General features: G+C 74.0%; 55 protein-coding genes and 2 pseudogenes (1 of these 57 cut by a window edge). 25 read left to right on the plus strand and 32 right to left on the minus strand.

Annotated elements, in window-relative coordinates; translation table 11 throughout:
• A protein-coding gene (locus ACFRAR_RS00985) for an alpha/beta fold hydrolase (protein ID WP_380693211.1) crosses the window boundary here: on the minus strand, positions 1-417 show its beginning. It extends 540 nt beyond the left edge of the window; 417 of the gene's 957 nt are visible here — the first part of the coding sequence; its start codon is at positions 415-417; its stop codon lies beyond the left edge, outside the window.
• A gap of 119 nt (positions 418-536) precedes the next feature.
• Positions 537-1,295, minus strand: a complete 759-nt coding sequence (locus tag ACFRAR_RS00990; RefSeq protein ID WP_380693213.1) for a dienelactone hydrolase family protein — start codon at positions 1,293-1,295, stop codon at positions 537-539.
• 157 nt (positions 1,296-1,452) lie between these two features.
• Between ACFRAR_RS00990 and ACFRAR_RS00995 the strand changes: the two genes are divergently transcribed.
• A complete protein-coding gene (locus ACFRAR_RS00995; RefSeq protein WP_380693215.1) occupies positions 1,453-1,851 on the plus strand; it encodes a DUF6191 domain-containing protein in 399 nt (132 codons plus the stop codon).
• Here ACFRAR_RS00995 and ACFRAR_RS01000 read toward each other — a convergent pair.
• Positions 1,812-1,997, minus strand: a pseudogene (locus ACFRAR_RS01000) (VOC family protein); the annotation flags it as partial. The gene ACFRAR_RS00995 and the pseudogene ACFRAR_RS01000 sit on opposite strands and share 40 nt — an antisense overlap.
• A gap of 116 nt (positions 1,998-2,113) precedes the next feature.
• On the opposite strand from ACFRAR_RS01000, the gene ACFRAR_RS01005 reads away from it, so the two are divergent.
• Positions 2,114-2,911, plus strand: a complete 798-nt coding sequence (locus ACFRAR_RS01005; RefSeq protein WP_380693478.1) for an inositol monophosphatase family protein — start codon at positions 2,114-2,116, stop codon at positions 2,909-2,911.
• Between the two features lie 129 nt (positions 2,912-3,040).
• Here the strand turns inward: ACFRAR_RS01005 and ACFRAR_RS01010 are convergent, their stop codons facing one another.
• From ACFRAR_RS01010 to ACFRAR_RS01025, 4 genes are all read right to left on the minus strand, one after another.
• A complete protein-coding gene (locus tag ACFRAR_RS01010; RefSeq protein ID WP_380693480.1) occupies positions 3,041-4,510 on the minus strand; it encodes a pyridoxal phosphate-dependent decarboxylase family protein in 1,470 nt (489 codons plus the stop codon).
• A 59-nt stretch (positions 4,511-4,569) separates the two neighbouring features.
• Positions 4,570-6,096, minus strand: coding sequence for a diaminobutyrate--2-oxoglutarate transaminase family protein (locus tag ACFRAR_RS01015; RefSeq protein ID WP_380693217.1), 1,527 nt, complete (start codon positions 6,094-6,096; stop codon positions 4,570-4,572).
• Between the two features lie 115 nt (positions 6,097-6,211).
• On the minus strand, positions 6,212-6,943 hold the full coding sequence (locus ACFRAR_RS01020) for a response regulator (RefSeq protein ID WP_380693219.1): 732 nt from the start codon (positions 6,941-6,943) through the stop codon (positions 6,212-6,214).
• Positions 6,940-8,880 (minus strand): ATP-binding protein, encoded by a 1,941-nt coding sequence (locus tag ACFRAR_RS01025; RefSeq protein ID WP_380693221.1) that lies wholly within the window; start codon positions 8,878-8,880, stop codon positions 6,940-6,942. The genes ACFRAR_RS01020 and ACFRAR_RS01025 overlap by 4 nt, the downstream gene beginning before the upstream one ends.
• Before the next feature lie 208 nt (positions 8,881-9,088).
• Between ACFRAR_RS01025 and ACFRAR_RS01030 the strand changes: the two genes are divergently transcribed.
• Complete coding sequence (locus ACFRAR_RS01030) at positions 9,089-10,528, plus strand: cation:dicarboxylate symporter family transporter (RefSeq protein ID WP_380693223.1); 1,440 nt, start codon at positions 9,089-9,091, stop codon at positions 10,526-10,528.
• A 197-nt stretch (positions 10,529-10,725) separates the two neighbouring features.
• Here ACFRAR_RS01030 and ACFRAR_RS01035 read toward each other — a convergent pair whose 3' ends face one another.
• The gene (locus ACFRAR_RS01035) at positions 10,726-11,793 is read right to left on the minus strand and encodes a hypothetical protein (RefSeq protein WP_380693225.1); all 1,068 of its coding nucleotides are present in this window, start codon (positions 11,791-11,793) and stop codon (positions 10,726-10,728) included.
• Positions 11,794-11,838: 45 nt separating this feature from the next.
• Positions 11,839-12,387 (minus strand): RNA polymerase sigma factor, encoded by a 549-nt coding sequence (locus ACFRAR_RS01040; RefSeq protein ID WP_380693228.1) that lies wholly within the window; start codon positions 12,385-12,387, stop codon positions 11,839-11,841.
• Positions 12,388-12,719: 332 nt separating this feature from the next.
• On the opposite strand from ACFRAR_RS01040, the gene ACFRAR_RS01045 reads away from it, so the two are divergent.
• Complete coding sequence (locus tag ACFRAR_RS01045; protein ID WP_380693230.1) at positions 12,720-13,091, plus strand: hypothetical protein; 372 nt, start codon at positions 12,720-12,722, stop codon at positions 13,089-13,091.
• A gap of 199 nt (positions 13,092-13,290) precedes the next feature.
• Here the strand turns inward: ACFRAR_RS01045 and ACFRAR_RS01050 are convergent, their stop codons facing one another.
• The 6 genes and pseudogenes from ACFRAR_RS01050 to ACFRAR_RS01075 form a co-directional block, all read right to left on the minus strand.
• Complete coding sequence (locus ACFRAR_RS01050) at positions 13,291-13,890, minus strand: ATP/GTP-binding protein (protein WP_380693482.1); 600 nt, start codon at positions 13,888-13,890, stop codon at positions 13,291-13,293.
• Positions 13,891-13,960: 70 nt separating this feature from the next.
• Positions 13,961-14,290, minus strand: a complete 330-nt coding sequence (locus ACFRAR_RS01055) for a DUF742 domain-containing protein (RefSeq protein ID WP_380693485.1) — start codon at positions 14,288-14,290, stop codon at positions 13,961-13,963.
• A gap of 143 nt (positions 14,291-14,433) precedes the next feature.
• Complete coding sequence (locus ACFRAR_RS01060; protein ID WP_380693232.1) at positions 14,434-14,844, minus strand: roadblock/LC7 domain-containing protein; 411 nt, start codon at positions 14,842-14,844, stop codon at positions 14,434-14,436.
• Positions 14,841-17,819, minus strand: coding sequence for a nitrate- and nitrite sensing domain-containing protein (locus tag ACFRAR_RS01065; RefSeq protein WP_380693234.1), 2,979 nt, complete (start codon positions 17,817-17,819; stop codon positions 14,841-14,843). The genes ACFRAR_RS01060 and ACFRAR_RS01065 overlap by 4 nt, the downstream gene beginning before the upstream one ends.
• Before the next feature lie 117 nt (positions 17,820-17,936).
• Positions 17,937-18,785, minus strand: a complete 849-nt coding sequence (locus tag ACFRAR_RS01070; protein WP_380693237.1) for an MHYT domain-containing protein — start codon at positions 18,783-18,785, stop codon at positions 17,937-17,939.
• Between the two features lie 329 nt (positions 18,786-19,114).
• Positions 19,115-19,252: pseudogene (locus tag ACFRAR_RS01075) on the minus strand (RNA ligase (ATP)); the annotation flags it as partial.
• Between the two features lie 120 nt (positions 19,253-19,372).
• Between ACFRAR_RS01075 and modA the strand changes: the two are divergent.
• The 3 genes from modA to ACFRAR_RS01090 all read left to right on the plus strand — a co-directional run bounded on the left by modA (position 19,373) and on the right by ACFRAR_RS01090 (position 22,285).
• Positions 19,373-20,224: a molybdate ABC transporter substrate-binding protein gene (gene modA / locus ACFRAR_RS01080; RefSeq protein ID WP_380693239.1), complete on the plus strand. Its 852-nt coding sequence runs from the start codon at positions 19,373-19,375 to the stop codon at positions 20,222-20,224.
• Positions 20,225-20,307: 83 nt separating this feature from the next.
• Entirely contained in the window at positions 20,308-21,108 is an 801-nt protein-coding gene (locus tag ACFRAR_RS01085) for an ABC transporter permease (RefSeq protein WP_380693487.1), read from the plus strand.
• Positions 21,109-21,208: 100 nt separating this feature from the next.
• Positions 21,209-22,285 (plus strand): ABC transporter ATP-binding protein, encoded by a 1,077-nt coding sequence (locus tag ACFRAR_RS01090; RefSeq protein ID WP_380693241.1) that lies wholly within the window; start codon positions 21,209-21,211, stop codon positions 22,283-22,285.
• A gap of 87 nt (positions 22,286-22,372) precedes the next feature.
• On the opposite strand, the gene ACFRAR_RS01095 is transcribed toward ACFRAR_RS01090, so the two are convergent.
• Positions 22,373-23,080: a response regulator gene (locus ACFRAR_RS01095; protein WP_380693243.1), complete on the minus strand. Its 708-nt coding sequence runs from the start codon at positions 23,078-23,080 to the stop codon at positions 22,373-22,375.
• Positions 23,077-24,381 carry a sensor histidine kinase gene (locus ACFRAR_RS01100; RefSeq protein ID WP_380693245.1) on the minus strand — a complete coding sequence of 435 codons (1,305 nt, stop codon included), beginning with the start codon at positions 24,379-24,381 and terminating at the stop codon, positions 23,077-23,079. The genes ACFRAR_RS01095 and ACFRAR_RS01100 overlap by 4 nt, the downstream gene beginning before the upstream one ends.
• 316 nt (positions 24,382-24,697) lie before the next feature.
• On the opposite strand from ACFRAR_RS01100, the gene ACFRAR_RS01105 reads away from it, so the two are divergent.
• The 3 genes from ACFRAR_RS01105 to ACFRAR_RS01115 all read left to right on the plus strand — a co-directional run bounded on the left by ACFRAR_RS01105 (position 24,698) and on the right by ACFRAR_RS01115 (position 27,226).
• Positions 24,698-25,615, plus strand: a complete 918-nt coding sequence (locus ACFRAR_RS01105; RefSeq protein WP_380693247.1) for an ATP-binding cassette domain-containing protein — start codon at positions 24,698-24,700, stop codon at positions 25,613-25,615.
• Positions 25,612-26,358 carry a hypothetical protein gene (locus tag ACFRAR_RS01110; protein WP_380693249.1) on the plus strand — a complete coding sequence of 249 codons (747 nt, stop codon included), beginning with the start codon at positions 25,612-25,614 and terminating at the stop codon, positions 26,356-26,358. The genes ACFRAR_RS01105 and ACFRAR_RS01110 overlap by 4 nt, the downstream gene beginning before the upstream one ends.
• Before the next feature lie 124 nt (positions 26,359-26,482).
• Positions 26,483-27,226 carry a hypothetical protein gene (locus tag ACFRAR_RS01115; protein ID WP_380693252.1) on the plus strand — a complete coding sequence of 248 codons (744 nt, stop codon included), beginning with the start codon at positions 26,483-26,485 and terminating at the stop codon, positions 27,224-27,226.
• 122 nt (positions 27,227-27,348) lie between these two features.
• Here ACFRAR_RS01115 and ACFRAR_RS01120 read toward each other — a convergent pair whose 3' ends face one another.
• A complete protein-coding gene (locus tag ACFRAR_RS01120; protein WP_380693489.1) occupies positions 27,349-28,101 on the minus strand; it encodes a peptidyl-tRNA hydrolase in 753 nt (250 codons plus the stop codon).
• Between the two features lie 134 nt (positions 28,102-28,235).
• Complete coding sequence (locus ACFRAR_RS01125) at positions 28,236-29,165, minus strand: hypothetical protein (protein WP_380693255.1); 930 nt, start codon at positions 29,163-29,165, stop codon at positions 28,236-28,238.
• Positions 29,166-29,290: 125 nt separating this feature from the next.
• Here ACFRAR_RS01125 and ACFRAR_RS01130 point away from each other — a divergent pair, with 125 nt between their 5' ends.
• Positions 29,291-29,662 (plus strand): YbjQ family protein, encoded by a 372-nt coding sequence (locus ACFRAR_RS01130; protein ID WP_380693257.1) that lies wholly within the window; start codon positions 29,291-29,293, stop codon positions 29,660-29,662.
• Positions 29,663-29,799: 137 nt separating this feature from the next.
• Positions 29,800-30,963 (plus strand): NAD(P)-binding domain-containing protein, encoded by a 1,164-nt coding sequence (locus ACFRAR_RS01135; protein WP_380693260.1) that lies wholly within the window; start codon positions 29,800-29,802, stop codon positions 30,961-30,963.
• A 3-nt stretch (positions 30,964-30,966) separates the two neighbouring features.
• Here the strand turns inward: ACFRAR_RS01135 and paaE are convergent, their stop codons facing one another.
• From paaE to ACFRAR_RS01175, 8 genes are all read right to left on the minus strand, one after another.
• Positions 30,967-32,196, minus strand: coding sequence for a 1,2-phenylacetyl-CoA epoxidase subunit PaaE (gene paaE, locus ACFRAR_RS01140; protein ID WP_380693262.1), 1,230 nt, complete (start codon positions 32,194-32,196; stop codon positions 30,967-30,969).
• Entirely contained in the window at positions 32,197-32,814 is a 618-nt protein-coding gene (gene paaD / locus ACFRAR_RS01145) for a 1,2-phenylacetyl-CoA epoxidase subunit PaaD (RefSeq protein WP_380693265.1), read from the minus strand.
• Positions 32,808-33,734, minus strand: coding sequence for a 1,2-phenylacetyl-CoA epoxidase subunit PaaC (gene paaC, locus ACFRAR_RS01150; RefSeq protein ID WP_380693267.1), 927 nt, complete (start codon positions 33,732-33,734; stop codon positions 32,808-32,810). Before paaC ends, paaD begins: the two co-directional genes overlap by 7 nt.
• Before the next feature lie 13 nt (positions 33,735-33,747).
• Positions 33,748-34,071 (minus strand): 1,2-phenylacetyl-CoA epoxidase subunit PaaB, encoded by a 324-nt coding sequence (gene paaB, locus ACFRAR_RS01155; protein ID WP_380693270.1) that lies wholly within the window; start codon positions 34,069-34,071, stop codon positions 33,748-33,750.
• Positions 34,068-35,066, minus strand: coding sequence for a 1,2-phenylacetyl-CoA epoxidase subunit PaaA (paaA, locus tag ACFRAR_RS01160; RefSeq protein ID WP_380693272.1), 999 nt, complete (start codon positions 35,064-35,066; stop codon positions 34,068-34,070). The genes paaB and paaA overlap by 4 nt, the downstream gene beginning before the upstream one ends.
• A gap of 270 nt (positions 35,067-35,336) precedes the next feature.
• The gene (locus tag ACFRAR_RS01165; RefSeq protein WP_380693274.1) at positions 35,337-36,689 is read right to left on the minus strand and encodes a M20 family metallopeptidase; all 1,353 of its coding nucleotides are present in this window, start codon (positions 36,687-36,689) and stop codon (positions 35,337-35,339) included.
• A 1,129-nt stretch (positions 36,690-37,818) separates the two neighbouring features.
• Positions 37,819-38,478, minus strand: a complete 660-nt coding sequence (locus ACFRAR_RS01170) for a response regulator (protein WP_380693276.1) — start codon at positions 38,476-38,478, stop codon at positions 37,819-37,821.
• A complete protein-coding gene (locus ACFRAR_RS01175) occupies positions 38,475-40,010 on the minus strand; it encodes a histidine kinase (protein WP_380693279.1) in 1,536 nt (511 codons plus the stop codon). Before ACFRAR_RS01175 ends, ACFRAR_RS01170 begins: the two co-directional genes overlap by 4 nt.
• 286 nt (positions 40,011-40,296) lie before the next feature.
• On the opposite strand from ACFRAR_RS01175, the gene ACFRAR_RS01180 reads away from it, so the two are divergent.
• From ACFRAR_RS01180 to ACFRAR_RS01195, 4 genes are all read left to right on the plus strand, one after another.
• Complete coding sequence (locus tag ACFRAR_RS01180; protein ID WP_380693281.1) at positions 40,297-41,124, plus strand: class I SAM-dependent methyltransferase; 828 nt, start codon at positions 40,297-40,299, stop codon at positions 41,122-41,124.
• Positions 41,125-41,173: 49 nt separating this feature from the next.
• A complete protein-coding gene (locus ACFRAR_RS01185; protein ID WP_380693283.1) occupies positions 41,174-41,476 on the plus strand; it encodes a GNAT family N-acetyltransferase in 303 nt (100 codons plus the stop codon).
• 169 nt (positions 41,477-41,645) lie between these two features.
• On the plus strand, positions 41,646-42,233 hold the full coding sequence (locus ACFRAR_RS01190) for a TetR family transcriptional regulator (protein WP_380693285.1): 588 nt from the start codon (positions 41,646-41,648) through the stop codon (positions 42,231-42,233).
• Positions 42,234-42,382: 149 nt separating this feature from the next.
• Complete coding sequence (locus ACFRAR_RS01195) at positions 42,383-43,309, plus strand: ADP-ribosylglycohydrolase family protein (protein WP_380693287.1); 927 nt, start codon at positions 42,383-42,385, stop codon at positions 43,307-43,309.
• Between the two features lie 73 nt (positions 43,310-43,382).
• Here the strand turns inward: ACFRAR_RS01195 and ACFRAR_RS01200 are convergent, their stop codons facing one another.
• Complete coding sequence (locus ACFRAR_RS01200) at positions 43,383-43,649, minus strand: GlsB/YeaQ/YmgE family stress response membrane protein (RefSeq protein ID WP_380693289.1); 267 nt, start codon at positions 43,647-43,649, stop codon at positions 43,383-43,385.
• Between the two features lie 207 nt (positions 43,650-43,856).
• Positions 43,857-44,123, minus strand: coding sequence for a GlsB/YeaQ/YmgE family stress response membrane protein (locus ACFRAR_RS01205; RefSeq protein WP_380693292.1), 267 nt, complete (start codon positions 44,121-44,123; stop codon positions 43,857-43,859).
• 204 nt (positions 44,124-44,327) lie between these two features.
• Here ACFRAR_RS01205 and ACFRAR_RS01210 point away from each other — a divergent pair, with 204 nt between their 5' ends.
• Positions 44,328-45,572: a glycosyltransferase gene (locus tag ACFRAR_RS01210; protein ID WP_380693294.1), complete on the plus strand. Its 1,245-nt coding sequence runs from the start codon at positions 44,328-44,330 to the stop codon at positions 45,570-45,572.
• Positions 45,573-45,601: 29 nt separating this feature from the next.
• Here ACFRAR_RS01210 and ACFRAR_RS01215 read toward each other — a convergent pair whose 3' ends face one another.
• From ACFRAR_RS01215 to ACFRAR_RS01225, 3 genes are read right to left on the minus strand one after another with little or no spacing between them, the layout of a single operon-like run.
• Complete coding sequence (locus tag ACFRAR_RS01215; RefSeq protein ID WP_380693297.1) at positions 45,602-46,615, minus strand: TIGR03842 family LLM class F420-dependent oxidoreductase; 1,014 nt, start codon at positions 46,613-46,615, stop codon at positions 45,602-45,604.
• Between the two features lie 54 nt (positions 46,616-46,669).
• A complete protein-coding gene (gene hydA, locus ACFRAR_RS01220) occupies positions 46,670-48,100 on the minus strand; it encodes a dihydropyrimidinase (RefSeq protein WP_380693299.1) in 1,431 nt (476 codons plus the stop codon).
• Between the two features lie 11 nt (positions 48,101-48,111).
• A complete protein-coding gene (locus ACFRAR_RS01225) occupies positions 48,112-48,954 on the minus strand; it encodes a nitrilase-related carbon-nitrogen hydrolase (protein ID WP_380693301.1) in 843 nt (280 codons plus the stop codon).
• Between the two features lie 376 nt (positions 48,955-49,330).
• Between ACFRAR_RS01225 and ACFRAR_RS01230 the strand changes: the two genes are divergently transcribed.
• The 8 genes from ACFRAR_RS01230 to ACFRAR_RS01265 all read left to right on the plus strand — a co-directional run bounded on the left by ACFRAR_RS01230 (position 49,331) and on the right by ACFRAR_RS01265 (position 55,350).
• Entirely contained in the window at positions 49,331-49,408 is a 78-nt protein-coding gene (locus ACFRAR_RS01230) for a putative leader peptide (RefSeq protein WP_107054354.1), read from the plus strand.
• Between the two features lie 208 nt (positions 49,409-49,616).
• Positions 49,617-50,336, plus strand: coding sequence for a cysteine dioxygenase (locus ACFRAR_RS01235; RefSeq protein ID WP_380693303.1), 720 nt, complete (start codon positions 49,617-49,619; stop codon positions 50,334-50,336).
• Positions 50,330-50,716 (plus strand): rhodanese-like domain-containing protein, encoded by a 387-nt coding sequence (locus ACFRAR_RS01240; protein ID WP_380693306.1) that lies wholly within the window; start codon positions 50,330-50,332, stop codon positions 50,714-50,716. Before ACFRAR_RS01235 ends, ACFRAR_RS01240 begins: the two co-directional genes overlap by 7 nt.
• A 259-nt stretch (positions 50,717-50,975) precedes the next feature.
• Complete coding sequence (locus ACFRAR_RS01245) at positions 50,976-52,232, plus strand: ATP-binding cassette domain-containing protein (RefSeq protein WP_380693308.1); 1,257 nt, start codon at positions 50,976-50,978, stop codon at positions 52,230-52,232.
• Entirely contained in the window at positions 52,222-52,890 is a 669-nt protein-coding gene (locus ACFRAR_RS01250; RefSeq protein ID WP_380693310.1) for an ABC transporter permease, read from the plus strand. Before ACFRAR_RS01245 ends, ACFRAR_RS01250 begins: the two co-directional genes overlap by 11 nt.
• On the plus strand, positions 52,887-53,564 hold the full coding sequence (locus tag ACFRAR_RS01255; protein WP_380693312.1) for an ABC transporter permease: 678 nt from the start codon (positions 52,887-52,889) through the stop codon (positions 53,562-53,564). Before ACFRAR_RS01250 ends, ACFRAR_RS01255 begins: the two co-directional genes overlap by 4 nt.
• 53 nt (positions 53,565-53,617) lie before the next feature.
• Positions 53,618-54,556, plus strand: a complete 939-nt coding sequence (locus ACFRAR_RS01260) for an ABC transporter substrate-binding protein (RefSeq protein ID WP_380693314.1) — start codon at positions 53,618-53,620, stop codon at positions 54,554-54,556.
• 221 nt (positions 54,557-54,777) lie between these two features.
• Positions 54,778-55,350: a hypothetical protein gene (locus tag ACFRAR_RS01265; RefSeq protein WP_380693316.1), complete on the plus strand. Its 573-nt coding sequence runs from the start codon at positions 54,778-54,780 to the stop codon at positions 55,348-55,350.
• Positions 55,351-55,503 lie beyond the last annotated feature (153 nt).

A 55,503-nucleotide genomic window follows, 5' to 3' on the forward strand; every position in this document is an offset into this window, starting at 1 on the left:
TTGGGCCAGCTGACCGCCCCAGCTGTGCCCCACCAGGAGGACCGGGCCCGCGTCCAGGTGCTCCACCAGAGCAGTCAGATCGGCGATCTGCCCGTCCAACGTCGGAGTCGCGGTGTGACCGGGCTCGCTGGCTCCGAGCCCGGCCCGGTCGTACGCCACGACCCGCCCGTACTCGGCGAGTTCGGGCAGCACGGGGACCCAGGTGAGCGAGGAGGAGCCGGCGCCCGCGATCAGGACCACCGGCACGACGCCGCCCCGGCCGGCCTCCACCCAGCGCAACGCCCGTCCGCCACGGTCCAGTTCGCCGGTTCTGACGCCGTCCGGTACGTGCTCTCCCAGCGCCCGCGCGATCGCGTCGCGGACGCCCCGCAGGTCCGGGCCGAACGGCGCTCCCCGCCCGCTCCTCCTGCTGTTCATGAGTGATCCCCCCGGATCCGCCGGTTCGACCGGCCGGTCGGACCCGCGAAGCCTACGGGGCCGGTGAGGCCTGCGGGGCCGGTGAGGCCTGCGGGGCCGGTGAGGCCCGCGAGTCGACCTCAGGCCGGCAGAACGCGCTTGAGCAGTGCGAGCAGCGCCTCCCAGTGGCGCTCGTCGGCGGCCGCATCGTAGCGGGTCGTGTCGGCCTGGGTGTAGCCGTGCGGGGCACCGGGGTAGACCTCCGCCCGGTACCGGACACCTGCGGCGGTGAGGGCCGCCGCGAGCCGGTCGATCTGCTCGGGCGGTAGCGAGGGGTCCTGGTCGGCGTGGCCGAAGTACAGCTCGGCGGTGATCCGGTCGGCGCCCAGGTGCGGGCTGTCCGGGCGGTCGGTGGCGAGACCGCCGCCGTGGAACCCGGCCGCGACGGCGATCCGGTCCGGGTGGCTGGCGGCCGTGCGCAGCGCCAGCAGGGCGCCACGGCAGTAGCCGGTCAGGCCGACCGGGCCGTCCTGGACCAGTGGGGACTCGGCGAGCCAGCGCAGGTACGCGTCCGCGTCGCGGGCGGTCGCTTCCGGCGTGAGGGTGTCGAGCAGCGGGCCGATCCTGGCGAAGAGTTCGCCGACCTGCTCCAGGTCGATGAGCTCGGGCAGTTCGACGACCGGCGCGCGGCCGTTGCGGTAGTAGGCGTTGGGGACGATCACGGTGTATCCGGCCGAGGCCAGCCGGTCGGCCATCCGTTCCAGTTGCGGCCGGAGGCCGAAGCCGTCCATGTAGAGGATGACGCCCGGGTGGGCCCGACCGTCATCGGGGTGGGCGAGGTAGGCGTCGGCAGTGCCGTCCGCCGTCGGGATGTCTACGAGGGTTCCGCGCACGGGCATGGTGAGGGCGCTCCTTCCGTTCATGCGGCAGCGTAGCCGGTGGGCCCGCCGCTCGCTGTCCACCGCCCGATCTTTGTCGCCCGTCGTTCACCCGGCCGCTTCTCGTCACGGTGTGCCCATGGGGAACGCCCAAGTGGTGCGGGCGCGTTGAGCGGACATGGGGTTGATCGTGGGTGTGGCGGCAGCGGTCGCGGCGGCACTGGGGCTGGTGCTGTTGGCGTCATGGCAGGTCTGGGACGAGTCCTCGTCGCGGCCGCGGCACCGCGGGCCGGGGGTGGGAGGGGGTGTCGGCGGGATGGAGGAGCTGCACGCGCTGTTCAGCTCGGGCAAGCGGATACAGGTCGAGCAGAAGCGGGAGCGGCTCGTGCTGCGGGACGACGCGCGGGCCGGAGCGCCGCCGCACTTCGGCGTGGACCTGGACCGGGGCGTGGCGGTGCTGCGCGGCGGGATCGGGACCGAGGACGGGAACGGGAACCGGGAGGGAGCGACCCCCCGGGTTCTCCGGGAACCGGGGCCTCAGGCCTCCCAGGTACGGGAGCAGAGCACCAGCCGGTAGCCGTCCGGGTCGGACACCGTCACCCCGAACTCGTCCCAGTAGGGGTTGTGGGATTCCACCCGGGTGCCGCTGGCCGCCTCCAACCTGGCGACCAGGGCCTGGTCCACCGGGGCACCGAGGTAGACGACGAACAGGTCCTCCACCGTCGTCTGAATTCCGTCGGCCGTCAACTGTCCGCCGCCCGCCGTCCCCCGGTCCGCCGCCGCCCCCTCGCCCCACTCATGGGAGAGTGGTAAGCAGCGAAGGGAGCGCGAACGTGCTGATGGACAAGGTGGCGGAGATACTCGCCGAGGCGTCGGCCGAGGCGGTGGAGCCGCGCTTCCGGGCGCTGGCCGCCGGTGAGGTGATGGAGAAGGCACCCGGCGAGATCGTGACGGTCGCCGACCGCGAGGCCGAAGCGATCATCGCCCGCCGACTGCACGAGCTGCTCCCCGTCCCCGTGGTCGGCGAGGAGGCCGTCGCCGCCGACCCGTCGCTCGCCATGGCCCTCCACGACGAGCCCGCGGCCTGGCTGGTCGACCCGGTCGACGGCACCGCCAACTTCGTCGCCGGCCGCCCCGAGTACGCCGTGATGTGCTCCCTCGTCCGCTCCGGCAGGACCGTCGCCTCCTGGATATGGCAGCCCGCCACCGCCACCGCCTACTGCGCCGAACTGGGCTCCGGCGCCTGGCGCGACGGAGTGCGCCTGACCCGCCCGCCGGCCCCGAAGGACGTCGCGAAGCTGCGCGGCTCGGTGAAGAGCCGCTATCTCGACGCCGAGCACCGCCGCAGACTCCAGGACAACATCGCGTCCTTCGGTGACATCTCCCCCGGTCGGCACGCCGCCGGGATCGAGTACCCGGACGTCGTCGAGGGCCGCTTCGACTTCCTCCTCTACTGGCGCACCCTCCCCTGGGACCACGCCCCGGGCTCCCTCCTGGTCACCGAGGCCGGCGGCGTCTCCGCCCGCCCGGACGGCGTCCCCTACCGCCCCGAGGCCCCCGGCTGCGAGGACGGCCTCCTGGTCGCCGCCGACCCCGACACCTGGGAGCTCACCCGGTCGATCCTGCTGAGCGACTGACCCGGACCCGCCCTCACGACCCGGCCTGCCGGCCCCGGCCCACCAACTCAGGTCCGCCTACCCGCCGGCCCCGACCCCGCCAGCCCGGCCAGCCCCGCCAACCCCGCCAGCTCCGCCGGCCCGGCCCGACTACCCGGCGCGTTCACCCGCCACCGTGCGGCCGGCGCCCACCACCGCCCGCAGCAGCGCGCCGACCTCCCCCGCCGTGGCGTGCGGGTTCAGCAGCGTGAGCTTCAGCCGGACCCGCCCCGGACCGTCGCCCGGAAGCTCGGTGCGGCCGACCACCGCCCGGCCGGTGCGCAGCAGCAGGCGCCGCAGCCGGCCGTTCAGCTCGTCCAGCGCCACCTCGTCCGTCACCCCCGGTGGCCGGTAGCGGAAGAGGAGGGCGGTGAGTACGGGCTCGGCGTGGAGTTCGAGCGCCGGTTCGGCACGGACCGCGTCGGCGGCGGCCAGGGCGAGGTCGTGGCAGCTGTCGACCAGCCGCCCGAGTCCCTCGCGCCCGAGGGTGCGCAGGGTGACGGCGAGCTTGAAGGCGTCGGCGCGGCGGGTGGTGCGCAGCGAGCGGCCGAGCAGGCTGGGGTAGCCGGCCTGCTCGTCGTCGATCGGGTTGAGGTACTCGGCACGGCGGGCGAGCGAGGCGTAGGTCTCGGCGCGGCGCACCAGGAAGATCCCGGCCGCGGCCGGCTGCCAGCCGAGCTTGTGCCAGTCGAGGGAGACCGAGTCGGCGCGGGCGATGCCGTCGAGCAGCGGGGCGAGCCGGTCGGAGAGCAGCGCCCCGCCGCCGTACGCGGCGTCCACGTGCAGCCAGGCGCCGTGGCGTCCGGCGAGGTCGGCGGCGGCGTTCAGCGGGTCGACGGCGCCGGTGTCGGTGGTGCCCGCGGTGGCGACCACGGCGATGGGGGTCCGTCCGGCCCGGCTCGCCTCGGCCAGTGCCCGCGCCAGTTCGTCCTGCCGCATCCGCAGCCTTCGGTCGACCGGGACGGGGATGACGGCCCGCTCGCCGAGGCCGAGCAGGGCGGCGGCGCGCTGGACGGAGAAGTGCGCGGCCTCGGAGGCGAGGATGCACGGCCGGGCGCCGGCGGGGATGCCGTCCAGTTCGACGAGGCCGTCGAGCTTCCGGTCGCGCGCGAGCATGAGTCCCATGAGGTTGGACTCGGTGCCGCCGGAGGTGAGGACTCCGGCGGAGCGCTCCGGGTCGTAGCCGACCAGCCCGGCGAGCTCGGCGAGCAGCGCGCTCTCCAGGGCGGTGGCGGCCGGGGCCTGGTCCCAGGAGTCCTGGGAGGGGTTGAGGGCGCTGACCGCGAGGTCCGCCGCGGCGGCGACGGCGAGCGGCGGGCAGTGCAGGTGTCCGGCGCAGGCCGGGTCGGCGGGGTCGGTGGCACCGTAGGCGAGGAGTTCGGTGAGCCTGGCGAGCGCGGCGGGCCCGTGGCCGGTGGCCAGCGTCTCGTCGACGAGCGCCGCGATCTCGGCCGGGCTGCCCGCGGGTAGTGGTCCGGAGCGCCTGGCGATGCCCGCTTCCAGGGAGTCGAGGACGGTGGCCAGCAGCGGTCCGAGCGCTCCCGGCCCGGCCGCACCGCCGGCCAGGGCGTCCGTCGCGATGCCGCCCCCGGGAAGCTCGACGGGGCCGGTCCCGGTTCCGGCCCCGGAACCGGTCCCGCTCACCGGTGCCCCCGGGCCGCCGACCCGCCCATCGAGGAGGTCGCCGGGCCGGACGCCGAACCGCCCACCGGGCCTGGCGTCGAACCGCGCCCCGGGCCGGATGCCGGGCCGTCGGCCGAGGCCGCCGCGATCGCCTCCGCGAGTCGCTCCAGCACCGCCGCCACCTGCTCGTCCGTGATGGTGAGCGGCGGGAGCAGTCGCAGCACCGCGTCGTGGCGACCGCCGAGCTCGACGATCAGGCCGCGCGCCAGGCACGCCTCGCGGACCCGCACCGCGAGCGCCGGGTCCGCCGGCCGGGCGCCGCACCCGTCGGGCTCGGCCGCCGGGTCGACCAGCTCGACGCCGAGCATCAGCCCGCGTCCGCGCACGTCGCCGATCACCGGCAGTTCGGCCGCGAGCTCGCACAGCCGGGCCGCCATCCGCTCTCCGACGGCGGCGGCCCGCTCGGCCAGCCCGTTCGCGGCGACGTGGCGCAGCGTCGCGGCGCCGGCGGCCATGGCGAGGGTGTTGCCGCGGAACGTCCCGGTGTGGGCGCCGGGCCGCCAGCCGTCGTAGTCCTCGCGGTAGACGACGACGGCGAGCGGCAGGCTGCCGCCGATGGCCTTGGAGAGGACCATCGCGTCCGGCACGATGCCGCTGTGCTCGACGGCCCACATCGCGCCGGTGCGGCCGACCCCGGTCTGCACCTCGTCCACGATCAGCGGGATGCCGCGCTCGGTGGTGATCCGGCGCATCGCGCGCAGCCAACCGTCGGGGGCCGGGACGACGCCGCCCTCGCCCTGGACGGCCTCCAGGATCATCGCCGCGGGCGCCACCACGCCGCCCGAGGGGTCGTCGAGCAGGCGCTCCACGTAGGTCACGCCGAGGTCGGCGCCCGCCTGGCCGCCGACCCCGAACGGGCAGCGGTACCCGTACGGGTACGGCAGCCGGGCGACCTCGCCGCCGCTCGGCAGCGGCTCCTTGACGGCGACGCTGCCGGTGAGCGCGAGGGCGCCGGCGGTCATGCCGTGGTAGGCGCCGGTGAAGGCGAGCGCCCCGGAGCGGCCGGTGGCGGTCTGCATCAGTTTGAGCGCGGCCTCGACGGCGTCCGTCCCGGCCGGTCCGCAGAAGTGCACCCGGGCGCGGGCCGCGAACTCCGCGGGCAGGCTCTCGAACAGCGCGCTGGTGAAGTCGTCCTTCTCGGCGGTGGCGAGGTCGAGCAGGTGCAGCGGGGCGCCGCTGTCGAGGGTGCGGCGGATCGCTTCCAGCACGACCGGGTGGTTGTGGCCGAGGGCGAGCGTGCCGGCGCCGGAGAGGCAGTCCAGGTAGCGGCGCCCGTCGGCGCCCTCGACGGTCATGCCGTGGGCGCGGACCGGGACGATCGGGAAGGAGCGGGCGTATGTTCTGGCGGCGGACTCGCGGACGCGCTGACGGCGCAGGATGGCTTCACCGGCGTCCAGGGCTCCGGAGGTGGCCTGGGCGGGTACGGCAGCAAGCGACACGAGAAACCCCCAAGGGAAGTTAGGTAAGCCTAACTTTACCGCCATTGACCTGGCAGAATGCCGCCGGGGCCCCTGGAACCACCCGCGCGAGTGAACCTCCCCCGGCTCTCCCAACGAGCGCCGTACGAAGAGGTCACGCCCCTGGTAGTGCGCGGAGACGTCAGCCCCTGCTCCTCCACCGGTAGCAGAGCTCCGGCCGCCCGACGCTCCCGTACTGCGGCTCCCGCACCGCGCATCCGGTGTCCACCAGGTGCTCCAGGTAGCGCCGCGCGGTGATCCGCGAGACCCCGGCGGCAGCACCCGCGGCCGCCGCCGAGAGGCCGGTGGCCGCCTCGCGCAGAACGGACGCGACGCTGTCCAGGGTGGGCGCGCTCAGCCCCTTGGGCAGGGTGGTGCGCTCCGGCGCGCGGAGCAGGGCGAACGCCTGGTCGACCTCCTCTTGTCCGGTCGCCTCGCCGGTGCGTCCGAGACTGTCCCGGTAGCGGGCGTAGCGCTCCAGGCGGTCGTGCAGGGCGGCCGCGCTGAACGGTTTCAGCAGGTACTGCACCACGCCCGCGGAGACCGCCTGCCGGACCATGCCGAGATCCCGGGCCGAGGTCACCGCGATGATGTCGGTGCTGTGGCCGGCCGCGCGCAGGGTGCGGCAGAGCTGAAGGCCGTGGCCGTCCGGCAGGTAGAGGTCGAGCAGGGTGAGATCGACGGGCGCCCCGGCGGCGCGGGCCCGGTCGAGGAAGCGCAGCGCGTCGGCACAGCTGTGGACCGTCCCCGCGGCATGGAAGCCGGGCTCGCGCCGGACGTACAGGGTGTGCGCGGCGGCGGCCACCGGGTCGTCCTCGACCACCAGGACGGAGATCCCCGCGGTGACGCCGATGTTGTCCGCGGCGCCGCTCACAGCAGGGCCCCTTCCCGATCCCGGACGGCGGGTTCTCCCGCCCGGTCGGCCGGCTCCCGCGCCCCGCCGCCCGGCTCCCCGACCCCGCCGTACGGTTTCCCGGCCCCACCGTGCGACTCCTGTGCCCCGCCGCCCGACTCCCCGGGCCGACCCGTCAGCGGCAGCCGCACGGTGAGCACCGCGCCGCGGTCCCGCCCGACCTCGACCGTGCCGCCGTTGCGCCGGGCGGTCTGGGCGACGAGCGCCAGCCCGAGTCCGTGCCCACGACCGTCCTGCTTGGTGCTCCAGCCGCGCCGGAACACGTCCTCGACCACGCCCGGGTCGATCCCCGCCCCGGTGTCGGCCACCCTCAGCAGGAGGCAGTCCCCGACCACCCCCACCCCGTCTCCGGCGCCGTCCCGGGCGTGGTCCCGGGCGTGGTCCCGGGCGTCGGCGATCCGCGCCGTGACGGTGACCTCCGGTGGAACGGGGCTCTCCGCCGCACCGGCGATGGCGGCGTCCACGGCGTTGTCGATCAGATTGCCGAGCAGAGTGATCAGGTCCCGCGCGCCGAGCCCGGGCGGCAGCACCCCGTCGTCGATCCTGCTGTCCTCCGTGAGGGTCAACTCCACACCCCGCTCGGCGGCTTGGGCCGCCTTGCCGAGCAGCAGCGCGGCGAGCACCGGCTCGGTCACCGCCGCGACCACCCGGTCGGTGAGCTGCTGGGCGAGTTCGAGTTCAGCTGTGGCGAACTCCACCGCCTGCTCGTGGCGGCCGAGTTCGATCAGCGAGACCACCGTGTGCAAGCGGTTGGCGGCCTCGTGCGCCTGCGCGCCGAGCGCATCGGTGAAGCCACGGACCGAGTCCAACTCACCGCTGAGCGCCTGGAGTTCGGTGTGGTCCCGGAGGGTGACCACCCGACCGAGGCCCGCACCGGCACCGGCACCGGCACCCGCACCCGCACCCACACCCACACCGATCGTCGAGGTGTTCAGCACCACGACCCGCTCGGCGGTCAGGTGCACCTCGTCCCGGACTGGCCCCGCCCCCAGCACGGCCGCCACCAGCACCTCCGGCAGGCCGAGCTCCACCACCGGCCTCCCGTCCAATTCGCCCGACAGGCAGAGCAGTTCACGGGCCGCGTCGTTGCACAGCACCACCCGGTCCGAGCGGTCCAGCAGCACCAGCCCCTCACGCACCGAGTGCAGGGTGGCCTGGTGGTACTCGTAGAGGTGGCTCAGCTCGTCCGGCCCCATCCCGTGGGTGTGCCGCCGCAGACGGGAGTTGGCGAGGTAGGTGCCGACGGCGCCGACCGCGAGCGCGGCCACCGCCACCCCGACCAGTGCCAGCAGCGGGCCGCTCAGCCGCGCGGAGATCGACTCCACCGTGAGGCCCACGCTGACCAGCGCGACCACCTGGTGCCGGTCGTCCCACACCGGGGTGACCACCCGCACCGACGGACCGAGCGTGCCGGTGTACGTCTCGGTGCGGGTCCGCCCGGCGAGCGCCTGGTCGATGTGCCCGAGGTAGGTCCGGCCGATCTGCTCGGGCAGCGGGTGGGTCCAGCGCACGCCGTCGGTGTCCATGACGGTGATGAAGGAGACCCCGGTGTCCGCCCGCACCTGCTCGACGTAGGGCTGGAGCGCCGGGGTCGGATCCGCTCCGGTGACCGTGGCCCGGACGGACGGCGAGTCCGCGACGGCATGCGCCACCGCGGCCACCTGGCGACGGGCGGAGTCCTCGGCGCGGTCGGCGGTGAAGAGGTACGCGAGCACCGCGCCGCCGGCGACCACGGCGGTGACGATCACCACCTGGACCACGAACAGCTGCCCGGCCAGGCTGCGCACCAGTCGCCGCGGCCGGCGTCGGACCAGGTGTCGGGGCAGCCGCCGCAACGTTCGGCCGGTCGGCCGGTACGAGCGGCGGCGCGTGGCGGTGGGCTCGGTGCGCTCGGGCATGCCTGCCAGTGTGCACCACGGCCCCGGACGCTCCCATGGCCCGTCCGGCCCCGGAACGGCCGACACCGTTCGTAGACCCTCCGATCCGCCCTCCCGCACCGGTTCGTGAACTCTATGAACGCAAACGTGACCTCCGTCACCCAGGGGCCCATAGTCGGAGCGGCCCACCCCCCGGGGCCGCCAGGACTGCACGGCAAGGGAGCCGCAGATGTCGATCACTGGAGCCGCCACGGCGGCGGGACCCAGACGCAAGGACCGCACCCACTACCTCTACCTGGCGGTGATCGCAGCGGTGGTCGCGGGCGTGGTGGTCGGTCTGACCGCCCCCGGGTTCGCCGTGGAACTGAAGCCGGTCGGCACCGGCTTCGTCAACCTGATCAAGATGATGATCAGCCCGGTGATCTTCTGCACCATCGTCCTGGGCATCGGCTCCGTGACCAAGGCCGCGAAGGTCGGCAAGGTCGGCGGCCTCGCCCTCGGCTACTTCCTCACCATGTCGACCGTCGCGCTGGCCATCGGCATGGTCGTCGGCAACCTGCTGGAGCCCGGCGGCGGCCTGCACCTGACCGCCGCGCTCGCCAAGTCCGGCCACGCCCAGGCGGCCGCCGGCGGCGCCCAGTCGACCACCGACTTCCTGCTCGGGATGATCCCCGAGACCATGTTCTCCGCCCTCACCCAAGGCAAGGTGCTCCAGACCCTGCTGATCGCCCTGCTCACCGGCTTCGCCCTCCAGGCGATGGGCCCGGCCGGCACGCCGGTGCTGCGCGGCATCGAGCACGTGCAGCGGCTGGTGTTCCGGGTCATGTCGATGATCATGTGGGTCGCACCCATCGGCGCCTTCGGGGCGATGGCCGCCGTGGTCGGCGCCACCGGCACCGCCGCACTGAAGAGCCTGGCCGTCATCATGGTCGGCTTCTACGTGACCTGCGTGCTGTTCGTCGTCGTGGTGCTGGGCACCCTGCTGCGCCTGGTTGCCGGGATCAACGTGTTCGCGCTGCTGAAGTACCTCGGCCGCGAGTTCCTGCTGATCCTCTCCACCTCCTCCTCCGAGAGCGCGCTGCCCCGGCTGATCGCCAAGATGGAGCACCTGGGCGTCAGCCGCCCGGTCGTCGGCATCACCGTCCCGACCGGCTACAGCTTCAACCTCGACGGCACCGCCATCTACCTGACCATGTCCTCGATCTTCATCTCCGAGGCGATGGACAAGCCCATGTCGCTCGGCGAGCAGCTCTCGCTGCTGGTGTTCATGGTGATCGCGAGCAAGGGCGCGGCCGGCGTCACCGGCGCCGGTCTGGCCACCCTCGCGGGCGGCCTCCAGTCGCACAAGCCGGCGCTGGTGGACGGGGTCGGCCTGATCGTCGGCATCGACCGCTTCATGTCCGAGGCCCGGGCCCTCACCAACTTCGCGGGCAACGCCGTCGCGACCGTGCTGGTCGGGCACTGGACCGGCGAGCTCGACGCCGAGCGCGCCCACCGGGTGCTGGCCGGCGAGGTGCCGTTCGACGAGCTGACGCTGGTCGACGCCCACGGTGCGCCCGCCGACGCCGACGCCGGTTCCGACTCCGGTTCCGGCTCCGGCTCCGGCTCCGGCACGGACGGTGCCGTCGGGACCGTCCGCGCTCAGGGCGCCGCCCCCGCCTCGGTCTGATCCCGGCGGCGACCTCCGTACCCCCGGTCCGACGCCCCCTTCCCGCTTCCGGGAGGGGCGCCGGACCGGAGGTCCCGCGTTTCCGGGAGCGGGTGTGTCCGGGAGGCGCAGGTTTTCCGCAGGGGCGCGGGCTTCCGCAGGGGCGCGGGCTTCCGGGGATCGCGCACTGCCGGGATTCCTGCCGAGCCGCGTCCGTGCTACAGCTCCTGCGAGCCGCTCACCGCCCAGGCCACGCCACAGGCCGGGTCCTCCAGCGCGAGGTGCAGATGGTGCAGCCCGGCCGACGGTTCCTGCCAGGTGAAGCAGCGCATCCGGGCGACCAGCGCGTTCACCTCGCCGCGATCCACGCCGTCCGGCCCCTCCACCCCGTCTGCCGTGCCCGCCGTGCCCGCCCCGTCCGCCGCGCCCGCCCCGTCCGCCGCGCCCGGGCCGGCCGCTCCGGCCATGGCGGCCATCGCGGACAGCGCCCGCCACAGCCCCAGCCGACCGTGCGCGCAGCCCTGCGCCCGCCCCACGGCGGCGGCCCGCACCAGCGCCGGGTAGGCGAGCGCGAACGGCAGGTACCCGCCGACCACCCGCCGATCGCGGGCCAGCAGGGCGGCCGCCGCCGGGGCCTGACCGCGGACGCAGACCGTTCCCGCCCACGGCGCGAGCATGCCGAGGCCGGCCAACGCCCGGGCGGCCCGCGGACCGTCCGGGCGTGCTTCCGCCCGCTCCACCGCGGGCGGCAGTTCGACCTCGCCCAAGCCCTCCCGACTGGCCGGCAGGGTCAGCAGCGCACTGCGCGCGCCCCCGGCGGGCAGGTACTCGCGCACCCGGACCGCTTCGTCCCAGCCCGCCGCCTCCCACGGCTCCAGGCACAGTGGCACGCCCTCCGGGTCGGGGGCGGCCCCGTGGCGGAGGTCCTCCCCGAGCAGCACCCGGGTGTGCGCGACCAGGCGCCGCACCGGAGCCGGACCGAGCAGCGGGGAGAGCCGCAGCCACGAGTGCCGGGTGGCCAGCACCTCCCAGAGCGGGCCGGCGTCATGGTCGGCCACCCCGGCGGCCGTCCCCGCGCCGCCGTCCCGGTCGAACAGCCGGACGGCCAGCTCGGGCGGCGCCGCGTAGGCGATCAGATGGCCGAGCGGCGCGGTCAGGGCCGCCGCGGCCTCCTCCCCCGCCTCCACCACAGCGGCCGCGCGGCCCTGCCGGTAGGCGGCGAGCAGCTCGGGCCATCGGCCGTCCTCGGCCAGGGCGCGCAGGCGGCCGTCCTCGTACGTGATCACGGTTCGCAGGGTACGGGCCGGGGCGGCACATCAGCCGACTTGCTGTCAGCCCGGTGCGTCGGGACGGCGGTCGCGCCGGCCCCGGCCCCGCACGCGCTCCCCTTCGCGCTCCCGTTCGAGGACGGTGCGCAGCCGTCCGTGAGCGCGACGGCGGGTGACGGCCAGGGTGCTGCGGTGCAGTCCGAGCAGTTCGGCGGCCTCGTCGACGCTGTAGCCGTCGAGGTCCACCAGCACCACCGCGCGGGCCTGCTTGTCGGTCAGGTGCCCGAGCAGCCGGAGCACCTCCCAGTGCGCCTGGAGCTCGACCATCCCACCGACCCGGGGGTCGGACAGCCCCCAGTCCCGTTCGGCGGCCTCGCCCGGCTCCGGCACCTCGGGCATCGGCACCCGACGCCGCTCCCGGCGCCACTGGTCGCGCAGGATGTTCACCATCGTGGTGAACACGTAGGCGTACGGCTGCGGATGCCCGAGGAAGCGCTCCGGGCGGCGGGCGATCCGGAGGTACGCGTCGTGGACGATGTCCCCGGCGCCGAGCGGACTGCCGGCGAGGGAGGCCGCGGCCTGGTGGAGCCTGGGCAGGAGATCCGTGAACACCCGGTTGAATTCCGCTGATTGACCGCCGCTCCCGCTCGGAGCGAAGTCCTCTTCTCGTCCGCCGCCCTCATTCCGACCACCACAATCCACCATGCCGCTCTCCCCGGGAATCGGCACCCGAACGTCCGGCCCGGCCCGGCTCGACCATCGGAACCCGACCTGACTGAACTACTTGTGACACAGGTCACATCATAGTTCGTCGTCTCACTCTGCGCAGTCATTCGTACGCAACATGTCACCAGCCGCGCCGGGCGCGGGAGTTCACCTCCGGACGGACACCCGGCGGCCGGACCACCCCACCCGACGAGAACCCCTCAGCGAGGAGAACCACCATGCGAGGTCGCATCGCCAGGAAGATCGCCACATTCGGGTTGGCGGCCGCGGCCGCCCTCGGCGTGCTCGGGGCCACCGCCCCGCCGGCCGCCGCGGCGACGACTCCCCACCAGAGCATCACGCCCGGAGCCGCCGCGGTCTCGAACACCGTCGCGTCCGAGGCCTATCACTGCGTCATCACCGCCAACTACGGCTGGCGCTGGGAGGGGTACTGCCACGTCTACTCCGGTCAGCTGCGCACCATCACCTACTGTGCGAACGGCTCGCACACCACCGGCCTGTGGATCGGCGCGCGGCCGAACGCCTGGGCGGTCTGGGGCAACTGTTCCGGGTCCACCTGGACGAGGGTCGTGTTCCAGTGGCACAGCTGAGCCCCCCGGCCAGGCCCCAGTCCGCTCGGCGGTCGGGCGGCGGAGGCAGGGGCGGGGGCGGGCGGTGAATAACAGCTAACAGATGACAGCTGACAGATTTCGAAATCTGTCAGCTGTCATCTGTTAGCTGTTAGTTGTCAGCTGTCGGCCGTCGGCTGTCATTCGCACGCTGTCCGGTCGAGCCCCTCCTGCCGCCGTTTCAGCCCACCGGCGAGGCCTCCGCGAGCAGCCGGGCGGCGTGCACCCGGCCCGCGTGCTCGACCAGGTTGATCAGCACCTCCTTGCCCGAGGCCCGCAGGCGCGCGTCGCACAGCAGCACGGGCGTACCGGCATCCAGGTCCAGCGCGCGGGCGATCTCCTCCGGTCCGAACTCCCTCGTCCCAGCGAAACGATTCACCGCGACCACGAACGGGATACCGCGATGCTCGAAGAAGTCGACGGCCGGGAAGCAGTCGGTCAGTCGACGGGTGTCGGCGAGCACCACCGCCCCGAGCGCCCCCTGGGCCAACTCGTCCCAGAGAAACCAGAACCGGTCCTGCCCCGGGGTGCCGAACAAGTACACGGCCAGGCCCTCGCGGATGGTGATCCGGCCGAAGTCCATCGCCACCGTGGTGGTGGTCTTCCGCTCGACACCGTCCAGATCGTCCACCTCGCGGCCGGCCTCGGACAGCCGCTCCTCGGTCCGCAGCGGGCGGATCTCGCTCACCGCGCCCACCAGCGTCGTCTTCCCCACCCCGAAACCGCCCGCCACCAGGATCTTGAGCGCGAGCACCGTGGTGTCCGGATCCTCGGCCTCCAACGGGAACGAGCTGCCGTACGGATCGGCCCCGCCGTACGGATCGGACGGTTGGGACGGCTCGGACGGGTGGTCAGAGTGCGCGGAGTCCACGGATGACCTCCTGGAGGATGCGTTCGTCGGGGAGCAGGGCGGGCGGGACGGGGCGGCGGACCCGGATGAGTCCGGCCGCCAGCAGGTCACCGAGCAGCACCCGCACGACGCCCACCGGCAGGTCGAGTTCGGCGGCCAGCTCGGCCACGGACAACGGGGCGTTCCGGCACAGTGCGAGGATCTGCGCCTGTTCCGGGCCGACCGGCGGCTCCGGCACGTCCGGAACGAGCGCCGGGTCGGGCAGTTCGGTGACCACCACGGCGATCAGGTCGAACTGCTGCTCCCCGCCCCCGGTGCGCCCCCGGGTCATCGCGTACGGGCGGACCAGCGGTCCGGCCTCGTCGTCGTACCAGCGGGCCCGGTGCGCGGCGGCGAGCGGGTTGCGGGGGTACTCGCCGGGTTCGGCCCTCGGGCGCTCCGGATGTCGTTCCCGGTACGGTCGGGGCGCGGGACTCACCGGCCGTCCACCGCCCGCGGCGGGGCGCCCAGGTGCTCCCCGACCCGGCGGACCAGTCTGGCCATCTCGTAGGCGATCAGTCCGAGGTCGGCCCGGGCGGTGGCGAACACGGCGAGGCAGGTGCCCTCCCCCGCCGCCGCGACCAGCAGGTATCCGCCCTCCAACTCGACCATGGTCTGGCGGACTTCGCCCGCGCCGAAGTGCCGACCGGCCCCCTTGGCCAGGCTGTGGAAGCCGGAGGCCACGGCCGCCAGGTGCTCTCCGTCCTCGCGCGGCAGGCCGGCCGAGGTGCCCATGGCCAGGCCGTCGGCGGAGAGCATCACGGCGAAGCGGAGTTCGGGGGCGCGCTGGACCAGCTCGTCGAGGAGCCAGTTCAGCTCCCCCGCGCGGTGGGTGGTGGTGATCACGGACGCTCTCCTTCGGGTCGGGACGACGGTTGGGGCCGGCGCGCCCACGGCGACTGCGGTGGGTCGGCGGGCTGTCCATCCCGCCTGCCCTCCGGGTGCAGGCCGCGCGCCCAGCCGTTCTGGAACGCGGACATCGCCGCGCGCGCCGCCTCGGGGCTGCGGTCGGCGGCACCGGAGCCGTCGCCGGAACCTGCGCCGGAGGTTGCGGTGGCGGCGGTTGCGGCGGTGGAGGCGGCAGCCGTACGCCGGCTGTGCGCGGTCTCCCGGACCGGGGCCTCGCGCAACTGCGGCACGAGGCTCGCCTGACGGGTGCGGCGCGGCAGCTCCTCGGGGCCCTGGTCGACACGGCGGTCCTGCGTTCGGTCGCGCCCCGCTCGGTGACCGTCACGGTGGCCACCGGCCACGCGGTGACCGTCCCGGTGGACACCGTCCGATCGGCCCACGGCCTCCCCCGGCCCGGGTGCGGGCTCCGGGAGGGTTTCCGTGCGGTACGGCTCCGCACCGTACGGCCGCGGCGGCCCGGACCGCGGACGGGCGGCCGCACCCGCGCCCCCGTCCGTGGCCGGACCGGCCGTCCGGGCTCCGGGGGCCCGGAAAGGGGCGCGGCGCGCCGGCCCGGGGTCTGCGCCCCGGACGCCGAACGGCAGCAGTGCCCCACCCTCCGGCGGCGGCCCACCCGCCGCCGGAAGTCCGTGATCCGCCCCGCCCTGCGGGTACTCACCGTGCCGTGGTCCGCCGGCCGGATCGCCGGACGGTCGCTCCTGGTGGCCGTTCCCTGGCGTGAACTCGCCTTCCGGCCCGCTCCATTGCCCCGGCTGCGCGAAGCGCGACGGCTCGGCCCCGACCACCGGCTCCGGGGGATCCGCTGACGCTCCGGGCGACACGGGCTCGAAGCCGTGCCCCACGCCCCCCGGCCCGTGCCGCACGTCCCCCGGCCCGAACTCCTCCGTGCCGTCGGCCAGCAACGTGGTGGGCATCAGGACCACCGCGGTGGTGCCACCGTACGCGGACGTCACCAGCGAGACCCTGGCGTCCTGCCGCCGGGCGAGCCGACTGACCACGAACAGGCCCAGCCGGTCGCTGTCGAAGAGGTCGCTCTGCTCGGCGGCGGCGATCCGCCGGTTGGCCGAGTCGAGCATCTCCGGGCCCATGCCCAGGCCACGGTCCTCGATCTCCAACGCGAAGCCGTTGCCGACCCGTTCGCCCCGGATGTGCACCCGGGTGTGCGGCGGCGAGAACCCGGTGGCGTTCTCCACGAGTTCGGCCACCAGGTGGGTGAGGTCTGCGACGGCGTGGCCGACCACGGCGGTGTGCGGCAGCGGGTGCACCTCGACCCGTGCGTACTCCTCGATCTCCGAGACGGCCGCGCGCACGACGTCCACCAGCGGGACCGGCCGGCGCCAACCCCGGCCCGGGGAAGCCCCGGAGAGGATGATCAGGCCCTCGGCGTGGCGGCGCATCCGGGTGGTGAGGTGGTCCAGCCGGAACAGGTCGGCCAGCTCGGACGGGTCGTCGGTGCGGCGCTCCATCGCGTCCAGCAGGGCGAGTTGGCGGTGCACCAGGACCTGGCTGCGACGCGCGAGGTTGACGAAGACCCCGGAGACCCCGGAGAGCACCTCGGCCCGCTCGACCGCCGCCGTGACGGCCGCCCGCCGGACGGTGCCCAGCGCCCGGTGCACCTGGCCGATCTCGTCTCCCCGCTCCACCGGCCGGGGAGCCTCCGCCTCGATGTCGACCTCCTCACCGGCACGCAACTTCCGCATGGTCTCGGGGAGTTTCCGGCCTGCCAGCTCAAGTGCCGAGTTGCGCAGGCCGATCAGCTCGGTGACCAGCCCGCGCCCGATCTGCACCGAGATCACCAGCGAGGCCACCACACCGACCAGACCGAGCAGCACTGCCATTCCGGCAGGCGTGAACAGGCCCAGCGCGTACGGGTCCTGGCGCTCGGCGGCGAGCCGTCCGGACCGGTCCTCGACGGACCGCAGTCCGCCGGCCACGCTCCCGGCGACCATCACCCAGCGGTCCGCCGGAACTCCCGCGACGGCGGCCCGACCGTCGGCCGCCGTCCGGACCTTTTCCTCGTACCCGGCCAGCTCACGGCGGTCCTGGCCGCCGGTGACGGCGAGCAGCGCCTCCCGGTCGGCGGGGCGCAGACCGGCGGCGGCGTCCTGCTCGAACTCGCGCCGGGCGAAGACCGCACCGGAGAACTCCCGCAGCTGGTCGTCACCGAGGCCGCCGGACAGCTGGGCGGCGCGCAGGAGCGCGTCCTCCCGGGCGAGCAGCTCCCGGGACCGGGCCAGTTCCAGCAAGGCCCGCGCGTCGGTGGCCACTCGGTGGTCCAGGGACGGGGTGACCGCACCCGCCGCGGCGAGCGCCCGGTCCACCGCTTCCCCGTACGCGGCGTACGCCTCCGGCCAGCCGACGCTCCTGGCCAGGACCCGGTCGCGCAGTACCGGCAGGGCGGCGAGCGAGCCGCCGAGGGCGTCGAGCCGGGCGGCCGCGTCACCGCCCAGGCCCTGGGCATCGGCGCGGTTGTAGCCGCGGTCGGGGTGGCGGACGTCGGGGAACAGTGGGGTGAGCGCCCGGTCGGTGGCCGCCGCGGCTTCCCGCAGGGCGCTCTCGCGGGCGGCGGTGGGGGTGGTCGCGGGAGCGGTCACCGAGGCGGCCAGCAGCTGACCGGCGGCGGTGCGTTCGGCTTGCAGCCCGGCGACCGCCTCGGCGACCGGGGTGAGCACCGTGCGCTGGGCGTCGCGCTGGCGCAGCAGGTCCCAGACGCCCTGGGCGGTGGTGACGGTGGCGAACCCCCACAGGGCGATGACGGAGACGACCGGGACCATCAGCAGCGCGATGATCCGGGCGCGGACGGTCCGGGGGCGCAGTGCGCGCAGCCACGGGCCGGGGCGCGGCGACCGGGCGGGCGGCCCGGCATGGGCACCCCGACGGGCACCGGGGGCGGTGCCGCGGTCTTCTCGCATGGGTGAGGAGCCTTTCGGGCAGGGGCTGACAGGCTGGCGCGGGCTGACAGGCGCGGGCCGGCGGGCGCGGGCCGGACGCCCGGGACGGCGGATGCGGGGACGGGGCGAGTGACCGTCTCAGGCGGCGCGGTCGTGCCGCCCGGCACCGGCCGGGGTGGACTCGCGCCGCTCGGCGACGGGGTGCGCGGCCCCGCCGGGAGGTTCCTCGACGGGCAGCCTCCCCGCTTCCCGGTAGCCGGCCCGTTCCTGGTCGGTCGGCGAGAGTGCCACGAAGGCCGAGGCGAGGAAGAGGAAGGAGCCGAGGCCGACGGCCAGCGGGAAGACGAACTCCATCGGGCTGGCCCCGCCCAGAGTGCTCCGGGTGGGGTCAAGCCGGACGTGGACGGCGGCCATGCCGGTGTAGTGCATGCAGCTGACGGCGAGGCCCATGGCCAGTGCGGCCGCCGCGGCCGCGTACACGTTGCGGATGGTGACGGCGGCCCAGAGCGCGGCGGTGGCGGCACCGACCGCGACCATGACGGACAGCGCGACCGTCCCGGCGTCGTAGTGCAGGGCGCCGTGCATCCGGACGGCTGCCATGCCCAGGTAGTGCATCGCGGCGACACCGAGACCGGTGGTCACGCCGCCGGAGAGCAGGGAGAGACCGCGGTGCTTGCCGTAGCAGACGACGGTCAGGCCGAGACCGGTGACGAGCACCGCGACCACGAGGCTGAGGACGGTCAGCGGCACGTTGTAGCGCAGTTCGGTGCCGTCGACGGTGAAGCCGAACATGGCGACGAAGTGCATGGTCCAGATGCCGGAGCCGATCGCGGCGGCGGCAGTGATCAGCCAGTTCCGCCGGACCGGGCCGCTCGCGACGAGGCCGCGCAGGGTGCAGCGCAGCCCGAGGGCGGCGCCGGCACAGGCCATCAGGTACGACAGGGCGGGAGTCAGCCAGCCGAGGCTGAGGTGGTTGAGGGTGCCCATGGGACCTCCGGTCGACCGGTCGGGCCCGGGGCGGTACGCGGTGCGCCCGGGCTCCCCGCGCCGGGCGGACTGCATACGAATGGCATATGCCAATCACATGTGCGTTTCCGGCCTGGGGTGCGTGGGACGCTATCGAGGGGCCGGAATCGGTCAGGCGAAGATCTGAAAAGCCGCCCGCGAGCCCCGAGCGATGTGTTCGAATGACCCGGTCCTGTACCTGGCGGACGACGGGCGCCGACGGCGAACAAGCGGCAGCCAACAGATCCCGCAGGTGCAGCTCACGCCCGGAGACGGCCTCCTTGCCCCGGGCGAGGCCCAGCACGGCTCTCGGCCGCGGCAGCCAGGTCGGCGTCCGCGAGCGCGGCGGGCCGGCCCACGATTCCCTGGGACAGCTCGCCACGCAGCCGCACCGCCTTCACCCGGTTCGCCCGGGCGCCGGCCGGCTTGCCGGTCAGTCCCAACCCCTCCCCCGCGAAGCCACAGGGGATTTATCGCTCGCATTTGCGGCACTATGATCGCCATAATGGCCGCACCTGCGACCGTCGCCTCGCGTCCGTCCCGGCGCGCACCCTGGAGGGGAAGCACCGATGAGCACCCGAACGACCGCCAGCCGCAGGCTCTCCGTCGCCGCCGCCGCTGCCCTCGTCCTCAGCCTCGGGGCCACCGCCTGCGGCAGCGACGGCGGCACGTCCTCCGGTTCCGCGGCCTCCGCCGGCGCTTCCCCGAACGCATCCGCCGCCGACGCCGGCAGCGTCCCGAAGGCCTCCGGCACCATCACCGTCTTCGCCGCCGCCTCGCTCAAGGAGTCCTTCACCGACCTCGGCAAGAAGTTCGAGGCCGCCAACCCCGGCACCAAGGTCACCTTCAACTTCGGCGGCAGCTCCAGCCTCGCCACGAGCATCGACTCCGGCGCCCCGGCGGACGTGTTCGCCGCCGCCAGCCCGGCCACCATGAAGACCGTGACGGACGCCGGCGGCGTCAGCGGACAGCCGACGACCTTCGTCAGGAACACGCTCACCATCGCCGTCCCCAATGGCAACCCCAAGCACATCGCGGGCCTCAAGGACCTCACCGCCTCCGGCGTGAAGGTCGCCCTGTGCGCGAAGGAGGTGCCGTGCGGTGCCGCCGCCCAGAGCGCGCTCAAGGCCGCCGGCCTCGACCTGACGCCGGTCACCCTGGAGCAGGACGTCAAGGGCGCGCTGACCAAGGTCGAACTGGGCGAGGTCGACGCCTCCCTGGTGTACAGGACCGATGTGCGGGCCGATGCTGCGAAGATCGACGGCGTGGACTTCCCCGAGGCCGACAAGGCCGTGAACGACTACCCGATCGCCGCCCTCGCCAAGGCGCCGAACAAGGACGGCGCCGCCGCCTTCCTCGCCTACGTCCAGTCGCCCGAGGCCAAGCAGGTGCTGACCGCCGCGGGCTTCCAGGCCCCGTGAGCGACCGCACCACCGACGCCGGGGCGAACCGCCCGGGCCCGGACCGAACCGCCCGCGGCGGCGCCGCAGGACCCTCGACGGCCCTGCCGCGCCGCCGCCCGCGCGCGCAGCGCGTCCCGGTCACCCTGCTGCTCCCGGCGCTGCTCGGACTGGCGTTCCTGATCCTGCCGCTGGTCGGCCTGATCGTCCGGGCGCCCTGGAGCGGCCTGTCCGAGCAGCTCACCGGCACCGCCGTCTGGGACGCGCTGCGCCTGTCGCTGATCAGCGCCACCGCCGCCACCGCGGTGTCGCTGGTCCTCGGCGTCCCGCTGGCCTGGCTGCTCGCCCGCACCGAGCTGCCGGGCCGACGGCTGATCCGGGCGCTGGTCACCCTGCCGCTGGTGCTGCCGCCGGTGGTCGGCGGTGTGGCCCTGCTGCTGGTGCTCGGGCGGCGCGGCATCGTCGGCTCCTGGCTGGACTCGGCGTTCGGCATCACGCTGCCGTTCACCACCACCGGGGTCGTGATCGCCGAGGCGTTCGTCGCGATGCCGTTCCTGGTGATCAGCGTCGAGGGCGCGCTGCGGGCCGCCGACCCCCGCTACGAGGAGGCCGCCGCGACCCTGGGCGCCTCCCGGCTGACCGCCTTCCGGCGGGTCACCCTGCCGCTGATCGCCCCGGGGATCGCCGCCGGGGCCGTCCTGGCCTGGGCCCGGGCGCTCGGCGAGTTCGGCGCGACGATCACCTTCGCGGGCAACTTCCCCGGCCGCACCCAGACCATGCCGCTGGCCGTCTACCTGGCCATGGAGTCGGACCCGCAGGCGGCGATCGCGCTGTCGCTGGTGCTGCTGGTGGTCTCCGTCGCCGTCCTGGTCGGCCTGCGCGACCGCTGGCTGTCGACGCCGTGACCCCGCCCGCGCCCGCCCCCCTCGGGCGTCCCCCCGTACGCCCGGACGCCGCCCCGAAGGCCCGGCGGCCCAGAGAACCCCGGCTACCGTGATGACCGTGATGAGCGCCGAGAGCCTCCCCGGCCCCGCCCTGGACGCCCGGCTGCGGGTCGAACGCGCCGCGTTCACCCTCGACCTCGCCCTCACCGCCGCCCCCGGCGAGGTGGTCGCTCTGCTCGGCCCCAACGGTGCCGGCAAGTCCACCGCCCTGCGCTCCCTCGCCGGACTGCTCCCGCTCACCGGCGGCCACCTGCGTCTGGACGGGCACCTCCTGGAGGACCCGGCGCAGCGCGTGCACACTCCCTCCGAGCAGCGGCCGGTCGGCGTGGTGTTCCAGGACTACCTGCTGTTCCCGCACCTCAGCGCGCTCGACAACGTCGCCTTCGGCCCGCGCTGCCAGGGCCGTCCCAAGCGTGCGGCACGGGCCGAGGCGGCCGGCTGGCTGGAGCGGATGGGCCTGGCCGACCACGCCTCGGCCCGCCCCGGCCGGCTCTCCGGTGGACAGGCCCAGCGGGTCGCGCTCGCCCGCGCCCTCGCCGTACGGCCCCGGCTGCTCCTGCTGGACGAGCCGCTGGCCGCCCTGGACGCTCGCACCCGGCTCGACGTACGGGCGCAACTACGGCGCCACCTCGCCGAGTTCGAGGCGGTGGCGGTACTGGTGACGCACGACCCGCTGGACGCCATGGTGCTGGCCGACCGACTGGTCGTGATCGAGGACGGCCAGGAGGTGCAGTCCGGCAGCCCGGCCGAGGTCGCGAGGCGGCCGCGCACCGACTACATCGCCCGGCTGGTCGGGCTGAACCTGTACCAGGGCCGGGCCGACGGCAGCCGGGTCACGCTCCCGGACGGCACCGTCCTGGCCACCGCCGAGGAACTGGACGGTCCGGCCTTCGTCGCCTTCCCGCCCTCCGCCGTGACGCTGTACCGGGAGCGTCCGCAGGCCAGCGCACGCAACCTGTGGAAGGCCGAGGTCGCCGGGCTGGACCTGCACGGCGACCAGGTCCGTGCCGAACTCGTCGGCGACCTGCCGATGGCCGCCGACCTGACTCCGGCCGCCGTCGCGGAGCTGGAGCTGGCACCCGGCGCCGCCGTCTGGGCGTCGGTCAAGGCCGCCCAGACCCACGCCTACCCGGCCTGAGGGACCGCCCCGTCGGCGGTGCCACCTGCCGGTGCCGCCCCGGCACGGACATTCCGGCACGGCCCCGACGCGGCCATCCCGACACCGTCATTCCGACGGCTCCACGAACCCCGACTCGTACGCCGCGATCACCGCCTGGGTACGGTCCCGCGCGCCCAGCTTCGCCAGCACGCTGCTCACGTGCGTCTTCACCGTCTGTACGCCGAGGAACAGTTGCCCGGCGATCTCCCCGTTGCTGAGACCCCGCGCGACCAGCCGCAGCACCTGCGCCTCGCGCTCGGTCAGCGCCGCCCGCTCCATGGCCGCGCGGGCCGTCGGGTTGCCCTGCCCGGCCGCCAGGCGGCGGATCGCGGCCGGGAACAGCAGCGACTCACCCGCCGCTGCCAGCCGCACCGCGTGCGCGATCTCGGCCGGGCGGGCGCGCTTGAGCAGGAAGCCGGAGGCGCCCGCGCGCAGCGCCTGGTACACGTAGTCGTCGTTCTCGAAGGTGGTGACGACCAGGATGCGCGGCGGCCGCTCCCCCGGCGCACCGGGGCGCAGCAGTTCGCGGGTGGCCGCCAGGCCGTCCAGCACCGGCATCCGGACGTCCATCAGCACCACGTGCGGGCGCAGCGCCCGGGCGAGGGAGACGGCCTCCGCGCCGTCGGCCGCCTCGCCGACCACCCGCAGGTCCCCCTGCGCCTCCAGGACGGCCCGCAGGCCGGCCCGGACCAGCTCCTCGTCGTCGGCGAGCAGGATGTCCGTCACTCCGGCGGCCCCACCGCCCCGGCCTGCCGCATCGAGATCGTTCGTCACGAGCCCAAGCGTAGGGGCAGCCGGACGCTCAGCACCCACTCCCCGCCGCCGCCCTGGAACGCCCCCGGTGCCCCCACCGCCGCCCCTGCTTCCGCCCCCGGGGCCATCCCGGCTTCCACCCCCGCCGTCGCCCCCGCCGTCGCCCCCGCCGTCGCTTCGCCGCCGAGCAGCGAGGCGCGCTCGCGGATGCCGCGCAGCCCCTTGCCTCCCTTGCGGGTTCCGCCCCTGGGCGACCCGGCCGCAGGCGGTCGCGCCGCACTGGCCGCCGAACGCCCCCCGCCGGACAGCCGGTTGGCGCAACGCAGCTCCAACTGTCCCTCCCGTACGGCGATCCGGATGTCGATCGGCTCGCCGGGCGCGTACTTGAGCGCGTTGGTGACGCCTTCCTGGACAATCCGGTACGACTCGCGGGAGAGCACCCCGGGCAGCGATCCGGGCGGCACCTCGATCCGCGCCGCCACCGGACTTCCGGCCGCCCGGGCGGTGTCGAGGAGCGCGGGCAGCTGGTCGATGCCGGGCTGTTCGGTGGCCGCGCCGCCTGCCCCGGCCGGGGTCTCGCGCAGTAGGACGAGGGTGCGTTCGAGGTCCTCCATGGCCAAGCGTCCGGTCTCCTCGATGACTTCGAGCGCCTTGGCGACGAAGGCAGGGTCCCCGACCTCGCGCGCCGCGCCCGCCTGAAGGACCGTCACCGTCAGTGCGTGGCCGATCGAATCGTGCAGCTCACGGGCCAAGCGGTTGCGCTCCAGCAGCCGTTCGGCCCGCAGCTCCGCCTCGGCCAGCCGCTCCGCCGGCGAAGGCCCCAGCAGCCGTACGGCCATGGCCAGTTGGAGGCGGCCGGCGAGGACCAGGAACCAGCCGAAGCCGAGCACGGACAGCGGGGCGACCGGGAGGTACCAGAGCGCGTCCGGACCGGCCAGCCGGCCGTAGCAGGCGACGGCCCCGAAGGACAGCACGAACCCGGCCACCGAACCGAGCGCGACCCGGCCGATCAACCAGCCCGCCGTACGGCGCCGGTCGGCCCAGGTGCGGGAGGGCTCGGTGGCGATGTCCTCCTCGCGGTCGGGCACCAGCAGCAGCCGCGCCTGCACCCCCTCGGCCCGCCGCGCCGCCGGGATGAGGGCGACCGCCGCGAGCAGCACGCAGTCCACCGGAACGGCCGCCATGAGGATCTCACCGAGGCCCTTCCGGTACGTTCCCGGATAGATCATCAGCACGACGCCCGCGAAGATCCACCCGACCAGCAGGTGCAGCAGCCGCGCGTACGTGACGCCGGCGACCAGCGGTGCGACGAACCTCGGCACGGCCCTCCCCGGCCCCGCACTCGCCGGCATCGGACCGCCTGACATCGGACCGCCCGGCCCCGCACTCGCCGGAGTGGCGGTTCCGAACACCGCGCTCCTGAGCGCTGCGATCTTGGACATGGCGCCATCCTGCCAGCCGAGGCCGGCCGCCGGATCCCGCCCCGGTCGCCCGCGATCTCCCTCCCGGGAGGGAGGGCCACTCCCCGCCCCGGTGGGATCCGCCGCACCCGCCCCCAGCGGTCGAATGGAGCCACCGCGGGGCCGATCACAGCAGGCCCGGCGGACGCCACGGACGACGAGACGAGGGGAGCGGGCCGTGATCGAGATCCAGGGCCTGACCAAGGAGTACGACGGCCGGCGCGTCGTCGACGACCTGACCTTCGAGGTCCGACCCGGCGTGGTGACCGGCTTCCTCGGCCCGAACGGCGCCGGCAAGAGCACCACCATGCGCCTGGTCCTCGGCCTCGACCGGCCGACCGCCGGACGCGCGCTGGTCGACGGCCGGCCGTACGTCCGGCTCCCGGCCCCCCTGAGGACGGTCGGAGCGCTGCTGGACGCCCAGGCGCTGCACGGCGGCCGGACCGCGCACGGCCACCTCCGCTGGCTCGCCGCGAGCAACGGGCTGCCGGGGCACCGGGTCGACGAGGTCCTCGGCCAGGTCGGCCTGGCGGACGCGGCCGGGCGGCGGATCCGGGGCTTCTCGCTCGGCATGCGCCAGCGCCTCGGAGTGGCCGCCGCGCTGCTCGGCGACCCGCCGGTGCTGCTGCTGGACGAACCGGTGAACGGCCTGGACCCGGAGGGCATCCGCTGGATCCGCACCCTGCTGCGCGATCTGGCCGCCGAGGGCCGGGCGGTACTGGTCTCCTCCCACCTGATGACCGAAATGGCACTGACCGCCGACCACTTGGTCGTGATCGGGCGCGGCCGGATGCTCGCCGACGCCGCCACCGCCGCGTTCATCGACCGCCACGGCCGGACCAGGATCCGGGTCCGCGCCGTCGACCCGACCAAACTCACCGCCCTGCTCGGAGACCCCGGCCACGGTCTGGACGCCACCGAAGTCGGCGGCGGCACCTGGGAGGTGAGCGGTGCCGAACCCGAGCGGATCGCCGCACTCGCCGCGGCCAACGGCGTCGTGCTGTACGAGATCGCCGTGCAACAGGACTCACTGGAGGAGGCGTTCATGCGGATGACGGCCGACAGCGTCGAGTACCGCGCGGAGACCGCCGCATGAGCACGCCGGTTCCCGCCGTCGACGCCCTGCGCGCCGAACGGATCAAGCTCACCACCCTCCGCTCGCTCTGGATCACCCCGCTGATCGCCGTCGCGCTCACCGCCGGGGTCACCACCGCCGTCGGCGCCGCCCTCGGCGACAAGGACCACAACATCACCGACGACCCCGGCGTCGGCGTCTTCTACGGACTCAACTTCGGCCAGGCGGCGCTGGTCTGCTTCGCCGTCCTGCTGATCGGCCAGGAGTTCGACACCCGCATGATCGACGTGTCGCTCACCGCCGTCCCGCGTCGCGGCCGACTGTACGGCGCCAAGCTGGCGCTCGGCGCGCTGGTCGGGCTCGCCGTCGGAGCCGTCGGCACGGCGGGCGCCTTCGCCGGGTACGCGGCCACCGTCCCCGCCGAGTGGGACGGGCCCGCCTTCGCCCGCGCCGCCGTCGCCGGAGTGCTCTACCAGACGATGCTGGTGGTGCTCTGCCTCGGGACGACCGCCCTGTTGGGCAACCTCACCGCCGCCATGGGACTGCTGGTCCCGTCCCTCTTCCTGCTCTCGCCGCTGCTCGGCGGCGTGCCCGGGATCCGCCTGGTGGTCCAGTTCCTGCCGGACCGGGCCGGCCAGTACGCGCTGCGCTACGCCGACGACCCGAAGGTCGCGTACGGCCACTGGACCGGACTGCTGATCATGGCGCTCTGGACGGCCCTGGCCGCGTACGGCGGCCTGCGTGCCCTGCGGCGCGCCAAGTGACCCCGGGCGAACGGGAGACGGGATTCAGGAGATGACGGACAGGAGGCTGGAGATGAGGAGAGCGGGAACGGGGAGCCCTGGAGCGGGGAGCCCTGGGACGGGGCGGCTGGGGACGGGAGCGGCGATGAGCACGGTGACCGACGCCCTGCGTGCCGAACGGGTCAAGTTCACCACGCTGCCCTCGCAGTGGGCGGCCCCGCTGGTGGCCCTGGCGCTGACCGTCGGCGTCACGGCGGCCGTCAACGCCGCCTACGGGGCGAAGGACCACACGCCCGGCGAGGACCCGGCCGCCGCGATCTTCTACGGGTTGCTGTTCGGCCACGTCGCGGTGGCCTGCCTCGGCGTCCTGCTGATCGGCCAGGAGTTCAACACCCGCATGATCGGCACCTCGCTGGCCGCCGTCCCCCGGCGCGGCCGACTGTACGGCGCCAAGCTCGCGCTCGGCGCCGGGCTGGGCCTGCTGCTCGGGCTGGCCTCGACGGCGGGCTCGTTCCTCGCCGTCGACACCACCGTCGGACTGGACCTCTCCACCCCGGGCCTGGCCCGCAGCTTCCTGGCCGGAGTGCTCTACCACCCGATGATGGTGCTGCTCTGTCTCGGGCTGACCGCGATGATGGGCAACCTGAGTGCCGCGCTCGGACTGCTGACTCCGATGGTGTTCCTGGGCACCACCTGGCTGGCCGCCATCCCCGGTGTCCGCGAACTCGGCCAGTTCCTCCCCGACCGGGCCGGCCTGTACGCGACCCGCACCAAACCCGAGCCGGGCATCCACTACGGCCACTGGACCGGACTGCTGATCATGGCACTCTGGACGGCCCCGGCGGTCTACGGCGGCCTGCGGGCGATGCGGCGGTACGAGCACCGCTGACAGGAGGGCGGGGCGGCGAGCGGATGACGACGAACAGATGACAGCGAACAGATAACAGATTTCGAAATCTGTCAGCTGTCATCTGTTCGCTGTCATCTGTTCGCTGTTCGCCGCGCCACCCGCTACCGCAGCCCCGGGTGCTCCGCGATCACCGTGCAGCTGCCCGGCGCGATCTCGGTGAAGCCCGCGTCCTGGACCACCGGGAGCCCGCTGTGGACGAGCTCCTCCCACGCCTCCGGCGAGGCCGTCCGGACGGCGAGCGCGAAGCCTGCCTCCGCCCACTCCTTGCGCTGGGCCTCGTCCAGCCGCCACCAGGCGAGCTGGGCGGCGTGCCCGGTCTGCGCCATCGTCTTGCCCGCGCTCATCTCCAGCTCCGGGTTCAGCCAGAGCACCGGCAGGCCCGGCTCGGGAGCAGCGGTCTCAGCCGTCTCCTCCAGGTCCGTCCCCGACACCTGGAGCTTGGCGAGATCCTTCGGCCAGCCGTCCAGCGGGATCGGTGGGAACACCCGCACCTCCGTCTCCCGGCCGTGCACCGTGACGCCCGGCAGCTCACCCGCCCGCCGCCACTCCCCGCCCCGAGCCCGCCGGACCACCTTGCGGATCCGGGCGTCCTCCCACGCGGCGACCCGCTCCGCCCACTCTCCGTCCGCCTCGGTCACCCGCGGGTCGGCCAGCAGGGTGAGCACCGCCCGCGCCGAGGTCTCCAGCGCGTCCGTCCGGCCCGGCGGGGTGGCCCGCTCCAGCCGGACGACCAGCGGCAGCACGTACTGCGGCCGCGCGTCACGGTCCTCGGGCTCCTGGACGTCGGCGGGGTCGGCGGGGTCGGCGGGGTCGGCGGGGTCGGCGGGGTCGGCGGGGTCGACGGAGCCGGCCACGGGAGCGGGGTTCTCGGGGGTGGGAGTCGGGGCACCGGAAGCAGAAGTCACCCGTCCAGGATGCCAGCCCCGCCCCGGCGGACCGGGCTCGCCCCGGTCACCACCGGTCCCGGGGCGAGCGGGAGCGAGGACCGTCAGCGCCGGTAGCCGCGCTGGGGGTCCCGCTCCTCCGCGTCCTCGTACATCAGGAACCAGCCCTCCGGGTGGGTGGCCGTCAGCAGCACCTCGGTCCGCTGCTCCGCCCCCAGCTCCGGGTCACCGTCGTCCGGCCCGTAGACGCCGAACAGCTCGTCCTGGCAGCCGTCCCAGTCGTAGTCGTAGAGGTCGGCCGGAAGGTCGCCCATCATGTCCGCCACCGACTCGGGCTGCGCACCGAGCAGTGCCCGGGCGTCCAGCAAGGCCATCCGCAGTGCGATCTCCTCCGCCAGGCAGCGCGGCAGCGGCCACTCGCCGAGCGCGAGGTCGTCGGCCAGGTCGTCGAAGGCCCGGGCCATCGCGCGGCGCCAGCCCCGGTGCAGCTGCCAGGTGCGCTGGGGCAGCCGGGCGAAGACCGTCCAGTCGGTGTCCTCGCCCTCGACGACCGGCTCGTCCCCGTGTTCGTCGAAGTCGTCGTAGGCGGCGTCGGCCAGGCCGATCAGCTGGGTGTGCAGCAGACAGGCGGTGCGCGGTGTGAGCGTCCAGTCCGCGCCCGCGCCGCCGTCCTCCTCGTCGCCGTCCAGCGGGAACAGGTCGGCGAAATCCGGCGTGAAGTCCTCGGTGACGCTGATCTCCAGCGTGCCGCCGATCGCCTCGACCCCGGGGATGGCCGCCACCAGCCGGTCCGGGTGCAGCAGCGCGCCGAGCGCCGCGTTGGCGTCCTCGGCGACCTCGCGCAGCAGTTCGCGGCGCTGGCCGGCCGGGTCGATGCCGTCGAAGTCCAGCTCCTCGACCGCCCTGATCGCGGCCGCGCGCAGGGCCGGCCAGTCATTGATCCGCAGGCCCAGCACCACCGTCGCCTCGATCTCCTGCGCGCCGGAGTCCTCCGCCGCGCCCGGCCCCTGTGGATGATCACTTCGCTCGCCCATGGGGCTAACGGTACGGCTTTTCGGTCCCCCGATCACCGGTCCGGACCAGCTTCCGAAAGCGTTCTCGGCCACCACCCGGCCCCGCCTCGATCACTCGGACGCAGGAACTTGGCAGAATGCGACCCATGGCTGATATCAATGAGTACGGCGGCGGGCAGCGTCCGAACGCCGATGTCCTGGTCGTGACCACCAACGACATCCCCGGTTTCCGGGTCGACCACGTGATCGGCGAGGTCTTCGGGCTGACCGTCCGCAGCCGCCACATCGGCAGCCAGATCGGCGCCGGCCTGAAGTCGCTGATCGGCGGCGAGCTGCGCGGTCTGACGAAGACCCTGGTCGAGAGCCGCAACGAGGCCATGCAGCGACTGGTCGAGCAGACCAAGGCGCGCGGCGGCAACGCCGTCCTGATGATGCGGTTCGACGTCACGGAGGCCGCCGACGTCGGCACCGAGGTCTGCGCGTACGGCACCGCCGCGGTGATCTCCCCGATCGCCTGACGTCCCTCGTCCACGACCCACCGCTGCCCCACCGCACCACCGCACCACCGATGGGTCCTCGGCGGGAACAGCCCTGGGCCTCCCGATGTTTCACGGGCGTGACTGTTGACGGTGCAACCAATGGCGCTCCCCAGCGCGTGCGGCGCGTGGACGTCCTGGTGGTGGGCGCCGGGCAGGCAGGCCTGTCCGCCGCCTACCACCTGCGCCGCCGCGGCTTCGCCCCCTACCGGGCGGACGCCGACGGCGGCTTCGTCGTGCTCGACGCCGACACCGCGCCCGGCGGTGCCTGGGCGCACCGCTCGCCGTCCCTGCGGATGGCCACCGTGCACGGCGTCCACGACCTCCCGGGCGAGGAACTCCCGCCGCCGGACCCGCAGGCCCCCGCCCGCGAGGTGGTGCCGGAGTACTTCGCGGCGTACGAGGCCCGGCACGCGCTCCCCGTCGTACGCCCGGTGACGGTGCGCACCGTACACGCCGAGTCCGAGCGCCCGGACTCCCGGCTGCTGGTCGAGACCGACCACGGCACCTGGTCGACCCGCGCGCTGATCAACGCCACCGGCACCTGGACCCGCCCCTTCCTCCCGCACTACCCGGGCCGCTTCGCCGGTCGCCGGCTGCACTACGCCGAGTACCGCGGCCCCGAGGAGTTCACGGGCAAGCGCGTGCTGGTGGTGGGCGGCGGCGCCTCCGCGATCCAGGTGCTGTCGGAGGTGGCGGCGGTCGGTGAGACGGTGTGGGTCACCCGCTCCGAACCCGTCTACCACGACGGACCGTTCACCCCCGAGTACGGGCGCGCGGTGGTCGCCAAGGTCGAGGAGCGGGTCCGGCAGGGCCTGCCGGCGCACAGCGTGGTGAGCGTGACCGGGCTCGGCCCGACCGTCGCCCTCCGGCGTGCCGAGGAGCTGGGCGCGCTTCACCGCCGGCCGATGTTCGACCGGCTGACCGAGCACGGGGCCGCCTGGGGCGAGGAGGAGCTGGCGGTGGACGCGATCGTCTGGGCGACCGGTTTCCGGCCCGAGGTCGGCCACCTCGCCCCGCTCGGGCTGCGCTCCCCCGGGGGCGGCATCGCGCTCACCGGCACCCGCGCCACCGCCGACCCCCGCGTCCACCTGGTCGGCTACGGCCCGTCCGCCAGTACCGTCGGTGCCAACCGGGCCGGACGCGCGGCCGTCAACGACCTGGTCAAGCTGCTCGGGGACCCGACGGCCGGAGCCCCGGAGGCCGAAAGCCCGGTGGCCCGAGGCCCGGCGGCCGCGGACCCGACGGCCGGAGCCCCGGTACGGGAGCCGGCCGCCGTCTGAGGCTCAGCGGTCGTAGTCGACGGTCACCCGCTCGGTGACGGGGCGGGCCTGGCAGGTGAGGACGTAACCGGCAGCCAGCTCCTTCTCCTCCAGCGCGAAGTTGCGGCGCATCTCCACCTCGCCCTCGGTGACCAGGGCGCGGCAAGTGCCGCAGACCCCGCCCTTGCAGGCGAACGGCAGGTCGGGGCGGGAGCGCTGGGCACCGTCCAGGATCGAGCGGTCGCGCGGGAGCGAGAGGGTGCTGCCGCGGCCGTCGAGGACGACGGTGACCTCGCTGCGCGCACCCGCGGAGGAGTCGGAGGAGCCGTCCGTGCGGTCCCAGTCCTCGTCGCGCTCCGGCAGCGGCTCGTCCTCGGCGTGGAACAGCTCCTGGTGCACCCGCTCGCCCGGCACCTCCAGTTCGGCGAGCAGTTCCTTCGCCCCGGCGACCATGCCGAACGGTCCGCACAGCCACCAGTGCCCGACGCTCCCGACATCCACCAGCGCCGCCAGCAGCGCCCGTACCCGGTCCGGGTCCAGCCGGCCGCTGAGCAGCTCGGCGTCCCTGGTCTCCCTGGAAAGCACGTGGACCAGCTGGAAGCGGCCGAGGTAGCGGTCCTTCAGGTCGGCCAGCTCGTCCGCGAACATCACGGTGTCGCTGCGCCGGTTGCCGTAGAGCAGGGTGACGGTGGAGCTGTGGTCGGCGGCCAGCACGGAGGCGGCGATCGACAGCATCGGGGTGATGCCGGAGCCGGCCGCCAGCAGCACGTGGTCGGCGGGGACTCCGAGCTCCGGGGTGAACAGGCCGGAGGGCGTCAGGACCTCCACCTCCTCGCCGGGCCCGGCCTCGCGCACCAGCCAGCGGGAGAACAGCCCGCCGGGCACCTCCCGGACGGCGATCCGCAGCGGCCCGCCGACCGGGGAGCAGATCGAGTAGGAGCGGCGCTCGTCGGCGCCGTCCACCAGCTTGCGCACGGTCAGGGTCTGGCCGGGGCGGAAAGCGTATTCCCGCGCCAGCCCGTCCGGCACCGCGAAGGTCACCGCGACGGCGTCCTCGCAGAGCCGCTCGACCCGGTCGATCCGCAGCCGGTGGAAGCTCGGACGGCGGGCCGGGCGGATACCGGAGGACACCTCGCCGCCCGAGACCTCGCCGCCCGGGACCTCGCCGCCCGGGGCGGACCCGGTGTCGGCGACGGAAGCGGCGGACGCGGCGGGACCAGCGGGACCGGCGGAAGCGGCAGCAGCGGCGGGCATTCAGATCTCCTTGACGCGTTCGAACGGCTCGCGGCAGGCCCGGCAGCGCCAGAGCGCCTTGCAGGCGGTGGAGCCGAAGCGGGACAGCTCCTCCGTGTCGGCGCCGCCGCAGTGCGGGCACGGCACGGCCGCGGCCGCGATTCCGGCCTCGATTCCGGCTGCGGTCCGGGTCGGGCCGAGGGTGAGCGCCACCGGGCCGGCCTCGGCAGCGGAGGCGGTGGCGGCGGTGGGCCGCGGCGGGGCGATGCCCGCCTCGGCCAGCTTGCGGCGACCCTCGGCGGTGATCAGGTCGGTGGACCACGGCGGGTCCAGCCGCAGCCGTACCCGGACGTCCGGGTACCCGGCCGCGCGCAGCCGGCGGTCCACGTCCGCGGCCATCTCGGCGACGGCGGGACAGCCCGAATAGGTCGGGGTCAGCCAGGCGGTGACCGTGCCGACGGCGCCGTCGACCTCGACCCCGGCCAGGACGCCCAGGTCCGCCAGGGTGAGCATGGGCAGCTCCGGGTCCGGGACGGCCGCGGCGACCGCCCAGGCCAGGTCCCGGGCCGCGGGACCGGTCGTACCGCACGCGCCGACCGTGCCCGCGGTGTCCGCGGTGTCCGCCGTGCCCGTCACCATGTCGCCCCCGGGTGGGCCCGGGCCAGCACCTGGAGCTCGGCGAGCAGCGGGCCGAGCGCCTCGGTGTGCACGCCGTCACGGCCGGCCCGGCCGAGGACGGTGGCCAGCGGCGGTACGTCCGGCACCGTCAGCCCGGCCTCGGCGAGCACGGCTGCGAGCGAGCTCAGCACCGGTTCGCGCAGGGTCGCCGGGTCGACGCCCGTCCTCGGTTCCACCGGGTGCGGTGTGAACAGCTCCTCCAGCAGCGGCCAGACCGCGTCCAGCCCGGCCTGCATCCGCTCGGTGGAGTACGGCGTGCCGTCGCCGAGACGCAGCGTCCAGGCGGCGGCGTACTCCCGGTGGTACGCCAGCTCCTTGACGCCCCGGGCGGCCACCGCGGCCAGCACCGGGTCGGGGTGCGTGCTCAGCGCCTCGTACAGGGCGCCGCGCGCGGTGGAGAACAGCAGCAGCCGGGCGATCGAGTACGCGAAGTCGCCGTTCGGCGTCTCGACCAGGCGGACGTTGCGGAACTCGCGCTCCTCGCGCCAGTAGGCCAGGTCGTCCTCGCTACGGCCGGTGCCGTCCGCCTGGCCGGCCCGGGTGAGCAGCAGGCGGGCCTGGCCGAGCAGGTCGAGGCCCAGGTTGGCGAGCGCGACCTCCTCCTCCAGCTCGGGCGCCCGGGTGCACCACTCGATCAGCCGCTGGGCGAGGATCAGCGCGTCGTCTCCCAGCATCTGGCAGTAGGCGGCGAGGTCGGCGCCGTCCAGGCCGGCCGGCCGGGCGGTGTCCACTCCGAGCAGCGGGTCGGCGAAGCCCGTCCCGTACGCCCAGCGGCCCTCGCCCTCGGGGCCGGGGGCGGCGTCGGCGAGGCCGAGGTAGACGTGGTCGTCCTCGCCTGGGCCGGTGCCGGGGGCTGTGGTGGACGTGGTGTGGTCGTGCACGGTGGCTCCCCCGTCAGATGTGCGGGACATCCTCGGGGATGTCGTAGAAGGTCGGGTGGCGGTAGACCTTGTCGCCGCTGGGCTCGAAGAACGGGTCGCGTTCGTCCGGGGTGGAGGCGGTGATCGCGTCCGAGCGGACCACCCAGAGGCTCACGCCCTCGTTGCGGCGGGTGTACAGGTCGCGGGCGGCGAGCAGGGCCATCCGGTCGTCGGAGGCGTGCAGCGAGCCGACGTGGACGTGGTTCAGCCCGCGCCGGGGGCGTACGAAGACCTCGTACAGCGGCCAGCCGGTCCTGGACCCGGCCGGGGTGGCGCTGGCGCTCTGGGGCTCGGTCACTTTCCGTTCTCCTGTTCCGTGGCGGGCTGCCGGGCGGCCTGCTCCGCGGTGCGCTTGGCCGCGTAGGCGACGGCCGCCTCGCGCACCCAGGCACCGTCCTCGTGGGCGGCCCGGCGGCGGTCGATCCGCTGGGCGTTGCAGGGGCCCTGGCCGTGGATCACCCTGGTCAGCTCCGACCAGTCCGGTTCGCCGAAGTCCCAGCCGCCGCGGTCCTCGTTCCAGCGCAGTTCGGGGTCCGGGAGGGTGACGCCCAGGTGCTCGGCCTGCGGGACGGTCATGTCGACGAAGCGCCGGCGCAGCTCGTCGTTGCTGTGCCGCTTGATCCGCCAGGCCATCGAGCGGGCGGTGTTCGGCGAGTCGGCGTCGGAGGGGCCGAACATCATCAGGGACGGCCACCACCAGCGGTCGACCGCGTCCTGGACCATCCGGCGCTGGGCTTCGGTGCCGCGCATCAGCGTCATCAGCAGCTCGTAGCCCTGGCGCTGGTGGAAGGACTCCTCCTTGCAGATCCGCACCATCGCGCGGGCGTACGGACCGTAGCTGCAGCGGCAGAGCGGGACCTGGTTGCAGATCGCGGCGCCGTCCACCAGCCAGCCGATCACGCCGACGTCGGCGAAGGTGAGGGTCGGGTAGTTGAAGATCGAGGAGTACTTCTGGCGGCCGGAGATCAGCTTCTCGGTGAGCTCGGCGCGGTCGACGCCGAGGGTCTCGGCGGCGGCGTAGAGGTAGAGGCCGTGGCCGGCCTCGTCCTGGGCCTTGGCGAGCAGGATGGCTTTGCGGCGCAGGGACGGGGCCCGGGTCAGCCAGTTGCCCTCGGGCTGCATGCCGATGATCTCGGAGTGGGCGTGCTGGGCGATCTGGCGGATCAGGGTGGCCCGGTAGGCGTCGGGCATCCAGTCCCTGGGCTCGATCCGCTGCTCGGCGGCGACGACCGCCTCGAACCGGTCCTCCGGCGTCTGCGCGGGGACCGCCTCGGCCACCTCTGCTGTCACCACGGTCCCCTCTCGTGTCCTGCTCCGTCTGCTGCCGTGCCCTGTCGACGCTGCCCGGTCAGGTCTCGGCCGGGTTCCGACCCGGGCGCCGGCCAACCGACTGACCGTTCGGTCGGTACCATTCTGCGGGGCTGGGCGGAGGGATGGCAAGGCATGGGGTGGATAACAGATAACAGCTGACAGATTTCAGAATCTGTCAGCTGTTATCTGTCGGCTGTTACCTGTTACCTGTCGGCCGTGAGCGACTCACCGCCCACTCACCTCTCCACCGCCTCACCCCTCTCCGCGGTCGCGCAGCCGCGGCAGCGGCACGGCGAGCAGCGCCGCCAGCAGGGCGACCCGCGGCGCGATCTGGTCCAGCCGGATGTACTCGTGCCGGGCATGGGCTCCGGCACCCACCGCGCCGAAGCCGTCCAGGGTCGGAAGCCCGCGCGAGCCCGGCAGGTTGGTGTCCCCCGCCCCGCCCGCCGGGGCGCCGTCCAACTGCTGCCCCAGCACCGCGGCGAGCGAACGCACGTGCCGCAGCAGAGGATTGCCGGTCCGCTCGGGCCAGGCCGGACGGCTGGACAGCACCTCCGTACGGACCCGGGCACCCGGGCGCAGCGCGGTGAGCCGGGCCAGGTTGTCGAGCGTACGGCGCTGCGCTTCGGCCGTGGCGAACCGCAGGCCCAGCTCGGCCTCGGCCCGGCCCGCGACCACGTTGGCACGCGAACCACCACTGATCCGCCCGGCGTTGAGCTCCGTGCCAGGCTGGCCGGCGAGGTCGCGCACCCGTACGAGCTGGTCCACCAGCTCGTCGACCGCGGAAACCCCGTCGTGGGCGTCGTTGCCCGCGTGCGCCTCGCGGCCGGTCACGGTGAGCCGCACCCGGCTGCTTCCGCGCCGCGCGGTCTTCAACCGGCCGTCGGGGTGCGGCGGTTCGAGCCCCAGTACCGCAGCCGCACCCCGCAGGTGGCGCTCGACCAGGTTCCGCCCGTCCGGGCTGCCCACCTCCTCGTCGGAGACCACGACCAGCCGCACGGCCCGGTGCGGGCGCTCACCCAGGTCCGCGAGCAGCGCCAACGCGCCCTCCAGGATCGCGAGTCCGCCCTTCATGTCGACCACGCCGGGGCCGGTGAGCCGACCGTCCTGTTCGGTCACCGGCCAGTCCGTGAGGGTGCCGACCGGCCAGACGGTGTCGTGGTGCCCGACGATCAGCAGATGCGGCAAGGACTCGTCCCGGCCCTCCCACTCCAGCACGAGGTGGTCCCCGGCCGGTCCGGGTTCGCGCAGGGCGGTGGCGCCGGTGGCGCGGAAGCCGTCGGCCAACTCCTCGGCCAGGGCGTTCAGTCTGGGGACGTCCCCACTCGGCGACTCGATCCTCGCCAGGTCGGCGCAGCGGCGGCGGACCGCGCCGGCGAGGGTCCGGGCGCGGGCACTGAATGCCTGCGGCACACCGGGCAGCGCCGTGGTGGTGGCGGTTCCGGCAGCGGCAGCCGAGGCCGGTGGTGTCGCGCTCTTCACGACGACGGTGGCCGCCACCGCGGCCTTCGCCACCGCACTCGTCGCGGCGACGGTCTTGGTGAGGGCGGACTTCGTGAGTGCGGGTTGCGCGGCCGCGGCCTTGGCGACAACGGTCTTCGTCACGACGGCCTTCACCGCACCGGGTGTTGCCGCACCGGGCGTCACGGCACCGACCGTTGCCGTACCCGTCTGGGAAGTGGCAGAGCCGGCCGGCCCCGCGGTGGCAGTCACCGTGCTCGCGGCAGTGGTTGCGGCGGCCGACGCGACGGTTGCGGCTGCGCTTGCGGTGGCCGAGGCCACGACAGCGGTTGCGGCGGCCGACGCGACGGTTGCGGCTGCGCTTGCGGTGGCCGAGGCGGCCACGGCGAGGGCTTCGCCGTCGGTGGCGGCCGGGACGGTGGACGGGGCCGGTTCGGGCTCCGCGGCAGCGCCCGGAACGGCGGGCGACCCGACGATCTGGGGACTCAACGCTCGCCTCCGCGGCCGCCGCCGGTATTCAGCGGCCGGACCGGCCGGCCCGCCCCGCCCGGGCACCAGGCCCAGCCGAACCGCACCAGTCGTCCGGGATGATGGACGGCCCAGCGGGTCTGCCCGTGTGGCCCAACTACGGTGGGACGGCTGGGCGGCGTGCTTGGCATCGGTGTCCTCCTCGCTCGATCCGGTGGCCCCGGTCCGCCCGGAGCCCCGTGGACGGCGGCCTCCTGACAGCGGGCGCAGTAGCCGTACCGCCGCAGGGAAGCCGAGATGTGAGCCTAGAAGAACCGTTCGGTTTCCTGCGAGGTGGCCCTGCTCCCAGCGTGCCGGTGCCGGGCCCCGCTTCGGACGCCACCCGTCCGCGATCGGCACGGGCGCTCAGCGCGCGGGCCTGGATCGGCGCGCGGGCGCGGTCGCCGGATCGCGCCCATCTCCACCATGGACCCGCCGCCCGAGTTCGGCAGCGCAAACGGCCAAGGCGCGTCATTTCCACGCCGGATGGGTGACAGCGGCTCAGCAGGCGATACGAACCGGGGGCACGCGGCGGCTCAGGGAAGCCCGGTTCGGCGCCCACCCCGACCCCGAGGCGACATCCGGGGAACAACCGTGTGAACAACGGCCGGTGCCGTGCCCCGTCGAACCCCGATGTGCCCTGCCGAGCCCCGACGCGCCCCGGCTGCCGCCCCGGGCCCAGCGGGACGTCGACCGGGACGTCGACCGGGCACCGCGACCCGGGCGGCCCGGCGCCGAGCACAGCTGGTCCCGGCAGCCGGCCGCCTCAGTCTGCGTCGCCCACCAGCCCGGCATCGCGTGCGAGCAGTGCCGCCTGGACCCGGTTGCCGACGCCGAGCCCGGTCAGGATCCGGCTGACGTGCGCCTTGACGGTGCTCTCGCGCATCCCGAGCACTCCCGCGATCTCGGCGTTGGAGAGCCCGTCGGCGAGTTCGCGCAGCACGTCGGTCTCGCGCGGGGTGAGTCCGGCGACCCTGTTGCGGGCGGCCAGTGACCGGGGTGCCCCGGCCCGGTGGTAGCGGTCGATCAGCCGGCGGGCGGCCGCCGGATGCAGCATCCCCTGCCCGCCCGCGACGACGTGGACGGCCCGGGCGATCTCCGCGGGTGGGGTGTCCTTCAGCAGGAAGCCGTCCGCCCCGGCCGCGAGCGCCTGGTACACGTACTCGTCCAGGTCGAAGGTGGTGAGGGCGATGACCCGCGGTCCGTCGGGGAGTTCGCGCAGCCGTCGGGTGGCGGCGATGCCGTCGAGCCGCGGCATCCGGATGTCCATCAAGGCGACGTCGATCCGCCGGCTGCCCGCGAGTTCGACGGCTTGCAGCCCGTCGGCGGCCTCGGCGACCACCGTGAGCTCAGGGTCCTGGGTCAGGAGGTCGACCAGGCCCAGGCGGACGAGCGCGTCGTCGTCGACCACCATCGTCCGGATCATGCGATGCCCTTCGGTTGCTGCTTCGGCCCTCGCGGCGGGTGCCGTTCCGGTTGTCCCGGTCGCTCCGGTGCCCGCCCGGGCACCTGCTCCGGCGCATCCTGACCCGGCTGCCCCGGCTGCCCCGGCTGCCCCGACGGCTTCGGCCGCTTCGGCAGCTCCGGCCGCTCTGCCTGCTCTGCCTGTTCCGACATCTGATCCCCTTGCGCTCCGTATCCCCCTTCCTGCGACTGCCGCGCCCCCGGCGTCCCTTGCCCCGGCCGCGGCGGTGTCACTCGCCCCGTCCGCGGGAGCGGACCGTCGTCATGGGCGGGAGCCGGATCGGGCACCGCCGGCGACGGGCGGTCCGGCGCGGGCAGCCGAGCGGAGAGCCGGAATCCGCCGCGGCCGTCCGGGCCCGTGTCGAAGTGGCCGCCGAGGGCGCCGACCCGTTCGGCCAGCCCGACCAGCCCGTACCCGCCGCCGCTGCCCTGCCCCTCCGGCGGAGCCTCGCCCGGGCCGTTGCGGACCTCCACCGTCGTCGCCGGCGCCCCGTAGCCGACCCGGACCGTGACGGGCGCGGCATGGGCGTACTTGCGGGCGTTGGTGAGCGCCTCCTGGACCAGCCGGTGCACGGCCAGGCGGTGGGTGGTCGGAACCGTCTCCGGGTCCCCGGAGAGGTCGAGTTCGACCTGTTGCCCGGCCTGGGTCGCCTCGTCCACGAGCTCGGTGAGGTCGCGGAGGGCGGGCGCCGGGACGCGCGCGGCGCCCGCGGGCCCGGACGGTTCGGCCCCCGCCACCGGCCGGGCCGGTGACGGGTCGGCCCGCAGCGCGCCGAGGACATCGCGCAGGTCGTCGAGCGAACGGGCGGCGGTCGTGCGCAGCAGTTCGAGGCGGTGGGTCAGCCGGTCCGGATCGGCGGCGACGGTCCCGGCCCGGGCCTGGTCGCGCAGCACCCCGGCGTGCAGGACCAGGAGGCTGAGGCGGTGGGCCAGCACGTCGTGCATCTCCCGGGCGATCCGGGCGCGTTCGGCGGCCCTCGCCTGTTCGGCGCGCAGCTCGCGCTCGCGGCGCAGCGCGTCGACCTGCTCGTGCAGGGTTCGGATCAGCACCCGCCTGCCGTGCAGCCAGAGCCCGACCGCCAGTATCGCGGCCTGGACCAGGAGTTGGGATCCGGTGGTGCCGACCCAGCCGACCAGCGAGTCCGCGCCCGTCGCGCTGATCACCGCGATCACCGTGCCGCAGAGCATCGCCGGGCCGGGCCGGCCGAGGTGGGCGAGGTGGAAGACGCTGAACAGACCGGGGTAGGCCCGGTTGAACAGTCCCCCGGTGAGCACCGGCAGCACGGCCGAGGCCACCGGGTAGCGGCGGGCGAAGAACAGCGAGAGGGAGGCGAGCGCGACCAGGACCGTGCGCGGCAGGCGCAGCGGACCATCGGACTGCATCCACTGGAACAGGGCCTCCTCGGTGGCGAGGGCGAGCACGCCGAACAGCAGCAGCGTCTCGGTCCAGGGTCGGCGGTCCGGGCCGTACCAGCCGAGCAGGCTCCTGCGCATGACATTCCTCCTCTTCCTCGCTCCGAGAGCCTTCCGCACGCCCGGCGCGCCGCGCCGCGCGTCGTCTGTTCTCTGCTGCCTGTTCACTGCCGCCTGCTGTTCCCCGGTCCTCGTTCACTGCTCCTTGTCCGTTGTCGGCTGTCCGGTCTTTCGAGGCTCGATGCTAGGGGTGTCCGGCCCGGGACCGCCTCTGCCTTACGGGTAACCGCACCCTCGACTTTCGTCGGGGGTACGCGCCGCTGACCGGCCGATTCGCGGTGGCTCGGCTCTGCCTAGCGTCGACGCCATGACCAATGAACGCCTCCGCCACCGCCCCGACTTCCTTGCCCCCCGGCACAGTTCACCCGCCAGTGGTGACCACCTGCTGTTCCTCGCCGAGGCTCTGCGCACCTTCCACGACACCGGTGCGCTGGCCCCGAGCGGCCCGGAGCTGGTGAACGCGCTGGCGGTACCGGTCACCAGTCGCCCGAACCGCCCGATCTCGGTGCTGGAGGTCGGCGCCGGCACGGGCGTGGTGACCCGCCGGCTGGCCCAAGTCCTGCGCCCGGGCGACCGGTTGCATGTCGTCGAGGCGAACCCGCGGTTCGCCGAGCGCCTGCGGGAGGACCCGGTGCTGGCCGCGCGCCACCCGGGGATCGGGCTGCAACTGTCGGCCTGCCGGGTCGAGGAGCTGCCGCAGGACGACGGCCGGCAGTACGACGTGATCGTGTCCGGGCTGCCGTTCACCAACTTCGAGCCCGCGCAGGTACGCGACATCCTCGACCGCTACCTGCGGCTGCTGGCACCCGGCGGCGAGCTGACGTACTTCGGGTACCTCGGCACGACGACGGCGCGCATCCTCACCGCGGGCCCCCGACGGGGTGCCCGCCACCGCGCGGTGGTGCGAGTGCTGCGCCAGTTCGAGGCGGCGTACGGCCTGGGCGAGCGTACGGTGTGGCGCAACGTGCCGCCCGCCCGCGCCTACCTGTTGCGGGCCCCGGGCGGGCGCGAGACCTGGGCACCGGCCGGGAACGCCACCGCCGAACCGCCGGACGCCGCGGGCGAGGCGACGGACCGGCCAACGGGCGGACCCGCAGGCGAGTCGACGAACGGAGCGGCCCCGGCCACTCGATGATGGACCGGGGCCGGACCCGGCTCCGACTCTCCGGCAGCGAGGAGCGGCAATGACCCTCTCGGTACGTGACGTGGAAGCCCGGCACCGCTTCGAGGCCTGGGAGGACGACAAGCCGGCCGGCTTCGCCGAGTATCTGCGCAGCGAGCAGCTGGTGGTCTACCCCCACACCGTGGTCGACCCCGGCTTCGAGGGCCGGGGCATCGGCAGCGCCCTGGCCCGCGCCGCCCTGGACGACGCCCGTGCCCGCGGCCTCGCCGTGCTGGCCACCTGCCCCTTCATCAAGGGCTGGATGCTCCGCCACCCCGAGTACACCGACCTCGCGTACGAGAACCGCAGCCGGGTTGCCGACTGACGACCGCGGGAGGGCCACCAAGAGAGCTGTCGCCTGTCCGAGCAAATGACAATCGACAGATTTCAACTTTCAGATAACAGACGACAGCGAACAGATTTTGAAATCTGTTCGCTGTCGTGCCATAGTGGCACACCCGCTCCGACCGCCCGACCCCAAGGACGGACCACCCGTGACCACGGACACCACACTCACCGCCGAGCAGATCCTGATCGCGGCGGAGGACGTCCTCCGGCGGTTCGGCCCGGCCAAGGCGTCCGTCGTGGACGTCGCCCGCGTCCTCGGCGTCAGCCACAGCAGCGTCTACCGCCACTTCCCCAGCAAGGCCGCGCTGCGCGAGGCGGTCACCCGACGCTGGCTCGACCAGGCGCACTACGAACTGGCAACCATCGCCAACGAGGGCGGCTCCGCCTCCGAGCGGCTGCACCGCTGGCTGACGACCCTGTTCGCGGCCAAGCGGAAGAAGTCGCTGGACGACCCGGAACTGTTCGCCACCTACGTGGTGCTGGTCGAGGAGAACAGCGCCCTGGTGGCCGCCCACATCGACACACTGGTCGACCAGATCTCACAGATCGTTGCGGACGGCACGGAGGGCAAGGAGTTCAAGCTCGCCCACATCCGGAACACCGCCCGCGCCGTCTTCGACGCCACCTGCCCCTTCCACGACCCGGCCTACGCCTCCACCTGGCCCGACCCCGGGACCGACGACCGCTTCGAGGTCGTCTGGAAGCTCGTGCTCGGCGGCCTGAAGGCGAAGTGACACGGGTGAGGTGACACGGGTGAGATGACAGGGACGGGTGACCGCCGGCCCTCTTGCCCGGGCGCCGGCCGGCGGAGGCAAATCCGCTGGCCGTCGCCCCGGCCGTCCGGCAGACTGCCGCACACAGTTGATCTCACCTGGAGGATGACATGCGTGCGGCCGGTCCGGTCCTGGACAGCCTGGAGGGGCTCGCCCTCGGCGACGCCTTCGGCGACCGCTGGTTCTCGATCCCGCCGGACGAGGCGCCCACCACACTGGCCGCCCGTCTCGTCCGACCCGCGCCCTGGCACTGGACCGACGACACCGCCATGGCGCTCGTACTGGTCCGCCACCTGCTCGACGCCGGCGAGGTCCGACCGGACGCGCTCGCCCGGGAGTTCGCCGCCGAGTACACCCGCGAGTACGGGCGCAAGTACGGGCCGTCCATGCACCGGGTGCTGCGCGGGATCGGCGCCGGCGGGGACTGGCGAGCCATCACCGAGAGTCAGTTCGAGGGCCAGGGCTCGTACGGGAACGGGGCCGCCATGCGGGTCGCGCCGCTGGGGGCCTGGTTCGCCGACGACCTCGACGCGGTGGCCCGGCAGGCCGAACTCCAGGCCCGCGTGACGCACTTCCATCCGGAGGCGGTGACCGGCGCGGTGGCGGTCGCGCTCGCGGCGGCGCTGGCCGTCCGGAGCCGGGGCCGGACCCCGCCCGGTCGGGCCGAGTTGCTGGCCGAGGTCGCCGGTCGGCTGCCGGACGGCGAGGTCCGCTCCGGGCTGCGGATCGCCTCCCGGCTTCCCGAGCACACCAGTGTCCGGCACGCCGCCAACGTACTCGGCTCGGGGGCGATGATCTCCGCCCCGGACACCGTGCCGTTCGCCCTCTGGTCCGTCGCCGGGCACCTGGACTCGCTCCCGGAGGCCATCTGGCACACCCTGGAGGGCTGGGGCGACATGGACACCACCTGTGCCATCGCCGCCGGGGTGGTCGCCGCTCGGACCGGGCTCGGAAACGTCCCGGCCGGTTGGCTCGCCGCGCGCGAGCGGCTGCCGGACTGGGCAACCGAGGCGGTCCAGTCCGCTTCCTCCGACTGACGGCCGGGGCGCGGGGCGATCGACGTCCCCGGCGCGGTCGGCTCGATTGGCGCCCTTGGCGCGGTCGGCTCGATCAGCGCCGGGCCACGAAGCGGAGCACCCGGAAGGCGAACAGCAGGACCACCGCGCCGCCGATCGCCGACACCCAGGTCGTCACGTCGAGGAGACGAGGCCGCACCGCACCGTGCATCCAGTGCGAGACGATCCAGGTGCCGACGTAGGAGCCGGTGATGCCGATCAGGGTGCTCCCGATCAGACCGCGCTCACCCCGACCCGGCATCGCCATCCTGGCCAGCGTCCCCGCCACCAGGCCCAGCACGATCCACTCCATCCAGCTCATCCGCCGCCCCTTGCGTCATCGGTGTGACGATCCCGTCGACACCACGTGCCCGACCGGAAGGACGTCCGAGGCCCCCGGGCCGTTTCCGGTGACCGTGAGGACCGGCTCGAACCAGCCATCCGACGGCCTCCGCTCCCTGCGGCGGACGTCCCGACGGAACCTCTCCGCCCATCCTCCCGATCGCCGGGAGGATGGGCAACCCGCCCTTCAGCTGCGCGAGTTGCCGAACAGCAGCCGGTAGACGACCAGCAGCACCAGGGAGCCGCCGATCGCCGACACCCAGGTCGCCGCGTCGAAGAAGTGCGCGGTGACCGAGCGGTGCATGAAGTGCGACGCGATCCAGCCGCCGACGAAGGACCCGGCGATGCCGATCAGAGTGGTCACGATCAGGCCGCCCGGGTCCTTCCCCGGCAGCAGCAGCTTGGCCAGCCCGCCCGCCAGCAGGCCCAGCACGATCCACGCGACGATGCCCATCCGCCATCCCTTCCGGTCGAGGCGCGACGGGCCCCGTCCCGTCCGCTCTGTCCGCAAGGACGACAACCGCCCGCCACCCGGTTCCTCCGCCCGCGCAACGGCGTTCGATTCCCCCTCGGGGGGCAGCCGTGACAGCCGTGACAACCGGGACACCTCGCGTGCGGCACCCTTCCCGGGAACCGCCCGCACCGAAATACTGCGGCCATGCGCATCCTGATCGTCACCGCCGGCTCCCGGGGCGACGTGGCACCCCTCACCGGGCTCGGCGTCCGCCTGCGGGCGGCCGGACATCAGGTGGCCGTCGCCACCCACGACACCTTCGCCGAGTCGGTCCGAACCGCAGGGCTGGAGTTCCGTCCATTGCCGGTCGACCCGCGCGCCGAACTCGCCTCCGCCGAGGGTCAGCGCCTGTTACGGGCGGGCAATGGGCCGGGCGTCATCCTGCAACTCCTGCGCCTGGCGCGGAGGTTCATGCCCGCGCTCGGCGACGGCATCGCCGACGCCACCGCGCTCGGCGCCGACCTGCTGCTGACCACCAACAGCACGACCCCGCTCGGCCAGGTCGCCGCCGAGGCAGCCGGCATCCCCGCCATCGGAGTGTTCCTCCAACCCCTGGCGCCGACCAGGGAGTTCCCGCCCGCCGTCACCGGCATCCGCTCGCTCGGCCCGCTCGGCAACCTGCTGGCGGGGCACGCCACCCAGGCGTCGACCGACCGGCTGTTCGCCCCGGCCGTCCGCGGGCTGCGCCGCCGACTCGGTCTGCCGCCGGCCGGTGTCGCCCGCACCCGCCGCAACCACCCCGTCCTGCACGGCTTCTCGCCACTGGTGGTGCCGCGCCCGGCCGACTGGCACCCCCGGCTGGACGTGACGGGCTACTGGTGGCCGGTCGAACAGCCCGACTGGCAACCCCCGTCCCGACTGCTCGACTTCCTCGCCGCCGGACCGCCGCCGGTCTTCGTCGGCTTCGGCAGTCTGGTCGTCCCCGACCCCGAACGGCTCACCGCGACCGTCCTCGCCGCCGCCCGCGCCGCCGGGGTCCGGCTCCTCCTCCAGGCGGGCTGGAGCGAACTGGCCGCCGAGGACTCGGACACCGTCCTGACCCTCGGCGACACCCCGCACGAGTGGCTCTTTCCCCGTACGGCCGTCGTCGTCCACCACGCGGGTGCCGGCACCACGGCCGCCGCCCTGCGCTCCGGGACCCCCACCGTCCCCGTGCCAGCCCAGCTCGACGCACCGTTCTGGGCCGCCCGGCTGACCGGGCTCGGCGTCTCCCCCGGCCCGGTCCCCCTGCGCGCCCTCACCGCCACCCGCCTCGCCACCGCGCTCCGTCAGGCCGTCGACAACCCCCGCTACCGCGCCCGCGCCCAGGCCGTCGCCGCCGCCCTGGCCACCGAGGACGGCGCGGCCAAGGTCCTCACCGCCGTCGAACGGGTGTCGCCGAACCGCTGACGGAGGACAGGCAGCGGACGACTCGGGCGTCACAGCAGCGGGATGACGTCCGTCCCGTAGGCGTCGATGGTGCTCTCGATGGCGTCGTGCATGGCGTAGACGGCGAACTGGTCGACGCCGAGCGAACGGAGCTCCGCCAGCCGCGCCCGCTGCGCCCGCGCCGGGCCGATCAGGCAGAAGCGGTCCACGATCTCGTCCGGGACGAAGGCGGTGTCCGGGTTCCCGGCCCGGCCGTGGTGGCTGTAGTCGTAGCCCTGGCGCCCCTTGATGTAGTCGGTGAGCGCCTCCGGCACCAGATCGGAGTGCTCACCGTAGTGGCGGACCAGGTCGGCCACGTGGTTGCCGACCATGCCCCCGAACCAGCGGCACTGTTCCCGGGCGTGGGCGAGCGCCTCGGGCGATTCGTCGGCGGTGACGTAGGCGGGGGCGGCGACGCAGATGGTGATCGAGTCCGGGTCCCGGCCGGCCTCGACGGCGGCGTTCCGGACCGCCTTGACCATGAACTCGGTGAGGTAGGGGTCGGCCAACTGGAGGATGAAGCCGTCCGCTTGACGCCCGGTGAGGCTCAGCGCCTTCGGCCCGTACGCCCCCATCCAGATCGGCAGGGAAGCGCCGGGCCGCACCCACGGCAGGCGCATCTCGGCGCCGTCCACCTCGGCGCTGCGCCCCTCGGCCAACTCCTTGATGGCGTGCATTGCTTGGGAGAGCCGGGCGAGGGTCGCGGGTTGCCGTCCGGCGACCCGCATGGCGGAGTCGCCGCGGCCGATGCCGCAGACGGTCCGGTTGCCGTACATGTCGTTGAGCGTGGCGAACGTGGAGGCGGTCACCTCCCAGGTGCGGGTGGAGGGGTTGGTGACCATCGGGCCGACGGTCATCCGCTCGGTCTCGGCAAGGATCCGGCTGTAGATGACGAAGGGCTCCTGCCACAGCACGCAGGAGTCGAAGGTCCAGCCGTGGCTGAATCCGGCCCGTTCGGCGCGGATCATCCGGTCGACGAGGAGGCGGGCGGGCGGGTCGGTCTGCAGGACGAGGCCGATGTCCATGAAGGGCTCCAGGCAGGGGGTCGGGCCGATGGATCGCGAAGGGACGGACGGTGCTCAGACCAGGTACTGGCAGGTGTCCCGGCGGAGGAAGGCGCCGTGGCCGGCCCGTCCCAGCCAGTGGCCGTCGTCCAGCACGACGGTGCCGCGCGACATCACCGTCCGTGCCCGGCCGGTGAGTCGGCGTCCCTCGTAGGCCGAGTAGTCCACGTTCATGTGGTGGGTCGCGGCGGAGACGGTCCGCACCGCGGTGGGGTCGTAGACCACCAGGTCGGCGTCGGCGCCCGGGGCGACGGTCCCCTTGCACGGGTGCAGGCCGAACATCCGGGCCGGGGTGGTGCAGGCGATCTCGATCCAGCGGCGCCGGCTGATGTGCCCGTCCACCACGGCCTGGTGGAGCAGGTCCATCCGGTTCTCGACGCCCGGCAGGCCGTTGGGGATCTTCGAGAAGTCTCCCCGGCCCAGCTCCTTCTGGCCCGCGAAGCAGAACGGGCAGTGGTCGGTGGAGACCACCTGGAGGTCGTTGGTGCGCAGCCCGCGCCAGAGCGCCTCCTGGTGCTCGCGCGGCCGGAGCGGCGTACTGCACACGTACTTGGCGCCTTCGAAGCCGTCGGCGCCCTCCTCGGCGAGGTTGTCGGTGGAGAGGAAGAGGTACTGCGGGCAGGTCTCGCCGAAGACGTTGAGCCCGGTGTCCCGAGCCCGGGTGAGTTCGGCGAGCGCGGCGGCGGCCGAGACGTGCACCACGTAGAGCGGACTGCCGGCCACCTGGGCGAGCTTGATCGCCCGGTGGGTGGCCTCGGCCTCCAGCAGTTCGCGGCGGACCTCGCCGTGGTAGCGGGGGGCGGTCTTCCCGGCGGCGAGCGCCTGCTCGACCAGGACGTCGATGGCGATGCCGTTCTCCGCGTGCATCATGATCAGCCCACCGTTGACGGCGCCGCGCTGCATGGCGCGCAGGATGCGGCCGTCGTCGCTGTAGAAGACGCCGGGGTAGGCCATGAACAGCTTGAAGGAGGTGGACTCGCCGGAGTCCACGAGGGCGTCCATCTCCTTCAGCACACCGTCGTTGACGTCGGAGACGATGGTGTGGAACGCGTAGTCGACGGCGCAGTTGCCCTCGGCCCTGGCGTGCCAGGCGTCCAGACCCTGGCGCAGCGAACCCCCGATCGGCTGGACGGCGAAGTCCACGATGGTGGTGGTGCCGCCCCAGGCGGCCGCGCGGGTGCCGGTCTCGAAGGTGTCGGAGGCCGCGGTGCCGCCGAACGGCAGCTCCATGTGGGTGTGGGCGTCGACGCCGCCCGGGATGACGTAGTGGCCGGTGGCGTCGATGACGGTGTCGGCGGTCCAGGACTCGGCGGCGGAGCTGCCGGTGGCGGCGAGGGCGGCGACGCGCTCGCCCTCGACCAGGACGTCGGCGTGGAGTTCCTCGGTGGCCGTGATGACGAGGCCACCGCGGACGACGGTGCGCCGGTGCGGGTCGCGGGTGGTCATCGCGCTGCTCCTCACGCCTCGGCGAGCGGTCCGTAGGCGTCGGGCCGGCGGTCCCGGTAGAAGGCCCACTGCTGGCGGACCTGTTCGATCAGACCGAGGTCGAGGTCGCGGACGACGAGTTCCTCCTCCTTGTCGGAGGCGACGTCGCCGACGAACTGGCCGCGTGGGTCCACGAAGTAGGAGGTGCCGTAGAAGTCGTTGTCGCCGTACTCCTCGGTGCCGACGCGGTTGATCGCGGCGACGAAGTACTCGTTGGCGACGGCCGCGGCGGGCTGTTCGAGCTGCCAGAGGTAGCCGGACAGGCCGCGGCTGGTGGCGGAGGGGTTGTAGACGATCTGCGCGCCGGCCAGGCCCAGGGCGCGCCAGCCCTCGGGGAAGTGGCGGTCGTAGCAGATGTACACGCCGACCTTGCCGACGGCGGTGTCGAACACCGGCCAGCCGAGGTTGCCGGGCTTGAAGTAGTACTTCTCCCAGAAGCCCTTGACCTGCGGGATGTGGTGCTTGCGGTACTTGCCGAGGTAGCTGCCGTCCGCGTCGATCACGGCGGCGGTGTTGTAGTAGACGCCGGTCTGCTCCTCCTCGTAGACCGGGACGACCATCACCAGCCCGAGTTCGCGGGCGAGGTCCCGCATCCGGCTCACGGTCGGGCCGTCCGGGACGGCCTCGGCCCAGCGGTAGTGCTCGGCTTCCTGGACCTGACAGAAGTACGGGGAGTTGAAGACCTCCTGGAAGCCGATGATCTGCGCGCCCTGGGCGGCGGCCTCGCGGGCGTAGCGCTCGTGGAGGGCGATCATGCTCTCCTGGTCACCGGTCCAGCGGGTCTGGACGAGCGCGGCACGGACGATCTGCGACATGGGTACCTCCGCAACTCCGCGGGCCGGCCGTGCGGTCGGGCCCGCGGTCGAGGGTTGACGGGGCGGGTCTCACCCGCGGGTCCCGCTCGGGGAACCGCAGGGTCTACGTGCGTAGAAAGCGATCTCTAGACCGTAGGCCTGGCCTCGGTGGCCTGACAATACGTTGGTGCGAACGCGTCCGAGGCGATCTCGTCGCACGGACACGCGGGTGGTCCCGGGTGCGATGAAAGGCTCATCTACCCCGAGAGTCCCGTTCTTACTCGTTCGAGTGAAAGCGGACAGCCGCGACGACCGCCGCGGGGACGGGCCGTCCGGACCGCCGACCGCCACCGCCCCGGTTTGACTTCGCCAGGTTCGCTCGGGAAAGATCCGGCGCATGGAATCCGGCGCCACTCTGGTCTGCCGCCTGCACGTCGATCTGCGACGCCAGGCGAGTTCCATCTGTGCCTGTTGACCTTGCCCTTCCCCGCCGGTCCCGCCCTGTGACGTCTGCCAGGGCCCGCGCCGCGCACCCGCACCCGCACCCGCACCCGCAGTCCTGACTCCTGCCCCGCCCCGGCGCATCCGTGCGTACCGAGCCGCTCCGCCGGCCCGCGTCCGCCCACCGCCGTCGGACGCCGGGCGCCTTCCCCGACGTTCCCGCCGCACCCGAGGACGCCCACATGAGCCCGAGCCCGAGCATCAGCCCCGCCGCACGGCCGACCAGCAGTCCCGGCACCACGCCGGGCACCACCACCCACGCCACGGACGGCACCCCGACCGATCCCACGAACGGCGTCACGGCCGACACCGCGACCCGTGCCACGAACAGCGCCACGAACACCGCCACGGCCGGTGCCGCGCCCGATCCGGCGAACGGCGCCGCGCCCGGGAGCCCGGCGAGCACCCCCGAGCCACCACCCACGCCGTCCGCCGGGGACACCCGCGCACCGCTCACGCCCGGCGCCCTGCGGACCATCGTCCGCGAGCTGGCCGAGCGGCCCGAGGAGTGGATCCACCACGTCCGCCTCTCCACCGACGAACGCTGGTACCGGCGCCTGGCCGCCGACGAGGACCACGAGGTGTGGCTGATCAGCTGGCTGCCCGGCCAGTCCACCGGCTTCCACGACCACGGCGGCTCGCGCGGCGCCTTCACCGTCGCCCTCGGTGAGCTGGAGGAGCTTTCCCTCGGCGGCCCCGAGCAGGGCCTGCTGATCCGCCGGATCCCGGCCGGCACCACCCGGGCCTTCGGCCCCGAGTACGTGCACGACGTGCACAACACCGCCGTCGGCCCCGCCGTCACGCTGCACGCCTACTCACCGCCGCTGAGCTCGATGGCGCACTACGACCTGCGAGCCGGTGGGCTCGTCCGCACCTCGGAGGAAGGACCGGAACAGTGGTGACCACGATCGACGACCTGGTGGAGCGCGCCCGGGAGGGCGTCCACCGACCGCGCGCCCGCGAGGCCTACCAGGCCCAGCTGGACGGCGCACTGCTGGTGGACATCCGTCCGGCGGCGCAGCGGGCGGCCGAAGGGGAGATCCCCGGCTCGCTGATCATCGAACGCAACGTGCTGGAGTGGCGGCTCGATCCGACGGGCAGTCACCGGATCCCCGAGGCCTCGGGCTACGACGTCGAGGTGATCGTGGTCTGCTCCGAGGGCTACGCCTCCAGCCTGGCCGCGGCCTCACTGCGCGAGCTGGGACTGCACCGGGCGACCGACCTGGACGGCGGCTTCGTCGGCTGGGCCGCCACCGGCCTGCCGACCCGTCAGGGAGGCTGATCCCCACCTGACGAAGTCCGCCCCGGACGTGCGCGCCGGACGGTAAATCAAAGACAGAGGATGATGTAGGTCATAGTCTGATCAGAGTTTCCGCCGGTCCGAAGCCGGGCAGCCACGCGGGCGGAAGAACGCCCGGACGATCGAGTCCGACCAGCACCGCTACGACCCGCACCGGCGGTTCGTCGCCCAGCCGCCGAGAGCCGAACGACGACCGACCCAGGCGCCGCCTCCCCGGGGCGCCCTGACGAGGAAACTCCCTGTGATCAGATTCGAGGGCGCCGGAAAGCGCCACCCCGACGGAACCATCGCCGTCGAGGGCCTGGACCTGGAGGTCCCGACCGGACGGATAACCGTCCTGGTCGGGCCGTCAGGCTGCGGGAAGACCACCCTGCTGCGCATGGTCAACCGGATGGTCGAGCCCACCTCTGGCCGGGTGCTGCTGGACGACACGGACGTCGCGCAGCTGGAACCGGCCAAGCTCCGCCGTGGCATCGGATACGTGATCCAGCAGGCCGGACTCTTCCCCCACCGCAAGGTGATCGACAACATCGCCACCGTCCCCTACCTGCTCGGCTGGGACCGCAGGAAGGCCCGCGCCCGCGCCGCCGAACTGCTCGAACTGGTCGGGCTCGCACCGGAGACCGCCAAGCGGTACCCGTTCCAGCTGTCCGGTGGCCAGCAGCAGCGGGTCGGCGTGGCGCGCGCGCTGGCCGCCGACCCGCCGGTGCTGCTGATGGACGAACCGTTCAGCGCGGTCGACCCGGTGGTTCGGGCCGGGCTCCAGGAGGAGCTGCTGCGGCTCCAGTCCGAGCTGCACAAGACGGTGCTGTTCGTCACCCACGACATCGAGGAGGCCGTCCGGCTCGGCGACCAGGTGGTGGTGCTGCGCGAACACGGCCGGATCGCCCAACTGGCCGACCCGCACACGCTGCTCACCACTCCCGCCGACGAGGGCGTGGCCGCCTTCCTCGGCCGCGACCGGGGCCTCCGCGGCCTCGGCCTGCGCCCTGCGAGCACCGTCGAGCTCCGCCCGCCGGCCGACGGACTCCGCTACGGCGGTTGGGAGTTGGCCCTGGACGACGAGCGCCGACCGATCGGCTGGATCGACCGCGACGCCGTCACCGCCGAGCTGCACCCGGCGGCCGGCTTCCGCCCGGAGACCGACACCCTGCGCACCGCGCTGGACGCGGCGGTCCTCTCCTCCGCCGGCGTCGCGGTCGCGCTGGACGCCGACGGCCGGGCCACCGGCACCGCGAGCCGCGAGGCCGTCCTCGCCGCGCTCCGGCCCGACGCCTCCGGTTCACCGGGCGCCCCGGGTTCGCCAGGCGCCGACGGTTCGCCAGGCGCCCAGGGTTCGCCGAGCGCCGACGGTTCGGCGGACGCTGCCGGTCCGCAGGCCACCGGCGGCCCGCCGGGCGCCGACGGGGCCGTCAGCACGGTCAAGCCCGATGCCGCGGCCGCGCCCGAAGCTCCCGACTCGCGGGAGCGGACGGACGGAGCCGACGGTGGACGATGAACCGATCGTCCGCTGGTACTGGATCGGCGACCACGTCGGCTACCTCGGCCACCTGCTCGCCGACCACGCCGTGATCGCCCTCGCCCCCGTACTCATCGGCCTGCTGCTGGCCGTCCCGCTCGGCCTGGCCTGCGCCCGCTTCCCCCGGCTGTACCAGCCGCTGTCCGCGGTGTTCAACATCGTCTACGCGCTGCCCTCGCTGGCGGTGTTCGTGGTGCTGATCCCGTACACCGGCCTCGCCACCCAGGCGACCGTGATGATCCCGCTCACCTTCTACGCCCTGGCCGTCCTGCTGCCGACCACCGTGGACGGGCTGCGCGCCGTCCCGGACGCCGTCCGGCAGGCCGCCACCGCGATGGGGTACGGGCCGTGGCACCGGCTGACCTCGGTCGAGCTGCCCGCCGCCGTGCCGTACCTGATCGCCGGTCTGCGCGTCGCGGCGGTGTCCAGCATCTCGCTGGCGAGCGTCGGCGCGCTGGTCGGGCGCGGCGGGCTCGGCTACCTGTTCATCGACGGCTTCCAGCGCACCTTCCCGACGCCGATCGTGGCCGGCATCGTGCTGATCGCCGTCCTGGCGCTGGCCGTCGACCTGGTGCTGGTGGCCGCCCGGCGGCTGCTCGCGCCCTGGGCCGTCCGGGAGAAGGGGGCGGGCTCGTGAACTGGCTGGACTGGCTGAGCGACTTCTTCACCGCCCCGGAGCGCCTGAGCGGGCCGGACTCGATCGTCCACCGGGTCTCCGAGCACCTGCTGTTCTCCGGCGAGGCCCTGCTCTTCGCGACGCTGGTCGCCGTCCCGCTCGGGCTGCTGATCGGCTACACCGGGCGCGGCGTCACCGTGGTGACCGCGTTCGCCGGCGCCGCCCGAGCCCTGCCCACCCTCGGTCTGGTGACGCTGGCGGTGCTGCTCGCCGGGGTCGGCGACACCGCCGTCCTGATCCCGCTGGTCGCGCTCGCCGCACCGCCGCTGCTGGTGGCCGCGGTCGAGGGGGTGCGGGGTACCGACCCGGACGTCCGGGACGCCGCGCGCGGCATCGGGCTGACCCACCCGCAGGTGCTGTGGCAGGTCTGTCTGCCCTCGGCCGCGCCGACCCTGCTGGCGGGCTTCCGCACCGCGACCGTCCAGGTGATCGCGACCGCCACGGTGGCCGCCTACGTCGGTCTGGGCGGACTCGGCCGCTACGTGATCGACGGACTGGCGACCCGCCAGTACGCCGTGACGGTGGGCGGCGCGCTGCTGGTGGTGCTGCTCGCGGTCGCCGCCCAGCTGTTCTTCGCCCTGCTCGCCCGGTTCGCACTCCCGGCCGGGGTGCGCGCCCAGCAGCGGGCCCACTGAACCCCTCATCCCTCCCCTCCCACTCCGGAAGGACATCTGTCACCATGTCGACAATGAAGAGAAGCCGCCGTGCCGTCGTCCTCGGCACCCTCGCCGCGCTCGCCCTCGGCGCCACCGCCTGCGGCTCCTCCGGCGACAACCCGCTCGGCGGGGGTTCGAGCGCCACGACCTCCGCGACCGGCTCCGGCGGCTCAGGCGGTTCCGGGTCGACCGTCGTCGTCGGCTCGGCGAACTTCCCGGAGAACGTCCTGCTCGGCTCGATCTACTCGCAGGCGCTCAAGGCCAAGGGCGTCAAGGTCGAGGAGAAGTTCAACATCGGCAGCCGCGAGGTGCTCTACGGACAGCTGCAGAGCGGCAACCTGACCGTCCTGCCGGAGTACAACGGCTCGCTGCTCGCCTACCTGGACGCCAAGACGACCGCCGTCACCACCCAGGACGTGAACGCGGCGCTCACCAAGACGCTGCCCGCCACGCTGGGCATCCTCGACTCCTCCCCCGCCGAGGACAAGGACTCCCTCAGCGTCTCCCAGGAGACCGCCGACAAGTACGGCCTCAAGAGCATCGCCGACCTCGCCGCCAAGGCGGGCGAGCTCACCATCGGCGGGCCGCCGGAGTTCAAGAGCCGCCGCGAGCAGCAGCTCAAGGACGTCTACGGGCTGACCTTCAAGGAGTGGAAGCCCACCGGCGACGCCACCGCGAACGCGCTCAAGGACGGCAGCGTCCAGGTCGGCAACGTGTTCACCACCGACCCGAAGATCGTCCAGTACAAGCTCGTCCCGCTGGCCGACCCGAAGGACATCTTCGGCGCACAGAACGTCACCCCGCTGGTCAACAAGGCGGGCGTGGACGCGACCGCGACGGCGGCGCTCAACGCGGTGTCGGCCAAGCTCGACACGGCCGGGCTGACGACGCTGATGAAGCGGGTGTCGGTGGACAAGGAGGACCCGTCGACGGTCGCCAAGGACTGGCTGAAGTCCAACGGCCTCGGCTGACGGTCGACAGCCATCGGGCGACGGCCGTTGTCCGACGGCCGAGGTCCGAACAGGCGGCGGGCGTGCCTGTGTCCCGGACCGACGGACGGCCGAGGATCGTGAACGCGGCGGCCCGGAGGAGCTTCCTCCGGGCCGCCGGCCGCCGGCCGCCGTCGCGGAGATCCTTCCGGTCGCCGGAGGGACCTTCCCTTCGATGCCGCGAACATGACAGTCTGGGCGCCATGCGCACTCGTCTCCTCGCCGCCACCCTCACGGCACTCGCCGCGGTGAGCCTCGCCGCCTGCTCCAGCTCCGGGGCGAGCTCCGACAAGGCCACCTCCGCGGCGGGCTCCCCCACCACCTCCGCCACCTCCGCCGCCACGCCCTCCGGCGACGCCACCGCGCCCGGCGCCACCACGCCCGCCGCGCCGGCGCCCGACCCGGCAGCCCCCAGCGTCGACGGCGCCACCGGCGCGCCCGCCCCAGACGCCCCGGGAGCCCCCGCGCCCGCCAAGCCCAGCCCGCCCGCCGACGCCGGACTGCCCACCAAGCCCGGTGCCGACCTGACGGCCAAGCTGGTCGCCGCGCTGGACGGGATCGATCCGGCGATCGTCGGCGGCAAGCCCGAACAGGCCGTGGACCGGGCGCGCAACCAGTGCCAGTCGATGTACCAGTTCCCCAAGGACACACAGAAGTTGGCCGATCTGGCCAACCAGCGCTTCACCTCCGCCGACCACCCGCAGGGCTTCGGCCCGGAGGCCGCCGCGAAGATCAATGAGGCGCTGCGCGCCACGCTCTGCCCGCCGTCACGCTGATCCGTCACGCCGATCCGCCCCGCCGGCCGTCACGCCGACTGTCCCGCGACGCCGCAGTGCCGACGCCCTGGTGCCACGACGCCATGTCCTGCGGCACGATGGTCCTGCGACGCCGCTTCCCGCGACGCCGCTTCCCGCGACACCATGGACCGC

Origin of the sequence: Kitasatospora sp. NPDC056651 (assembly GCF_042792155.1) — a bacterium.
Taxonomy (GTDB): Bacteria; Actinomycetota; Actinomycetes; order Streptomycetales; family Streptomycetaceae; genus Kitasatospora.

Coding starts and splice junctions, on each gene's coding strand:
- ACFRAR_RS01210 (WP_380693294.1), top strand. CDS start 44,328: ATGCGCATCCTGATCGTCACCGCCGGCTCCCGGGGCGACGTGGCACCC.
- ACFRAR_RS01045 (WP_380693230.1), top strand. CDS start 12,720: ATGCGAGGTCGCATCGCCAGGAAGATCGCCACATTCGGGTTGGCGGCC.
- ACFRAR_RS01200 (WP_380693289.1), bottom strand. CDS start 43,649: ATGAGCTGGATGGAGTGGATCGTGCTGGGCCTGGTGGCGGGGACGCTG.
- ACFRAR_RS00990 (WP_380693213.1), bottom strand. CDS start 1,295: ATGCCCGTGCGCGGAACCCTCGTAGACATCCCGACGGCGGACGGCACT.
- ACFRAR_RS01005 (WP_380693478.1), top strand. CDS start 2,114: ATGGACAAGGTGGCGGAGATACTCGCCGAGGCGTCGGCCGAGGCGGTG.
- ACFRAR_RS01030 (WP_380693223.1), top strand. CDS start 9,089: ATGTCGATCACTGGAGCCGCCACGGCGGCGGGACCCAGACGCAAGGAC.
- ACFRAR_RS01215 (WP_380693297.1), bottom strand. CDS start 46,615: ATGGACATCGGCCTCGTCCTGCAGACCGACCCGCCCGCCCGCCTCCTC.
- ACFRAR_RS01170 (WP_380693276.1), bottom strand. CDS start 38,478: ATGATCCGGACGATGGTGGTCGACGACGACGCGCTCGTCCGCCTGGGC.
- ACFRAR_RS01115 (WP_380693252.1), top strand. CDS start 26,483: ATGAGCACGGTGACCGACGCCCTGCGTGCCGAACGGGTCAAGTTCACC.
- ACFRAR_RS01125 (WP_380693255.1), bottom strand. CDS start 29,165: ATGGGCGAGCGAAGTGATCATCCACAGGGGCCGGGCGCGGCGGAGGAC.
- ACFRAR_RS01230 (WP_107054354.1), top strand. CDS start 49,331: ATGGAATCCGGCGCCACTCTGGTCTGCCGCCTGCACGTCGATCTGCGA.
- ACFRAR_RS00995 (WP_380693215.1), top strand. CDS start 1,453: ATGGGGTTGATCGTGGGTGTGGCGGCAGCGGTCGCGGCGGCACTGGGG.
- ACFRAR_RS01235 (WP_380693303.1), top strand. CDS start 49,617: ATGAGCCCGAGCCCGAGCATCAGCCCCGCCGCACGGCCGACCAGCAGT.
- paaE (WP_380693262.1), bottom strand. CDS start 32,196: ATGCCCGCCGCTGCTGCCGCTTCCGCCGGTCCCGCTGGTCCCGCCGCG.
- ACFRAR_RS01025 (WP_380693221.1), bottom strand. CDS start 8,880: ATGCCCGAGCGCACCGAGCCCACCGCCACGCGCCGCCGCTCGTACCGG.
- ACFRAR_RS01205 (WP_380693292.1), bottom strand. CDS start 44,123: ATGGGCATCGTCGCGTGGATCGTGCTGGGCCTGCTGGCGGGCGGGCTG.
- paaD (WP_380693265.1), bottom strand. CDS start 32,814: ATGGTGACGGGCACGGCGGACACCGCGGACACCGCGGGCACGGTCGGC.
- ACFRAR_RS01055 (WP_380693485.1), bottom strand. CDS start 14,290: ATGACCCGGGGGCGCACCGGGGGCGGGGAGCAGCAGTTCGACCTGATC.
- ACFRAR_RS01090 (WP_380693241.1), top strand. CDS start 21,209: ATGAGCGCCGAGAGCCTCCCCGGCCCCGCCCTGGACGCCCGGCTGCGG.
- ACFRAR_RS01175 (WP_380693279.1), bottom strand. CDS start 40,010: ATGCGCAGGAGCCTGCTCGGCTGGTACGGCCCGGACCGCCGACCCTGG.
- ACFRAR_RS01185 (WP_380693283.1), top strand. CDS start 41,174: ATGACCCTCTCGGTACGTGACGTGGAAGCCCGGCACCGCTTCGAGGCC.
- ACFRAR_RS01225 (WP_380693301.1), bottom strand. CDS start 48,954: ATGTCGCAGATCGTCCGTGCCGCGCTCGTCCAGACCCGCTGGACCGGT.
- ACFRAR_RS01195 (WP_380693287.1), top strand. CDS start 42,383: ATGCGTGCGGCCGGTCCGGTCCTGGACAGCCTGGAGGGGCTCGCCCTC.
- ACFRAR_RS01110 (WP_380693249.1), top strand. CDS start 25,612: ATGAGCACGCCGGTTCCCGCCGTCGACGCCCTGCGCGCCGAACGGATC.
- ACFRAR_RS01065 (WP_380693234.1), bottom strand. CDS start 17,819: ATGCGAGAAGACCGCGGCACCGCCCCCGGTGCCCGTCGGGGTGCCCAT.
- ACFRAR_RS01015 (WP_380693217.1), bottom strand. CDS start 6,096: ATGGCGGTAAAGTTAGGCTTACCTAACTTCCCTTGGGGGTTTCTCGTG.
- ACFRAR_RS01180 (WP_380693281.1), top strand. CDS start 40,297: ATGACCAATGAACGCCTCCGCCACCGCCCCGACTTCCTTGCCCCCCGG.
- hydA (WP_380693299.1), bottom strand. CDS start 48,100: ATGACCACCCGCGACCCGCACCGGCGCACCGTCGTCCGCGGTGGCCTC.
- ACFRAR_RS01260 (WP_380693314.1), top strand. CDS start 53,618: ATGAAGAGAAGCCGCCGTGCCGTCGTCCTCGGCACCCTCGCCGCGCTC.
- ACFRAR_RS01130 (WP_380693257.1), top strand. CDS start 29,291: ATGGCTGATATCAATGAGTACGGCGGCGGGCAGCGTCCGAACGCCGAT.
- ACFRAR_RS01070 (WP_380693237.1), bottom strand. CDS start 18,785: ATGGGCACCCTCAACCACCTCAGCCTCGGCTGGCTGACTCCCGCCCTG.
- modA (WP_380693239.1), top strand. CDS start 19,373: ATGAGCACCCGAACGACCGCCAGCCGCAGGCTCTCCGTCGCCGCCGCC.
- ACFRAR_RS01265 (WP_380693316.1), top strand. CDS start 54,778: ATGCGCACTCGTCTCCTCGCCGCCACCCTCACGGCACTCGCCGCGGTG.